Origin of the sequence: Streptomyces sp. PR69, assembly GCF_026420845.1 — a bacterium.
Taxonomy (GTDB): Bacteria; Actinomycetota; Actinomycetes; order Streptomycetales; family Streptomycetaceae; genus Streptomyces.
Map to the genome: position 1 here is coordinate 1 of NZ_JAOWCB010000035.1, position 54,739 is coordinate 54,739.

Below are 54,739 nucleotides of genomic sequence, written 5' to 3' on the forward strand. Positions count from 1 at the left end.
AGGTACGCAGCAAGCTGCGGGAACTCAAGAAGGAACTTGAGGCAGGGGTCAAAGCACCTGCCAACTACACGGTGGAAAGTGCTGTGAACGACTGGCTCACTCAGGGCCTGAAGGGGCGGGACACGGCGACTGTCGAGACCTACCGCAACCTTGCTGACCGACACATCGTCCCTGACCTGGGCAGTGCGAAGCTGCGGGAGCTGGATGCAGACGAGTTGGATGAGTGGCTGGACAGGAAGGCTCAGCTCCTCGCGACGCAGTCATTGCGGATGCTCCATTCCATCCTTCGCAGAACGATTGCTCATGCCGAGCGGAGAGGCAAGGTTCTGCGCAATGTCGCCGCCGTGGTGGATGTGCCGGACGGACGGCCCGGTCGTCCCAGCAAGTCGCTCTCTCTGGAGCAGGCGACGTCGGTTCTCCGCGCGATGCAGGGGAGCTGGATCCACGCTTACGTGGTCCTGTCGCTACTTGTCGGCGTCCGAACCGAGGAGGCGCGAGCCCTGACGTGGAAGCACGTACACTGCACCCCTTCCGAGGGGACAAAGCCGTATGTCGATGTATGGCGGTCGGTGCGTCGGCATGGCGAGACCAAGACGAGGAAGAGCAGGCGTTCGCTCGCGATGCCGCGACAGGCAGCCTCAGTTGTGCAGGTGCACAGGGTGCGGCAGATTGAGGAGCGCAGAGCTGCGGGCAAGGACTGGAGCGAAGACGAACTGGTCTTCCCGAGCGACACCGGGGGACAACGCACGGCGTTGAACGTTCGCCGGAACTTTCGTGCTCTTCTCAGGGAGGCTGGATTCGAGAAACCTGATAAGTGGACGACTCGGGAGTTGCGGACCAGCTTCGTCTCGCTGCTGTCCGACCACGGCATTCCGATCGAGGTCATCGCCCGTGTCGTTGGCCACAGCGGCAGTCAGACAACGGAGAGGGTCTACCGAAAGTAGCTGCGGCCCGTCGTGACGCAAGGAGCGGAAGCGATGGACGACATCTTCCGAGCTGACGACGGCCCCGAGGAGTCTTCGCAATCCTCGTAATCCACTGCTGTGGCTCCCTGTTTGGCTCCCCCTGACTGTAGAGCGGTCGGGAGACTTCTTCTGACCAGCAGGGGAACCTTTTAGGCTGCTTATGATCGCCTTAAGGCGCGGCTAAGCAGGGCCTTAGAACGGCGGTGCGGATGACTGCCCGACTTGGTTCCGGGCGGGCTCCGTCCGCAGTCCTCGTGCCTGACTATGAGTTCCGCCGCCTGCGCCCTTTATGCCGGCGCCGTCCGCCGGGTCGGCATTCGGCATCCGCGGCGTCCGTGTCGGTGCCGTGCCGCCGCACCTTGTGTCAGGTCTTCCGCATCAGGCCTCTTGGACGACCACGGCGTAGGAGCCGACGCCGAGCAGTCCTTGCCCGGGGAGCGTGCCGAACGAAGTGAGCAGGCCCAGGACACTGCCCGATTCCGGGTCGAACTCGAGGTCCCGCAGGGTGCCGAGTTCCCTGCCGCCCTTGGAGAGGATGCGTCGGCCGATAAGACCACTGCACGCTTCGGCGCGCGTCCTGACATGCTCCTCAGCGCTTTCGTGAGTGCTGGAGCGGGCCATGACTGCGTCAGGGCCGATGGCGTGCACCGCCGGCCAAACCAGCAGGGAGTCGCCTCCGTTGGTCTTCTTCAGGCGCAGTGCGATGACGCGGGCCGGGCCGGATGCGATCACCAGACTGTCGACCTGGCCGATGCTCTGGGCCGTCGCGGTGTCCATCACCGGCCGGTCGCTGATCTCGGAGAACAGCATCACGTCTCGCTCCCGCTCATCCGGCTGCGGAGCGCCGGGATCTCCTTGTTGAGGGCGGGCAGATCGTCGGCCACATGCTCGGCCACGACCGCCGGGACGACGAGTGCCTCACCCGAAACGGCGATGGTTCTGGCCAGCGGGATGAACACGGTGCGTCCCTTGCGGCCGACCGCCTCGGTGGAGGCGATCTCGTAACCAGCGACGACCGCTTCCGAGGGGGTCACCTTGATTACCACATCGGTGACCTGACCCAAGTCGGTGCCGGTGTCGGTCAGGACCCGCGCGCCGAGGACGTCGCCGCCAGCCGCTCCTGCGGAGTCGGTCACTTCGCCCAGATCCTCGAACACCGTTTCATCCTGGATCATCACAGCATGGGGCCCCAGGCCGGACACCGCCGCCCACGGCAGTGCCTGGCGCTTGGGCCCGGAGAACACGCCGCGGCCGCTGAGCGTGAAGCCCGATACCCGGTCCGCGTGGGCGTCGAGGACGACGTCCTTGACCTGGGCCACGGCCTCGCCGCCGAGCGTCACGACAGGCCGCTTTGTGATCTCCGATGCCAGCATCAGCACGCTCATGCGGCCTTGTCCTTGCGCCTGGAGCGGCTACGCCGTACGACGATCACGCCGCCACTTCGGCGTTTCGTCTGGACGGCTGCGAGAGTCCCGGCGACAGCCGTGGACAGGAACGCGACGACAACGAGCCAGACCCACCAGTCCACTGCAGGCTACCTCCGCCTCGGAGCGGGGACGTCCTGCCGCGCCCCCCGATAAGAGAATCCCGTCCGAGCGGTCGGCTGTCCAGAGGCAGCCCGTACCCTCCGCTTGCCGCTGTCGTCCACACGCCATGAGAGGCGCCGGACAGGGCCTCTGTCCAGGGCCGGCGGCCTCTCACCGTTACACTCCGCCAGGCGCGTCGGCTCTGTCAGGAGTCTCCGGCTCTTCGGAACCGCTCGCCTTCGGGGACTCGCTGTGCAGTGCCATGCGGTGTCCGTCGGGCAGGGGCCGCACGACCAGGTCAGGGTGTCGCTGCTCTGCCGCGGAGGCGTTCTGCTGGGGGACCGGCGGCGCGTCCGAGCCGGATCGGCGGGGCCGACCCGAAACGGCGAGGGTGACGGTGCCGGAGATGCGTTCGTGCGGAGCTCGGCTGTCCCGGCGCAACAGAGCCATCAGCGGGGTCCAGCCCCACAGCGCGGCGGTGGCGAGGACGGCAGCGTAGGGCAGAAGCCGGCCGAACGGCGTGGGGAAGAGGGCATCACGCGTGTACTGGGCCGCTGAGAGCCAGAGCAGGGCGAGTGGCGTGTACGCGACCCAGGCGCGCAGGGTGATGCGGAGGAATCCGGCCGGACGTGTGTCCGTCCGGACGATGCGCAGCAGCAGGATCCGTTTGCCGGGGTCAGCGGAGAACAGGGCGGGCAGCAGCCAGAACCAGACCAGGCCGAGGGCACTGCCGACGGCGAAGGCATAGCGGCGGCCGGTGGAGGAGCCGGTGATGACCGCCAGTAGACCGGTGGCCAGCACCCAGGTGACCAGCCATCCGGCCAGGTTCGTCACAAAGGCCACCAGACGGCGTGTAACGGTGACGCGGCCACCGTAGCGGACCCGCTCGCGGTCGGGGTTGATGGCAGGCAGGAACGAGGTGAGAGGAACGGCAAGGAGCCAGCCGACGACTGCGCCGCCGGTGTTGAGGATCAGATCGTCCACATTGAACTGCCGGTAGGGACAGGCGTAGATGAACCACAGACCCGTGTACTGGGTCGCTTCGAAGAACAGCGAGGTGGCGAAGGCCAGGACAGACGAGGGGAGCAGCCCTTGGCGCAGGTAGTAGCGCAGAAACATGCCCAGGGGAAGAAGAAGCAGAGCGTTGAGTACGCTCGTCCAGGTGACTGTCAGTCCGGTGAGGGTGCTCACCGACCAGTCGCCCCCGGAGGCGGAGGCGATGCGGGCGTAGAAGTCGAAGGGTTCGAGCTGGGGCGTCTCGGCGTAGCGAGCGGCGGAACAGTGAGCGCTCGTGCGGGCGGGCAGCGGCATCACGGTCTGCAGCAGAGCCGCGATCAGGTAGAAGACGAAACTGTAGAACACGACGACCGGCCAGCCGCCGGCCCGGCCGCGCCGACGATAGCCATGAATCGCGACGGGCACCATGATGAGCATGACGACGAGCGGAAACAACGTCACCGCTGCCTGGACCGGCAGCAGATACGTACGGAACATGGCAGCGCCTTCTCTGCGGCGTGAGCCGCCTTCAGACCAGGAGAAGAGGAGACGAGCGGGGTTGGACCGCGCGACATCCCCCTGAGCCGCCGGTGCCTTCCCGAACCCGACCAGGGTACGGGGCAGCGCCGAGCGGATGGGGGAAAACCCCCGGTCACACCGCCCGGTACCGCCGCTCAGGCCGCCCCGTCCCCCCGTACCGGAGCGTCACCTCCACCCGCCCCCTCTCCGCGAAGTACTCCAGGTAGCGGCGCGCGCTGACGCGGGACAGGGAGCCGGCTTCCGCGCACTCCGAGGCGGACAGGCCGCCGGGGTGCCCGCGCAGGATGCGTTCCACCAGTTCGGCCGTGTGCGGGGCAAGTCCCTTGGGGAGTTCGCGGGAGCCGGGAGGGCGGGCGCCGAAGATCTGGTCCACGTCCTCCTGGCGCGCCCCGGCCTCCTTCAGCCGGTCAAGCCGGGACCGCAGCGCGGCGATATGCCGGAGCTGCTCCTGGAGCGCCGAGGGGCTGAACGGCTTGATCAGATAGTGCAGGGCCCCCGACCGCAACGCCGACCGCACCGCCGCCGCCTCCCGCGCGGCCGTGATGAACAGCGCGTCCACGCCGTCGCGCGACGCGTCCCGCCGCTCCGCCGCGCGCAGTTCGCGCAGCACGCTGATGCCGTCCATGTCGGGCAGATAGACATCGAGCAGCACAAGATCCGGCCGCAGCCGCTCGGCCGCGCGCAGCGCCTCGGCGCCGCTGTGGGCCGCGCCGACGACCGTGAACCCCTCCGTCGCGGACACATAGCGGCCGTGCAGCTTCGCGACCATGAAGTCGTCGTCCACCACCAGCACCTTCGTCACTCCGCCACGCTAAGCCGCGACCACAACGACCACAACGTCCGTTGATTCCGCAAGCGAGACAGCTCCTTGACGCACAGGCAGCATGTGGGCCACTTCACACCACCCATCCCCCTGTTCAGGAAAGGCGGCGAACATGGCGGGTCATGTGCGATGGCGCACCCCCCTCGCCCTGCTCGGGGCGGCGCTGCTGGTGCTCGTGGGGCCCCCGCTGCTCACCGCGGGCAGCGGCGCCGACGCCGACACCGGCACCCGGATACCCGGTCTGCGGTTTATGGTCCCCAACACCCCCGGCGGCGGCTATGACATCACCGCCCGCACCGCGGCCAGGAACGCCGAGGACGCCGGGCTCACCCCCAATGTCGAGGTGTTCAATCTGCCCGGCGCGGGCGGCACGGTCGGACTCGCCCGGCTGGTGGGGGAACACGGCAACGGCAAGCTCGCCATGACCATGGGCCTCGGCGTCGTCGGCGCCGTACACACCAACAAGTCCCCCAAGACGCTCGCGGACGCCACCCCGATCGCCCGGCTCACCGAGGAGCAGGACATCGTGGTGGTCTCCAAGGACTCCCCGTACCGGACGATCGGGCAGCTGCTCGCCGACTGGCGGAAGAACCCCGGCAAAATGCCCGTCGGCGGCGGTTCTTCACCTGGCGGGCCCGACCATCTCGCGCCCATGCTGATGGCGCGGGCGGCCGGCATCGCACCGAAGGCCGTCAACTACATCCCCTACGACGGCGGCGGCGAACTCCTCGCCTCCATCCTCGGCGACAAGGTCTCCTTCGGCGTCTCCGGCGTCGGCGAGTACCTCGACCAGATCGAGTCCGGCGAGCTGCGGCTGCTCGCCGTCACCGGCCCGAAGCGGGTGCCGGGGCTGGACGCCCCCACCCTGCGCGAGGCCGGGCTGGACACGGAGTTCACCAACTGGCGCGGGATCGTCGCCCCGCCCGGCCTCACCGACGCCGAACGCGACAGGCTGATCGGCCTGGTGCGGAAGCTGCACGACTCCCCGCAGTGGCGGGACTCGATGAAGAAGAACGGCTGGGACGACGCCTTCCTCACCGGCGACGCCTTCGGCGACTTCCTCGCCGAACAGGACGAGCGCGTTGACACCGTGCTGAAGGAGCTTGGCCTGTGAGCACCCGGACGCACACCCCCCGCTCCTGGCTGCGGGAGCACTCCGAACTCGGCGTCGGCGCCCTCCTCTTCCTCATCGGCGTCCTCGTCCTCACCGACGCGCTCACCATGGACGTCGACATCGCCCAGCGCGGACCCGTCGGACCGAAGACCGTGCCCGTCGTCATCGGCGCGAGCCTTCTCCTTGTGGCCGTCCTGCTCGCCGTAGACGTGCTGCGCGGCGGCCGCGGGGAGGCCGAGGGCGGAGAGGACGTCGATCTGAGCGAACCGGCCGACTGGCGCACCGTGCTGCTGCTGGCCGGAGTCTTCCTCGGCTTCGCCGTCCTCATCGGCCCGCTCGGCTTCCCCCTGTCCGGGGCGCTGCTGTTCTGGGGCGCGGCCTTCGCCCTCGGCAGCCGCCGCTATGACCGCGACCCGCTGATCGCCGCCGTCCTCGCCCTGACCACCTACATCGTCTTCGACCGACTGCTCGGCGTCCCCCTGCCCGGCGGCCCGCTGATGGGAGTGCTGTAGCCCGATGGACTCGCTCACCTCACTCCTCGACGGCTTCGGCACCGCGCTCACCCCGGTCAATCTGCTGTGGGCGGCGGTCGGCGTGCTGCTGGGCACGGCCATCGGCGTACTGCCCGGGATCGGCCCGGCGATGGCCGTGGCGCTGCTGCTGCCCGTGACGTACGGGCTGGAGCCGACCGGGGCGTTCATCATGTTCGCCGGCATCTACTACGGCGCGATGTTCGGCGGCTCCACCACCTCGATCCTGCTCAACACACCGGGGGAGAGCGCGGCCGTCGTCGCCGCCATGGAAGGCAACCCGATGGCCAAGGCCGGCCGGGGCGCGCAGGCGCTGGCCGCCGCCGCGGTCGGCCACTTCACCGGCGGCATGATCGGCACGATTCTGCTGGTCGCCCTCGCGCCGACCGTCGCCTCACTCGCCGTCGGCATCGGAGCGCCCGACTACTTCGCCATCATGGTGCTGGCCTTCATCGCCGTCACCTCGGTGCTCGGCTCCTCCCGCATCCGCGGGCTCGCCTCGCTGCTCATCGGACTCACCCTCGGTCTGGTGGGCCTGGACCAGATGACCGGGCAGCAGCGGCTCACGTTCGGCTCGCTGCAGCTCGCCGACGGCATCGACGTCATCATCGTCGCGGTCGGCCTCTTCGCGATCGGCGAGGCCCTGTGGGTGGCGGCCCATCTGCGGCGCACGGCCGGGGAGGCCATCCCCGTCGGCCGTCCCTGGCTCGCCCGCTCCGATCTCCGGCGCACCTGGAAGCCCTGGCTGCGCGGGCCGGTGATCGGCTTCCCGTTCGGCGCGATCCCGGCGGGCGGAGCGGAGATCCCCACCTTCCTGTCGTACGTCGCCGAGAAGCGGCTGACCAAGCACCGGGACCAGTTCGGCAAGGGCGCGATCGAGGGCGTGGCGGGACCGGAGTCGGCGGCCTCCGCCTCGGCCGCGGGCACACTGGTGTCGATGCTGACCCTCGGGCTGCCCACGACGGCGGTCGCGGCGGTGATGCTGGCCGCGTTCCAGCAGTACGGAATCCAGCCGGGGCCGCTGCTGTTCGAGCGGGAGCCGGATCTGGTGTGGGGTCTGATCGCCTCCCTCTTCATCGGCATGGCGCTGCTGCTGGCGCTCAACCTTCCGCTCGCCCCGCTGTGGGCGAGGCTGCTGCGCATCCCGCGTCCCCATCTGTACGCGGGCATTCTCTTTTTCGCGGCCGTCGGCGCGTACGCGGTCGGCGGGGAGGCGCTGGATCTGGTGATCCTGCTGATCATCGGTCTGCTGGGGTTCGGCATGCGGCGGTACGGGCTGCCCGTGCTGCCCGCCGTGATCGGCGTGATCCTCGGCCCGGCGGCGGAGCAGCAGCTGCGGCGGGCGCTCCAGATCAGCGACGGAAGCGTGGCGGGCCTGGTCGACACGCCGTTCTCGGTGACCGTCTACACGGTGATCGCGCTGTTGCTGGCCTGGCCCCTGCTGAGGAAGACGGTCCTGAGGAAGACGGCGCTGAGAAAGGCCGAGCGGGACGGGGCCGAGCGGGACAAGCCCGTACGGGACAGGGGCTGAGCGGACCGGCCCGTCCCCGCGGTCGAGCGGAGGCGGGCCGGCGCGCTACGCGAGCAGATCGGTCAGCTTGCCCAGCCGCGCCAGCAGCTCCAGCTCGTCCAGTGCCTGCACGGCCTGTGCCGCCGCCTCCGGGTCACGCTCCGCGAGGCCGCTTGCCGCGAACTCGTCCTCGTCCAGCCGCAGCACACTCGCCCCGTCGTGCGACACCCACAGATCCAGGTCCAGATCCTCGGCGGTCAGCTCACCGCCCGAGAACTCTGCCGGGCGGGTCACATCGCAGTACCAGCCTTTCAGCACCCCGTCCCCCGTGCGGACCTCCTTCACCGAGTACCAGCGGTCCCGCCAGTAGTGCTCGGTGAACACATCGCCCGGCTCGAACCGTACGAACCCGAAATCCCGGCCGCCCTCGCCCGCCCAGGGCGCGCGGACGGTCAGCCGTACGCCGTCGTCGGCCAGCAGCTCGGCCCGGTAACGGATCTTCGTACGGCCGGACTTGACCAGGCGCACCTCAACCGAGCGTGCGGACATGGCGGACCTCCGAGGCACAGATCTGGTAGCCGAACCACTTGTTCACCGCCAGCATCGGGGCGTTGCCGGTGTCATTCCCGGTGAACGCCTCCGTGTACCCGGCCTCGCGGGCCCGGCGCAGCGAGTGCGTCTTGGCGAGCTTGGCGAGTCCCCGGCCGCGGTGGGCGCGCAGCGTTCCCGTCATACCGGTCGCATAGCGGGTCTCACCGTCCGTGTGAGCCGCCGTGAAGGCCGCGACCTCGCCGTCCACCACGACGACCGTGGTCAGCTCACGGTCCAGCAGCGGGTTGTGCCAGACGTCGGCCAGCCACGTCTCGTAGTCGCTCAGCGCCGTGCCGATGTCGCCCGGCTCATCGGCCGTCACCTCGGCGTCCGCCCGGAAAAGCGGGCGCGGATCTGCGGTGAAACCGGCGGCGGTACGCAGCTCCACCCCCGGCGGCAGCTGCTCGGGCAGCTCCGGCAGCGGAGTGCGCACCAGATCGAGGCGCTGGAAGTGAGAGGAACGGGAGGGCCGGTAGCCGCGTTTCTCGGCGAACGCCAGACAGCGCGGTTCGTCGGTGACCCAGGCGAAGACCTCCCGCGCGCCCTCGGCGGCGAGATGCTCCTCGGCGGTGCGCAGCAGCAGACCGCCGGCGCCCTGGCCCAGATGATCGGGGTGGGTCTGCGGATTGACGTACGCCTGGCCCGGCTCGGGGGCGTCGTGTGCGAGACCGGCATACGCCTGGGCGATGATCTCGCCGTCCCGCTCGGCTACCAGCAGCCGCTGCCTCCTGTCCGGGTGGGCGGCCTCGACGCCATGGAGGACGGACCGCGGGGTCGTCACCATGAAGGGCACCGCGGCTCTTCCGACGCGGCAGACCGCCGCGGCGTCGGCGGGCCGGAAGTCACGCACGATCACAGTCATGGAGGTCGACGCTACGTGCCGCCCGCGGCGCGCCGCCTCTCATTTTCGGGTGTCGGTCGGTGTCGGTTTCCGGATGTCGGGGGAGCGGACGGGGGAGAATCGGCGGATGACCTTGAAGATCGCCATCGCCGCGGACGCCTCCGCCGCCCCGTACGAACAGCTCCGCGCGCAGATCGCCGAGCAGGCACGCTCGGGCGCGCTGCCGGTGGGCTACCGGATGCCGACGGTCCGCGGCCTCGCCGAGGAACTCGGCCTGGCCGCGAATACCGTCGCCAAGGCGTATCGCGCACTGGAGACCGACGGAGTGATCGAGACGCGTGGCCGCCGCGGCACGTTCATCGCCGCGGCGGGCGATGCGGCGCAGCGCGAACTGGCGGCCGCGGCCAAGGCTTTCGCGGAGCGCGCGCAACGTCTGGGGCAGTCTCATGACGCGGCGATGAGTGCGGTGGGGGACGCGCTTCGGGCGGTGTACGGGGGGTAGCGGGTGTGGTCGTTCCGCTGCCCCTCCGGCTACGCCCTGGGGCCGTGGGGGACCCCCACTTCCCGTAACTGGGGCTGAAGCCCCAGACCCCGTTTCCCGGGGGCTCCGCCCCCGGACCCCCGCTCCTCAAACTCCCCCAGCTACCGCTGGGAGGTGCCCCCACGAGGCTGGAATGTGCAGCCCCTTGCGCCTCAAGCGCCGGCGCGGCTGGATTCCGGCTCCTGCGCCTTAAGCGCGGGCGAGGCTGGGTTTCTGGCCCCTGCGCCTCAGACTTCCCCACACTCTTCCCCCCCAGACCGTCCGGGGGCCCACGGAGGTACCCCTGGGGGAGTTTGAGGACATGGCTTTCAAGCCGTACAGGGGGCGGCGGCGCGAAGCTGCCGTCCGCCAGGGGGCGCGGGGCGGCAGCCCCGCAGCCCCTCCCCCCCGAAGGGGGGCCTGGGGGCGGAGCCCCCAGTTACGGGAAGGGGTGGGGTGGGGGAAGGTCCCACCGGCCGTCAGAGGTACAGCCCCGCGTCCGCCGCCGGACCCTGCGCGGGGACGGCCGCGGGTGACGTCCCGCGCCGCAGGGCGAAGAGCTCCGCCAGCGTCGCCCCCTCACGGCCGACGCCTTCCTCCGCGCCCAGCCAGTTCACCGCCTCCCTGCGGGTCAGCGCGCCCACCTCGATGCGTGCCAGGCACCGGCCGGGGCGTACCACCGCAGGGTGGAGGCGTTCCAGGTCCTCGTTGGTGGTGACTCCCACCAGCACATTGCGGCCCTGCCCCAGCAGTCCGTCCGTCAGGTTGAGCAGCCGGGACAGCGCCTGGCCCGCGGTGTGCCGGGCCTCGCCGCGGATCAGCTCGTCGCAGTCTTCCAGGAGCAGCAGCCGCCAGCGGCCGCGTGCCGTGCCGTCGTCCTCGCCGATGGCGATGTCCATCAGATAGCCGACGTCGTTGAAGAGCCGCTCGGGGTCCAGTACGCAGTCCACCTGGCACCAGTCGCGCCAGGAGCGGGCCAGCGTGCGCAGCGCGGTGGTCTTGCCGGTGCCCGGCGGGCCGTGGAGCAGCAGCAGCCGTCCCGCGATGTCGTCCGGCGTCATCTTCATCAGCCGGTCCATCGCATCGGCCACCGGCGCGGTGTAGTTGGGCCTGACGTCGTCCCAGGCCCCGGCGGTGATCTGCCGGGTGGTCCGGTGCGGGCCGCGGCGCGGCGAGACATACCAGAACCCCATGGTCACGTTCTCCGGCTGCGGCTCGGGTTCGTCGTGCGCACCGTCGGTGGCCTGCCCCAGCACCTGCTCCGCCAGTTCGGAGGTGACGGCTGTGACGGTGACGTCGGCGCCCCTGTTCCACCGGGACACAAGCAGGGTCCAGCCGTCTCCTTCGGCGAGCGTGGCGCTGCGGTCGTCGTCGCGTGCGGCACGCAGGACGGATGCGGACGGCGGCAGCAGGGTGGCGCCCGGCTTGACCCGGTCGATGGTGGAGCTGTGCGAGTACGGCTGCTCGCCCGTCGCGAAACGGCCGAGGAACAGCGCGTCGACGACATCGGACGGTGAATCGCTGTCGTCGACGTTGAGCCGGATCGGCAGAGCGTCATGAGGCTTGGCAGACATGCGCCCATGATCCGGCACAGCGCCGCCGCGCGCACAGCCTTTTGCCCCCGGCGATGCCCCACCCCGCGCCGGTGCGCCCCTGTGCGTCAATCAGCCGGGCCGGATGCCCTTCCGCCTTCGCTGAGCAGGGTGTACGCCCGGCGGGTGCGCCGTACGACCGCGTATCCCTTGGTGAGGGCGCGGTCCTTGGCGAACGCGCGGGCCACGCCCAGCGGGCCGGAGTCGAGCATACGGCCGAACTCCGCGAGGCCCGTGGAGCGGCGCACGGTGAGCCGTTCCAGGGCATACGGCCCCTGCCGGGGCCGGGCCAGGGCGTTGCCCACCGCGAGGGACTGGGCGAAGCCCGCGGCCCGGACCGCACGGCGCACCCGGCGGCTGGAGTAGCCGTACGGATAGGCGAAGGACGCCGGATGCGCCCCCAGCTCCTGGGCGATCAGATCCCGGCAGCGCACGGTCTCGTACCACAGCAGTGCGTCGTCGAGCTGGTCGAGCTGGGGGTGGGTGTGGGTGTGGCCGCCGATCTCCATGCCCGCGGCGGCCAGTTCCCGCACCTGGCCCCAGTCGAGCATCGTGTCGAGCGCTCCGCCCTCCTCGTACGGGCCGCGCAGCCAGCCAGTCGAGACGAACACGGTCGAGACGAAGCCGTGCTCGGCGAGGACGGGGAGGGCGTGCCGGTGCACGCCCTCGTAGCCGTCGTCGAAGGTGATCAGCACGGGCCGCCGGGGCAGCGGAGGGCCGCCGGGCCGCCAGGCGTCGCCCAGCTGCGCGGCGGTCAGCGGGGTGAAGCCGCGCTCGGCGAGCAGCCGCATCTGCTCCGCGAAGGCGGAGGGGGACACGGACAGCGCGTAGGCGGCGTCGGACGGCTCTTCTCCCACCGCGTGATACATCAGGACGGGGACGGTCGGGCTGGTCACCCCAGTGCGCCTTCCTCGATCGGTTGCGGGGATTTCGCTGTCGTGGATGCGGCCTGCTCCGGCCGGCGGATCGGTCCGGACGAGAAGGTCACCGCGCCCCTGCGGGCCCGGATGCTTCCCACCGCATAGCCGCCCGCCGCCGCCGCGACCCCGGCGACGATGGCGCCTGCCCGGCCGGCGCCGCCCGCACGGCCCAGCAGGGCGTCGCGCACTCCGCGCACCACGCCCGCCGGCAACACCCGGGTGGTGTACCGGCGTTCGGACTCCAGCCCTTTTCCGGCTCCGACGCTGCGTGCCACCAGGGCTTTGGAGAGCCCTTCGGCATAGGCGCGGGTGCGGAAGTAGCCGAACCGTTCACGGGCGCGCGGCACCTTGTGGTGGATCACCGCGCGGTCGTCGATCAGCAGGACCGCGCCGGGCAGCGCGGCGGCGAGCCGGATGCACAGCTCGGTCTCCTCGCAGCCGAGCGGTCTGCGGTCGCCGTCGCGCCCGATCCCGGTGGCGAACCCGCCGGAGGCGTCGAACGCGCTGCGCCGGAAGGAGGCGTTCCCGCCCAGCACATTGCGCACCCGCACCCGGCCGGGCGGCAGCCCCCGGTAGGTGCAGCCGACGATCCAGTCGAACTCCTCGGGGAACCAGACCGGCCTGCGGCCGGAGGCCCAGGCGGGCAGTGTGCGCCCGCCGACCGCCATGACCCGCTCATCGTCATAGGCTTCGGCGAAGCGGCGCAGCCAGTCCCGTTCGGCGACGGCGTCGTCGTCCAGGAAGGCGATGAACTCGCCGCGGGCGGCGGCGATTCCGGTGTTGCGGCCGGAGGAGAGGCCGCGGGGGCCCGCGTTGGCGAGCACCCGCACCTCCTCACTCTCCGCACCGTCCGCATGGTGGTCCTCCTCGCCCCGCCGCTGCTCCGGTGACTCTCCGAACTCCTCGCGGAGCCGGGCGAGCAGCGTCGGGTTGTGGTCGACCACCAGCAGGGTCTCCAGCGGCGGCAGCGACTGGCCGCGCACCGATTCGACGGCCGCCAGGATGTCCTCCCAGCGGTCCTCGGTGTAGACGCAGATCACCACCGAGAACCGCCGGCCGTGAGGCTCGTCCTCCGTGTGGGGCTGGCTCAAGAGAGCTCTCCCCGGGCCGATTGGACGCTTTTGACGTTCAGAGTGACGGCCGGCCTGCGGCGCGCCGCTCTGCGGACGCCCTTCTCCTTCATGATCACCTTCAGTACGCGCAGCCCGTCGCGTACGGCTCTGAGGTTGCTGACTCCATGGATGCGGAGGTACTCATGGCTGGGCACCTCCTGGACCCGCAGCCCCGCCTTGACGACCCGGATGTTCATCAGGGTCTCGATCTCGAAGCCCGTGCAGTCGAGGCTGATGCTGTCCAGGCAGTGCCGCCAGAAGGCGTTGTATCCGTAACACAGGTCGGTGTAGCGGGCCCCGAACTTGGCATTGACGACGGCGCACAGGACGCGGTTGCCGAGCTTGCGGATCGGGGTCATGTCGTCCGTGCCGCCGCCGTTGGCGAAGCGCGAACCCTTGGCGAAGTCGGCGCCGGAGACCAGGGCGGAGACATAGGAGACGATCTCCTCGCCGTTGGCCGAGCCGTCGGCGTCGACCATGACGATGATGTCGCCCGTACAGGCGGCGAATCCGCTGATGAGCGCATCGCCCTTGCCCTTGCCGACCTGCTGGACGACCTTCACGTCCGGCCACAGCTCGCGTGCCACCTTGACCGTGTCGTCGGTGGAGTTTCCGTCCACCAGTACGACTTCATGAATCCAGTCTGGCAGCGTCTTGAACACATGCGGAAGATTCTCCGCTTCGTTCATCGCTGGAATCACCACGCTCACGGGCGGGGCGATCGCCAGATGCGAGGAGATCGGTCGATAGTTTTCGACTATTCGTGCGGACTGGCTCGCCGGCTGTTGTTCGGCTGCTGCTGGACGCAGCGCTGAGCTCATACGTCTTTCTCCCTCTCTCCACCGGTGGACCGCCCACCCCCGGGCAGCCCGGATGAGTTTCCGGTTTGAAAGGGGGGCTGTTCTCCTCCGCCCAAGATGAAGCATGACGAAGCATGCTCCATGTCAGGCGGGTGAGCAGGCGTGACCGGCCGTTGCACGGCTGACCCCGTTGAATCGAGCGAAACGAGCATGGGCATGGAGAATCGAACGCTCGAATCGACGGGTGAAAACCGCTGACGGAACCCCCCTACCGCACCCCCAGTCGGTCCAATGCGACGCTTAAGCCCTCCCCTTGAGCCGCCTTGCAAGTTGGACCGTTGCGGGTCGGTGTATGACGGTATTGATGTTTAAGACTGTATGGCAAGACCTAGACGGAAGCTTCACTCTTTTACTTTTTCGATACCGAATTGGATATCGAATGCAGAACGGAATGATCGAATTCGCTTGACCCGCTGTCGGAAACGATCAGCCGACTGTCGGTCAGCCGGCCATTCGGCGTCGCGCTGCGGACGCGCCGCACCGCCGTGCAGAGCAGCAGCAGGGCGGTGAGCGCGGCGATGGCGACCACCGCCTGGTTTGCCGTCAGAAGCCGTTCGACGGCGACCGCCCGGGCGGTCGCGAGGTCGATGAGGAGCGCGCCGGCGGCGGCCGCCGCCGCACGGGTCGCCGTGTCCAGCCGCCGCGGCAGCGCCGCGGCGAGCCCGCAGGCGGGCCCTGCGAACAGAGAGAAGAGAACGAAGGGTGCGCGCAGTGGCGAGTGCGCATCGATGAGCGCCAGCGTGATGCCGACCCCCGAGACCGCAGCCGCCGCCCCCGCAAGCACTGGCAGAAGATCCGTACCGACTGCCGATGGCTTGTCATTTATGTTCTGCATGACCGACTTTGCCCCCCAAAGGCGTCGGATGCCCGAGCATCAATGCTGCTGAGTCGTCGACGCTCCGTCAAGAAGCCCTCATGTGAACGGAGGGCGGCCAAGGGGGAGATCGTCCAATCTTCTTGGCATGGACACTTCCGGATGGCGGGGGCGGCTGCTACGACGGTGAGGCAGAGATCCTGCAAGAGGGAGGTTCCATGAAACTGTCCCGAGCCGCGGCACTCTCATCCTCGCTCCTCCTCTCCGCCGTCCTCGCCCTCACGGGAGCGGGTGCGGCCCAAGCCGACTCCACCGCACAGGCGGTGGACTACGCAGCCCTCGGCGACTCGTACTCTTCCGGCGTCGGCGCCGGCAGCTACGACAGCTCCAGCGGCAGCTGCAAGCGCAGCACCCGCGCCTACCCCCAGCTCTGGGCCGACGCACACGCGCCGTCGTCGTTCGCCTTCACCGCCTGTGCGGGCGCGCGCACCGACGATGTGACAGCCAGTCAGCTTGGCCCGGTCGACTCCGGCACCGATCTCGTCTCCATCACCGTCGGCGGCAACGACGCCGGCTTCGCGGACGTCATGACCACCTGCGTCCTGCAGTCCGACTCCGCCTGCATCAACCGCATCAACGAGGCCAAGGCGTACGTTGACACCACCCTGCCCGGCAAACTCGACGCGGTGTACGCGGCGATCAGCGCCAAGGCGCCGTCCGCCCGTGTGGTCGTCCTGGGCTACCCGCGCTTCTACAAGCTGGGCGGCAGCTGCTCGCTCGGGCTGAGCGAACGCAAGCGGGCTGCCATCAATGACGCGGCGGACCACCTCAATGCCGCGACGGCCAAGCGGGCGGCTGACCACGGCTTCGACTTCGCGGATGTGGTGCCGGCGTTCACCGGGCATGAGATCTGCTCGGGGGCGCCGTGGCTGCACAGCCTGAAGTGGTTCGACATCAGCGAGTCGTATCACCCGACGGCGGCGGGGCAGTCGGGCGGGTATCTGCCGGTGTTCAGCATGTTCTTGTGAGGAGCCCCGGCCCCTTGAGGGGCTCGGGAGGAATCGCATCCTGAGCTGGGCGGCGCGGAGCGCCGTCGCATCGCTCCGCAAGGCTCCCGCGACGGCGCTGCGCTCAGTCTGGGCGCTTCTGGTTCTCGATGTATTCCTTGACCGCGGCCAGTGGGGCGCTCCCGCCAGAGGCGGCGAAGTACGAGGGGGACCAGAAGCGCTCACCCCACAGGTGACAGCCCGCCCTGGTGAGCGCCGGCCCGGTGGGTTGGCCATACTGATCCGATGGGAGAGCGGCGCGCATACCGGATCGTGGGCGAGGAACGGATCGACGGCACGTGGCGGCACGTGTTCATCAACAACGGTGGAACGTACTACCTCACCGACTTGGTCGTGTACGCGGACGGGGTGATCCAGTGCGGTTGGGAGCCGCTCAGCCTCGACGAGCTGCGCGCGAAGCTCGACTCCGGCTGGATCACCGTCACCCCGCACGATGGCGCCAGCGGTTCGGCCTTCAGCCTGGCCTCCTGGCGGTTCGCAGCAACCCGAACCTGGATCTCCCGTGGGGACCTGCTCGCAGAGATCGCCGACGAGATCGAGCGGCTCGCCGGCCGGCCGACCGCTTCGCACCGCTGCTACGAGGCGGTGCAGGCGCTGCGTCGGGAGCCGACGGAGACCAACCGGGCCGCACTGCGGGCGGCGTACCTCGCGGTGCCCTCGCACAGGCGGGTCTACCTCGGCGACATGGACGCAAAGGACTGGCCGTACCGGGCACTGGCGACCCCGGTCGGCGAGCCGCTCATCGATGACGACGAGCCGGTCACGGCCGAGGATCACCAGGACGCCCTGCAGTACTTCGCCGAACAGGAGCGGGGAGCTGCGCAGGCACGGGAACGTGCACACGCGGACGGACCGGAGGCGCCGGTGGACCGGACCGTCGAGCTCAACGTGACCATGATGCGGTGGCCGGAGCCGCCTAGTCGGCACGTGTTGCGGGCCGAGTATCCGGCGCTGGTGGAGTATGCCGGCCGACGGTACCCGACCGTCGAACACGCCTACTGGGCCCTGGCCGTGCGCGACCCCGCCACCCACGACGCGGTCCTGGCGGCGGCGAGTCCGTCCCAAGCCCAGGAGATCGCGGTGGCGGCTCCGCTGCGGGACGGGTGGGAGGCCGGCCGGGAAGCGGTGATGACGGCCCTGCACCGGGCGAAGTTCCGGCAGCACCCTCAACTGCTGGCAGCGCTGCTGGCCACCGGCGACGGCCGCATCGTCTACCGGGGTGCCGGGTCGGCGTTCTTCGGCGCGCGCAACCGGATGGGCCGGCTCCTGGAGCAGGTCCGAGCGGAGTTCGCAGCAGAACGCGCCGGTCTGCCCGTAGTGCCCTGACCCGGGGCGATCACGCCGGGCCCGGGTTCCGCGGGGAAGGTGCGAGGCGACAGCGGGTCAGACGGGAACGGAGAACCGAGGGAGGGCCCCCTCAGATTCCTCGTGCAACTGGACGCGTACCCGGGCGACGTCAGACCTTTCAGCAGCCGAGCGTGTGTTCCCCCCGCCCTCGCCCTGAGCCCTTGATGCGTGGGGGCCGGAGGGGCTGGACTTCAGCCCCTCCGGCGTTCGAGGAGCCGGGGGCCCGTGGGCGGAGCCCCCGCAAACTCGGTCTCGGACGGAGCCCCGGTCCGGGAAGGGGCGGGGGAACACCCCGTCATTCGCCCCCCGCCGCAGGGCTCCCGCCATCCGCGGAGTAGGAGGGCTCACCCGTCGGCGTCTCCTTCGGTTCGCAGGTGACCCAGAAGCCGACCCAGGCCGAACGTGCCCGCACGGGGCTGCGGACCTCCACGGCGATTCGGTCTCGGTGCGTCTCGCCCTGGCGGTGGGTCAGCTCGGTGTGGTTGACGTACTGCTGCTTCGGCCCGCCCTCGGCGAACACCAGTGACTTCCAGGGCATCGACCGCCCCATGCCGGTGCTCGTGCCGCTGCCGGTCACCCAGCGGTACTCGACCTCCGCCGGGGTGCGGCCCACCGTGATGGTCGCCTGGAAGTGCGGGGCCTGCTCCCGGGGTGGCGGGCACGGGCCGGTGTAGTCGGCCCGTACGGCGGTCGCGTGGACGTCGACGGACTGGGCAGGCATGTCCGTCGTACTGTCGTTCCCGCCGTGGTCCCCGCCTCCGCCGGTGCCGTTCCCGTTGCCCTTCCCGGTCCCGGCGCCCGCCTCGTCGCCGTCCCCGTCGCCGTCGCCGTCGCCGTTTCCGTACGACGTACCGCCGTCGGCGCCCCCGTCCCCGCCGGGGGCTGACTCGCTGGGATGCGTGCCGTCCGTGCCGCCCGTGCCCTCCGGGGCCGTCGAGGCAGGCGGGAGAACGCTGCCGCCCTCGCGTGCCGTTCCGCCGTTGTCCTTGCCGTCACCCGCGCTCAGCAGCGCCCAGGCCGTGCCGCCGATCGCCAGCAGCAGCACGACCGCCGCGGCCGCGAGCGCCCGCGTCGCACGCCGAGAGCGGTCGGGGGCAGGCGGGGCCCCGGCCGGCGCGCCCACCGTCACGGGGTCGCCCAGCGAGGCCGCGGGCGGCGGTGTGCCCGGTGTGCCGGAGGCCGCCACCGTCGGGGTGTACGACGGCCCGGGCCCCGGCGGCGTCGCGGGCATCGGTACCGGCCCCGTGTCCGCGGAGCCGCCCGCCCCCACCTCCCGCAGCCGCCGCTCCGCCTCCTCGGCGGTCATCCGCTCCGCCGGGTCCTTGCGCAGCAGCCCCACGAGGACCGGGGTCAGCCCACCCGCCCAGCGCGGCGGCGGCAGTTCCTGGTCGACCACCGCCCGCAGCGTGCTCAGCAGGGTGTCCTGCCGGAAGGGGGAGTTGCCCTCGACCGCCGCGTACAGCAGCACCCCGAGCGACCACAGATCGGACTCCGGTCCTGGCTCCCGGCCCAGCGCCCGCTCCGGCGCGAGGAACTCCGGGGAGCCGACCAGCTCGCCCGTCATCGTCAGATGGGTGCTTCCCTCCACCGCGGCGATCCCGAAGTCGGTGAGCACGACCCGGCCGTCGTTGGCGAGCAGCACATTGCCCGGCTTCACATCGCGGTGCAGCACACCCGCCGCATGCGCGGCCCGCAGCGCGGCCAGCACCTCCGCGCCGATGTGCGCGGCCCGCCGCGGCGGCAGCGGCCCTTCCGCCTCCAGCACATCGCTCAGCGCCAGACCGCGCACTAGCTCCATCACGATCCAGGGCCGGCCGTCCTGCATCGCCACGTCATGCACGGTCACCACATTGCGGTGCGAGACGCGGGCCGCCGCCCAGGCCTCCCGCTCCAGTCGTGCGTAGAGCCGCCGCTCGTCCGCCGCGCCGAGCGCCGTGGGCGCGCGGACCTCTTTGACGGCGACCTCGCGGCCCAGCAGTTCATCACGGGCGCGCCACACCACGCCCATCCCGCCCTCGCCCAGCGGGCCGAGCAGCCGGTAGCGCCCCGCGATCAGACGCCCCGCACCGCCCGCCTCCGCGTCCCCCTGCCCATTGCCCGGCATATCGCTCATGGCGAGCCCCCCATCCGCAGCGAAGCGGCATCACGGTGGAAACCACTCCAAGTTAGCTCAACTCGGCTCTGTTGCCGCCCCCTTGGGGAGGTGCTCGCCGAACAGGTGTCGATATTCCTACCCGAACGGGGAATCCTCCTACCGGGATACACGAGTGCCAGGACGGGGCGATAGGGTTAATCTGCCCGGGCCGGGCCCTCGTACGGGTGGGGAGTGACATGGAACAGATAACGGTGCGCAGCAGGCCTCGTGTGCCTGCGATCACATGCGGCGGAAACGCGACCAGTTCGCGCCTCGACCGCCATCTCTCGGTGCTCGGAGGCCCTGCCGTCCCGCCGCGTGAGACGGCGGAGGCGACGTCGCTGATGCGGGAGCTGACCTCCCGTGAGGCGGTTCACGCCGGCCGGAACAAGAGCGCACGGGTCTCCCTCTTCGCACCGCTGCGCAGACTGCGCCGCTCCCTCTTCGGCAGCCGCGGCTAGGCGGCTGGAGCGGCTGCTCCCTCCCACGTACGTCTCAACTCTCGCGCCCGCCCAGGCATCAGGCGACGACACCATCCCGGCGCAGCGCCGCCGTCTCCTCGTCCGTCACCCCCAGGGACGTCAGCAGTGCGTCGGTGTGCTCGCCGAGGGCAGGCACCGCGCCCATCCTCGGCGGTGCCCCGCCCGGCAGAGTGATCGGCGGCAGCAGCGCGCGCAGCGGTCCTGCCGGGGAGTCCACCGGCCGCCAGCGGTCACGCGCCGCGAGCTGCGGATGCGCGGCCACGTCCAGCACGGAGTTGAGCCGTGCGCAGGCGATGCCCGCGGCCTCCAGCCGGTCCAGGGCCTCCTGTGTAGTCAGCCGCGCCAGCGCCTCGCCCACCGCGGCGTCGGTCTTGGCGCGGTGGGCCGTACGGGCCGTGTTCACCGCGAACGCCGGGTCGTCGGCCAGCTCCGGCCGGTCCAGCACCTGCTCTGCCAGCCGCCGCCACTCGCGGTCGTTCTGCACGGACAGCAGCACCTGCCCGCCGTCCGCCGTCCCATAGGCGTCATACGGTGCGATGACCGCGTGCGCCAGACCGGTGCGCGCCGGGGGCTCGCCCCCGTGCATCCCGTAGTGCAGCGGATGTCCCATCCACTCGGCCAGCGACTCCAGCATGGAGATCTCCACCGGGCCGCCGCGGCCGGTCACCCCCCGCCGCAGCAGAGCCGCCAGCACTCCGGAGAACGCATACATCGCCGCCGCTATGTCGGCCGCCGGGATGCCCGCCTTGACCGGCTGGTCCTCGGTGCCCGTCACCGACACCAGCCCCGCCTCGCACTGGACGAGCATGTCGTAGGCCCGCTTGTGGGCGTACGGGCCCTCGGGGCCGTATCCGGAGATGTCCACGGCGATCAGCCGCGGGTGCAGGGCGCACAGGGATGCCGCGTCCAGTCCGAGCCGGGCGGCCGCGCCCTGCGCCAGATTCTGTACGAACACATCGGCGTCCGCGGTGAGCCGCCGTACGAGCGAGAGTCCGCGCGGGTCCTTCAGGTCGACGGCGAGGGACTCCTTGCCGCGGTTGCACCAGACGAAGTGCGAGGCCAGCCCCTGGGCGGCGGTGTCATAGCCGCGTGCGAAGTCGCCGCCGTCCGGCCGCTCGACCTTGATGACGCGCGCGCCGAGGTCGGCGAGCTGGCGGGTGGCGAAAGGCGCGGAGACGGCCTGCTCGACCGCGACGACGGTGATGCCCTCCAGGGGCAGCGGCTGCTCCGGCTCACTCGGCTGACGACGCATACCGCTGTCTATCGTGTACGGCACATGTTTGTCACCGGGTCACAGTCGGTTTCACAGCCGGATTCACGGCTGGCTTCACAGCAGGGCGAACTGGCCCTCCGGGCCTTCCTCCGGGTGGTCGAGCACCGAGGCGGGGCGGCGGGCCGCGGGCGGCGGAGCGAGGACGGCGGCGAGCGCGGCACGGGGCAGCGGTTCGGCGGCGCACCGCTCGCGCAGCTCGCGCTGCTCGTCCCGCAGCAGGTCCAGCAGCGTCAGCACCGTGATCAGCTCCAGCAGCTCCGAGGTCCGCGCCTGCGTCCAGGAGGCGGAGCCGGCCGCTTCCAGGGTGCCCGGCTCCGGGACGGCCGTACGGGCTTCGAACCACTGCTCAAGGACGCGGGCGCCGCCGGATTCAAAGGTCCACGCGCCCTCCGCCACAGGAGAGACAAGGCCGCCCACGCCGACGGCGAGCGTCTCCTCCACCGGGTCGTATATGAGCGAGTCGGGCCGGTCCCCGATCGCGGCACGCACATAGGGGCGGCGGCCGCCGGGGAGGCGGGGGCGCTCGCCGCCGTGCGCGCCGCGGAGCAGGATGCGGGTCATCCGGCGGCCCAGCTCCACACCGTCCCGCCAGACGGCGGGGCCGGCGGGCAGCGGCACCGCGCAGCCCGCGGGCGAGGCGCGGGCGGCCGCGAGCGCCCACGCCGCGAGATCCGGGGCGGTGACCTCGCCGCCGTACTGCCGGGCGAGCAGCTCCAGCAGCCCCGGTGTGACATTGGGCTCCAGGGCGCCGGGGCGGCGGTACAGCGGGCGGATGCGGCCCGGGCGGCCCGCCGGGGAGCGGCCGTCCGGCAGCCGGGCAGTGGCGACGAGGGCCGGGCCCCGGTCCTGGGGCGTATAACCCTGTTCGACCAGGAACACCTGATGGGCGTCGGCGACCCGCCACAGCTCGGGGCGGGCGACGTCGATCAGCCGGTGGTCCGGTATCAGCCACTGCTCGTCGAACGCGCCGTGCAGCATCCGCACCGGCTCAGGACAGGGGCCGTCCTCCCGGGCCAGCCGGACCGTCCCGGTGGACTGGCCCGGGAGCTGGGCGACCGAAGTGTGGGCGGTCCGGGCCCGGGTGGGGCACAGCAGCCGCTCGCGCTCCGGGCCCTCGGCCGCGAGCAGCGCCTTCCAGCGTGCCGTGAGCGCGGCGGAGTCCGGGCCTGTCACCCAGCTCCGGCCGAGCCGCAGCGGCGGCACGGACCAGGGCATGAGGTCGTCGAGCAGCGGCAGGTCTTCCGTCATCAGCCCGCATGCTAAGCGCTCCACGCGAAGTGCCGCGACCGGCCGCCGGGGCGGTCAGCCGGGGGCCGCGCTCTCAGTCGGACGCGTCCACGGTCACCGAGAAGGAGAACCGGTCGCCCCGGTAGCGAATGCGCGCCACATCCACCACACGGCCCCGGTCGTCATAGGTCACACCCGTGTAGTGCAGGATCGGGCTCAGCAGCGGCACCTTCAGCAGCTCCGCGGTCGGCGGGTCCGCGAGCCGCGCCTCCACCGTGTCCGTGATCCGGCTGATCGGCACGCCCACCGCGTCCCGCAGCACCTTGGTCATCGGCCAGCGCTCCAGATCCGCGATGTCGAGGCCGGCGGCCACGTCCGGACGGACGGCGTTCTCCGCCCAGTTGGTCGGCTCGCCGCTCTCCCCGTCGCAGCGCAGCCGTTTGTAGGTCATCACCTCGGTCAGACCGGGGAAGCAGTCGGCCAGTTCGCCGGGCACCGGCGTCGGGCCGTGGTCCAGGACCGTCGTCTGCTCGCCCGACTGCTGGGCCACGATCGCGTCGATCGAGCCCAGCAGCCGGCGCGGGGCGCTGCGCCGCGCCCCCGGCTCGATGAAGGTGCCGCGCCGCCGGTGCCTGCTGATCAGCCCCTCCTGCTCCAGCTCCTTGAGGGCCTGGCGCATGGTCAGCACGCTCACGCCGTAGTGGGCCGCGAGCTGTTCCTCGGTGGGCAGTCGCAGGGAGGACTCCGGCGACCGCCCCAGTATCGAGGCGCGCAGCGACTGCGAGACCTGATACCAGAGCGGCAGCTTGCGGTTCAGGACCAGCGAGTCGGGGGCAAAGGCGGTCACGGCCACTCCGTACGTACGGCTTACGACACGACGACGACTCCGGGCTCCGGTGCTCCGGGCTCCGGTATTCCGGACGCCGTCCGGCGGCGACGCGGGTCCGCCGACCGCCGCCCGGTCCGGTTACGACCGGAAGTGTCGCTCAAGACCCTGCCATACGTCGTCGTACCCCTGTTGCAGATGGTGTGCGGTCGCCGCCTGCCGGGTGGCGGTCACCGGCCAGCGGGTCTCGAACATGAAGGCAAGGCCGTCGTCGATCTTCTGCGGCTTCAGCTCGGCGGCGCTGGCCCGGTCGAAGGTGTCCCGGTCCGGGCCGTGCGCCGACATCATGTTGTGCAGCGAGCCGCCGCCGGGTACAAAGCCTTCCGCTTTCGCGTCGTAGGCGCCTTCGATCAGGCCCATGTACTCGCTCATCACATTGCGGTGGAAGTACGGCGGGCGGAAGGTGTCCTCGCCGACCAGCCAGCGCGGGGCGAAGACCACGAAGTCGACTCCCGCCAGGCCCGGGGTGTCGGAGGGCGAGGTCAGCACCGTGAAGATCGACGGGTCGGGGTGGTCATAGCTGATGGAGCCGATCACATTGAAGCGGCGCAGATCGTAGACGTACGGCACATGGGTGCCGTGCCAGGCGACGACGTCGAGGGGGGAGTGGCCGTAGACGGCCGACCACAGGTTGCCGCAGAACTTGTTGACGACCTCGACCGGCCGCTCCACATCCTCGTACGCGGCGGTCGGCGCGCGGAAGTCGCGGGCGTTCGCCAGGCCGTTGGCGCCGATCGGGCCGAGGTCGGGCAGCTCGAAGGGGCGGCCGTAGTTCTCGCAGACATAGCCGCGGGCGCTCTCGTCCAGCAGCTCGACGCGGAAGCGCACTCCGCGCGGGATCAGTGCCACCTCGCCGGGGCGGGCGGCGAGCAGACCCAGTTCGGTGACGAGGAGCAGTCCGCCGCGCTCCGGCACGATCAGCAGCTCGCCGTCCGAGTCGCTGAACACCCGGTCAGTCATGGGGGCGTTGGCGTGGTAAAGGTGCACGGCCATGCCCGTGCGCTGCGTGGCATCGCCGTTTCCGCCCAGCGTCCACAGCCCGGCCAGCCAGTCGGTGCCGGGCGCGGGCTCGGGCAGCGGGTTCCAGCGCAGCCGGTTGGGATCGGGGACCGTCTCGGTGAACGGCGCGCTGCGCACCGCGCCGTTGTCGACGCGCGTGAACGGCGGATGGGCGGCCGAGGGGCGGATGCGGTACAGCCAGGAGCGGCGGTTGTGCGCCCTGGGCTCGGTGAAGGCGGTGCCGCTCAGCTGCTCCGCGTACAGGCCGAGAGGGGCGCGCTGGGGGGAGTTGCGACCCTGCGGCAGTGCGCCCGGGACCGCCTCCGAGCTGTGCTCATTGCCGAAGCCGAAGGAGTACGACCGGTCGGTCAGCCCCTCGGCGGTCTTCCGCGCCTGCTCGATACCGCTGCTCATCGCACGCTCCTGGTGCTCAAGGAATCCTATGTACAACCGTAGGATTGCGGGATCGCCGCGTCAACGGCATCCGTCAACGGCATCCGTGAACGGTGTCGGCGGCATCGGTGAAGGCCCGCCATATGACGGCGTGCGGACGGCATGATGGGGCGCGTGTCCCCTGTGGAGCCGCATGCTCATCTCCGCCGTGTGCCCGTACAGCAGCGCAGCGCCGACCGGCTGGCCCGGATTCTGGACGCCTGCGCCGAACTGCTGGACGAGTGCGGATACGAGGAGCTGACCACGCGTGCGGTCGCGGAGCGCGCGGGCGTGCCCATCGGCTCCGTCTACCGCTTTTTCGGCAATAAGCGTGCCCTGGCCGATGCGCTGGCCCTGCGGAATCTGGACGCCTATGCCGAGCGGATCACCCGCCGGATCGGCGGGCTGCGGCCGGGCGACTGGCGGGCGGCGCTGGATGTCGTACTGGACGAGTATCTGGCGATGAAACGGACCGTGGCCGGTTTCGCCCTGGTCGACTTCGGCGCGCAGATTCCGGTCGGAGCACCCGCGGACGGCCCGAACCATCAGGTCTCCGACCTGCTGCTGGAGCTGCTCTCCGGCCATCTCGGGCGGGTCGCCGACCCTGAGCTGCGCCGCGCGATGCTGGTCTCGGTGGAGGCGGCGGACGCGCTGCTGCAGCTGGCCTTCCGGGTCAGCCCCGCGGGGGACGAGGGCGTCGTCGCGGAGACGAGGGAACTGCTGCGGGCCTATCTGGCCCGGATTCTGGACTGATCCGGATTCTCGGCTGATTCCCGCGGGCTCCGGTGACCCCGGCGGGTGCCCGCGCCTGTGTGCGGCGGGCGCGCCGCAAGGGGTTCCCGCACCTACGTACCGGTCGGTATGGTGAGTGCGTCCCGCGCGTCACGCTGCCGCCGCCCCCATGTGGAGGAGCCATGTCCCGCACCCCCGCCGCCCGGACCGCACTGCGCATCTGCCCCCTGTGCGAGGCGACCTGCGGGCTCAGCCTCACCGTCGAGGACGGGCGCGTCACCGGGGCGCGCGGAGACCGGCACGACATCTTCAGCCGGGGCTTCATCTGCCCCAAGGGGGCGTCGTTCGGCGAGCTCGACGCCGATCCCGACCGGCTCCGCGCCCCCCTCGTACGCAGCGGCGGGCAGCTGCGCGAAGCGAGCTGGGCGGAGGCGTTCGACGCGATCGCCGCCCGGCTGCCGCCGCTCGTCGCCGAGCACGGCCCGGACTCCGTCGCCGTCGTCCTCGGCAACCCCAACGTCCACACCATGGCCGGGGCGCTCTACCCGCCCGTCCTGCTCTCGCTGCTGCGCACCCGCAGCCTCTTCACCGCGAGCACCCTGGACCAGATGCCCAAACACGTCTCCAGCGGTCTCCTCTTCGGCTCCGCCACGGCCATCCCCGTCCCCGACCTGGACCGCACCGCGCATCTGCTGCTCCTCGGCGCCAACCCCGTCGAATCCAACGGCAGCCTGTGCACCGCGCCCGACTTCCCCGGCAGGCTCAAAGCACTCCGCAAACGCGGCGGCACCCTCACCGTCGTCGACCCCCGCCGCACCCGCACCGCACGGCTGGCCACCCGCCACCTCCCCATCCGGCCCGGCGCCGACGCCCTGCTCCTCGCCAGCCTCGCCCATGTCCTGTTCGAGGAGAAGCTCACCGGCCTCGGGGCCCTCGAAGAGCATGTCGAAGGAGTGGACGAACTCCGCGAGGCCCTGCGCGACTTCACACCCGAGGCCGTCGCCCCAGCCTGCGACATCGACGCCGAGGACATCCGCTCCCTCGCCCGCGAACTCGCCGCCGCGCCGTCCGCCGCCGTCTACGGACGCATCGGCAGCAGCACCGTGGAACACGGCACGCTCGCCAGCTGGCTGGTGGACGTCCTCAATGTGCTCACCGGCAACCTCGACCGCCCCGGCGGCGCGCTCTTCCCCCTCGCCGCCACCGACCGCGCGCCCCGCCCGCCCGGACCGGGCAAGGGCTTCGCGCTCGGCCGCTGGGCGAGCAGGGTCGGCGGCCACCCCGAAGCCAAGAGCGAACTGCCCATGGCCGCTCTCGCCGAGGAGATCGACACTCCCGGCGCCGGGCGGATTCGCGCCGTGCTCGCGGTGGCCGCCAACCCGGTGCTCTCCGCCCCCGACGGCGACCGGCTCGACCGGGCGCTGGCCGGAGTCGACTTCATGGTCAGCGTCGATCCGTACCTCAACGAGACCTCACGCCACGCACATGTCGTGCTGCCTGTGCCGCCGCCCTCCCAGAGCCCCCACTTCGACTTCGCCTTCAACGCTCTCGCCGTCCACAACCAGGTGCGCTACACGCCGGCGCCCGTGCCGCTGGAGCCCGGGCTGATGGACGAATGCGAGATACACGCCCGGCTCGTCCTCGCCGTGTGCGGGATGCACGGCCAGGACCCCTCCGCGCTCGACGACACGGTGATCGCCACGACCCTCGGCAAGGCGGTCGCCGACCCCTCCTCGCCCGTGCACGGCCAGGACCCCGACGCCGTCGCCGCCCGGCTCACCGGCCGCACCGGGCCCGAGCGGCGGCTCGACATGATGCTGCGCCTCGGACCGTACGACCTCACCCTCCAGCGCCTGCTGGAGCGGCCCCACGGCATCGACCTCGGCCCGCTCAAGCCCCGGCTGCCCGAGGTGCTCAGGACCCGCAGCGGCCGGATCGAACTGCTGCCCGCCCCGATCGCCGCCGATCTGCCCCGGCTGCGGCGCGCACTGTCCGAGCGGCCCGCCGGTCTCGTCCTGGTCGGCCGCCGCCATCTGCGCTCCAACAACAGCTGGCTGCACAACGTGCCCTCGCTGAACGGCGGTTCCAACCGCTGCACGCTCCATGTCCACCCGGCGGACGCCCAGCGGCTCGGCCTGCGCGACGGCGAACCGGCCAGGATCGCGGCGGACGGCGGACAGGTGACCGCCCCGGTGGAGATCACCGACGCGGTGCGGCCCGGAGTGGTGAGCCTGCCCCACGGCTGGGGACACGACCGGCCCGGCACCCGGATGAGCGTCGCCGCCGCGCACCCCGGGGCCAATGTCAACCAGCTCCTCGACGGCTCCCGGCTCGACCCGCTGTCCGGCACCGCGGTGCTCAACGGCTTCCCTGTCGAGATCACGCCTCTGGCACCGTCAAACTAACAGCGCTAGTTTGACGGTCCGGCCCGATGCGCCCGTACGATGCGGGCGCATCGTTTCCGGTCGGTCAGGAGCTTCGGAGGGAGCGCGATGAAGGCGCACGACGGCATGTACATCGACGGCCGGTGGACGCCCGCGGCGGGACCGGAGTCCATCGCCGTGGTGAACCCCGCGGACGAGCAGGTCATCGCGCAGGTGCCGGCGGGCGACGCCCGGGACGTCGACGCCGCCGTACGCGCCGCCCGCGCCGCCTTCCCCGCCTGGGCCGCCACCCCGCCCGCGGAGCGCGCGGCGAAGCTCACCGCGCTGCGCGACGCGCTGGCCGCCCGCAAGGACGAGATCGCCGAGACCGTCACCGCCGAACTGGGCGCGCCGCTCGCGTTCTCCCAGAAGGTCCACGCCGGGCTGCCGCTGCTGGTCGCGGGCTCCTACGCGGAGCTCGCCGCCTCGTACTCCTTCGAGGAGACGATCGGCAACTCCACGGTGCTCATGGAGCCGGTCGGCGTCGTCGCCGCCATCACACCGTGGAACTATCCGCTCCACCAGATCGTCGCCAAGGTCGCCCCCGCGCTGGCCGCAGGCTGCACCGTCGTCCTCAAGCCCGCCGAGGACACCCCGCTCACCGCTCAGCTCTTCGCCGGGGCCGTCCATGACGCCGGGCTGCCCGCCGGAGTGTTCAACCTGGTCACGGGGCTCGGAGCGGTCGCCGGGCAGGCGCTGGCCGCCCATGGCGACGTCGATCTGGTCTCCTTCACCGGCTCCACCGCGGTCGGCCGGCAGATCGGCGCCACCGCCGGCGGCGCGATCAAACGCGTCGCCCTGGAACTGGGCGGCAAATCCGCCAATGTCATCCTGCCCAGCGCCGATCTGGAGAAGGCCGTCAAGGCGGGCATCGCCCATGTCATGGCCAACTCCGGCCAGACATGCAGCGCCTGGACCCGGATGCTGGTCCACAAGGACCGCTACGAGGAGGCCGTCGCCCTCGCGGCCGCCGCGATCTCCGCGTATGCGCCCGGCGAGCGGATCGGCCCGCTGGTCAGCGCCAAGCAGCAGCAGCGGGTGCTCGGCTACATCCAGAAGGGCATCGCCGAGGGCGCACGGCTGGTCGCGGGCGGCCCCGACGCCCCGCGCGAGACGGGCTACTACGTCAGCCCGACCCTGTTCGCCGATGTCACGCCGGAGATGACCATCGCCCAGGAGGAGATCTTCGGCCCCGTCGTCGCGATGATCGAGTACGCGGACGAGGACGAGGCCGTACGCATCGCCAACGGCACCGTCTACGGGCTCGCGGGCGGCGTCTGGGCGGGGGAGGAGGCAGAGGCCGTCGCCTTCGCCCGGCGGATGGACGCGGGCCAGATCGACGTCAACGGCGGCCGGTTCAACCCGCTCGCCCCCTTCGGCGGCTACAAGCAGTCCGGCGTCGGCCGCGAACTGGGCCCGCACGGGCTGTCCGAGTACCTCCAGACCAAGTCCCTCCAGCTCTGACAGGGAGTTCCGCACACCATGGTCCGCGCCGCCGTTCTGCCCTCCATCGGCTCCCCGCTGGAGATCACCGAGATCGAACTGCCCGAGCCCGGCCCCGGCCAAGTGCGCGTCCGCCTGGCCGCCGCCGGGGTGTGCCACTCCGACCTGTCCCTGTCCAACGGCACCATGAGAGTGCCCGTGCCTGCGGTGCTCGGCCACGAAGGCGCGGGCACGGTCGTCTCCGTCGGGCCGGGCGTCGGCCATGTGGCCCCCGGTGACGGCGTGGTGCTCAACTGGGCGCCGTCCTGCGGCGGCTGCCACCACTGCGGCATCGGCGAAGTGTGGCTGTGCGCCAAGGCACTCGCCGGGGTGGGCGATGTCTACGCGGTCACCGCGGACGGCGTCGAACTGCACCCCGGCCTCAACGTCGCGGCTTTCGCCGAGGAGACCGTCGTCGCCGCGGACTGCGTGCTGCCCGCCCCCGCCTCCGTGCCGCTCGCCGACGCCGCCCTCCTCGGCTGCGCCGTCCTCACCGGCTATGGCGCGGTGCACCACGCCGCCCGGCTGCGCGAGGGCGAGTCGGCGGCCGTCTTCGGCGTCGGCGGAGTGGGTCTCGCCGCGCTGCAGGCCGCCCGGATCGCGGGCGCGGAGACGATCGTGGCCGTCGATGTGTCCCCGGCGAAGGAGGAACTGGCCCGCGCCGCGGGCGCTACCGACTTCCTCCTCGCCTCCGAGACCACGCCCAAGGAGATCCGGGCGCTCACGGCGGGCCACGGCGTGGACGTCTCCATCGAATGCGCGGGCCGCGCCGCCGCCATCCGCTCCGCCTGGGACTCCACCCGCCGCGGCGGCCGCACCACGGTGGTCGGCATCGGCGGCAAGGACCAGCAGGTCACCTTTAACGCCCTGGAGATCTTCCACTGGGGGCGCACGCTGTCCGGCTGTGTGTACGGCAACTCCGACCCCGCCGTGGACCTTCCCGTGCTGGCGGAGCACATCCGCGCGGGGCGGCTCGATCTGGGCGCGATGGTGACGGAGCGGATCGCGCTTGACGCCATCCCGGCCGCGTTCGAGAACATGACGGCGGGCAAGGGGGGCCGGGCGCTGGTGGTCTTCTGACGGTCCCGTACGGCCTGAGGCGCGGGGGGCCGGGGGCGGAGCCCCTGGACGGCATTACGGCCGCAGCGCCCGCATCAGAAGGTCCGCCAGGTGGTCCGCCACCTGCTGGGGGCTCAGCGGGCCGTCGGGGCGGTACCACGTGGACAGGTGGTGGACGGAGCCGAAGTGGTAGTCGACGACCAGGTCAGCCGGGGTGGCGGAGGAGAACACCCCGCTCTGCTGGCCCTCCTCGATCAGCGCCCGGAACCGCTCGTGGTACCGGCGGCGCTCCGCGCGGACCTGCTTGTGCTTCTCGGGGCTCAGATGGTGCATGGAACGGAAGAAGATCGCGGCGTCGTCGAGATTGGCGATGGTGGTGACGACGACATCCGCCGCGGCCGCGCGCAGCCGCGCCTCCACCGGCTCGTCGGCGTCGGCGAAGGCGTCCAGCCGCTCCTGCTGGAGGCGCAGCATCCGTGCGTACACCTCGTGGAGGAGGTCCTCTTTGGAGCCGAAGTAGTGGTAGAGCGCGCCCTTGGTGACGCCCGCGGCCTCGACGATCTCCTGGACCGACGTGCGGTCGTAGCCCTGCTCGGCGAAGAGCCGGGTGGCGGCGGCCAGCAGCCTCTGCGGGACGGGTGCGCCGCTCCCGTCCGTCGTCCTGGCCATCGCCATCGCCGCTCCCTGCCTTTCGTCGAGTGTTCGTTCGCTGCTCTTACCGGCGGAAACCTGGTTCCCGCCCGGGAATCTTCCCATCCGTCAGCGTCTCTTCCCACTTCTGCTGAATGTGGTTCATCGCGGTGAGCCAGCGGTCGGGGTCCGTCGCGCGGGTCTCGTAGTATCCGGCGACCTCGGGGTGGGGCAGGATCAGGAAGCGGTCCGCCTCGATGCCGTCGAACAGCGCGTCGGCCACATCCTCGGGCTCGATCGCGGTGGGCGCGAGGACGAGTTCGCCGGCCGATCCGGCGGCCGTGAGCATATCGGTGCGTACGCCCTGCGGGCAGATGGCGTGCACCTTGATCCCGCGGTGGCGGTAGGTGAGGGAGAGCCACTCCGCGAAGGCGTAGGCGGCGTGCTTGGACGCGCTGTAGGGGGCGGCGCCCACCATGGTGAGCAGTCCGGCCGCGGAGACGGTCGAGATGAAGCGGCCGCTGCCGCGCTCCAGCCAGCCGGGCAGCAGTGTGCGGGCGGCGCGCACATGTGCCATGACGTTGACGTCCCAGGCGGCCGCCCATACGTCCTCGCCGGCGAAAGCGTCGCCCGGGGAGGCGAGTCCGGCGTTGGCGCAGTAGACGTCGACGGTTCCGCCGAGGGCGTCGCGGGCCTCTTCGACGATGTGCGAGGCGTCGCCGGGGACGGCGAGCGCGCCTGTCTCGTCGGCGATGGCCTTGGTGCGCTCCGGGTCGAGGTCGTTGACTGCGACGCGGGCCCCTTCGGCCGCGAATCTGCGGGCGAGCGCCGCGCCGATGCCGCCTCCCGCGCCCGTGACCACGACCCTGGCGCCCTGCACGCTGCTCATCCCGGCCCGTCCTTCCTCTTCGGCTTCGTCCAGGGCGCAGACTAACCGGTCGGTATGCGATGGAGAAAGGGTGCGGGAGTACACCGCGGGGATCGTTCCGCCCGAGGCCCGTTCACGCTAGCGTGCGTGGCCATGACAGAGAGTGTGTGACGGTGCGGCGGAGGTGGGCCGAATGAACCTGTCGAGACGAGGGCTGCTGGCGACGGGCGGGGCGCTCGCCGCGGGCGCGGCCGGGAGCGCGGGGGCGGCCAACGGCGTGGGGGAGGCCGACAGCGTGGGGGTGGCGAAGGCACGCTCCGGCCGCCGGGTGCGCACCGGCTTCGAACAGCTCGCGGACGACGGTTACGCGCCCCTGTCCGGCGAGCGCATCGGCGTGGTCACCAATCCGACCGGCGTCACCCGCGACGTCCGGCACATCGTGGATGTGATGCACGCCGACGAGCGGGTGAACCTCGTCGCCGTCTTCGGCCCGGAGCACGGCTTCCGCGGCACCGCGCAGGCAGGCGGCTCCGAAGGCCGCTACGACGATCCGGCGACCGGACTGCCGGTCTACGACACCTATCTGAAGCGGGGCCGGCCGCTGGCAGACATCTTCACCGGGGCGGGCGTGGACACGGTGGTGTTCGACATCCAGGACGTCGGGGCGCGCTTCTATACGTACATCTGGACGCTGTACGACTGCATGGAGGCCGCGGAGCTCGCGGGGAAACGGTTCGTCGTGCTGGACCGCCCCAACCCGGTCACGGGCCGGGCGGCCTGCGGGCCGGTGCTCGACAGGGAGTTCGCGACCTTCGTGGGTCGCGAGCCGATCGCCCAGGCGCACGGGATGACGGCAGCCGAGCTGGCCCTGCTCTTCAACGCGGAGTTTCTGACCCGGCCCGTGGAGCTGGCGACCGTCCCCATGGCGGGCTGGCGGCGCTCGGCGTTCTACGACGAGACCGGTCTGCCCTGGGTGCCGCCGAGCCCCAATATGCCCACCCCGGACACGGCGCTCGTCTATGCGGGCACCTGCCTGTTCGAGGGCACCAACCTCTCGGAGGGCCGGGGCACCACCCGCCCCTTCGAACTCCTCGGCGCCGAGGGCGTCGACCGCCGCTGGGCCGAGGCGGCGAACCGGCTCGGCCTGCCCGGGGTGCACTTCCGGGAGGCGTACTTCACCCCGGTGTTCTCCAAGTTCCAGGGCACGACCGTCGGCGGCGTCCAGCTCCATGTACACGACCGGGAGGCCTACGACCCCGTCCGCACCGGAGTCGCCCTGCTGGTGACGGCGAAGCGCGTCTGGAGCGGATTCGCCTGGCGGCCCGATCACTGGATCGACAAGCTGACCGGCTCGACGACGGTCCGCACGCTGATCGACGCGGGCGCGGACCACGACGAGGTCGCCGCGGCATGGCAGGAGAAGCTCTCGGAATTCCGGCGGGTACGACGGCGGCATCTGCGGTACCGGCGCCGCTGAGCCGGGAGTGCGCCAAGCCGCCGCCGGGGGGCAGCCCCCCCTCATGACGGGGGCCGGCCGGCTGGCCGCACCCCCGGCCGGTTCCGCGAGCTGTACCGGGCCTCGTGGCCCACGGCCGGAGTGGACGCCTCCATCACGGCGCATATGCGCACCCCGCTCGCCGAACGGCGCGCCATGGCCGGCGATGTGCGCGAGGCATACGCGCTGCTGGAACGGCAGCCGCCCGGCCCCGACCGCACGGAGCACGCGTGGGTGCTTCAGCACGCTCAGGCCATCGCCCAGACCGGCACGGAGTGGTCGTACGACCTCTTCACCTCCGACGGCAGCCGGGAGGCCATGCGCTACCGCGACCGGGTCATGGCGGAGAACACCGTGTGGTGGCAGCGGATGACCGGGCACCGGATGCTGCTCTCCGCGCACAACGGCCATGTGGGATACGAGAGCAGCGACCCCGTGCACTATCCGAAGCTGCAGGGCGCGTTTCTGCGCGACATGGTCGGCGACGCCTACGTCAGCCTTGGATTCACCTTCGGGCAGGGCTCGTTCAACGCCCTCGATCTGACCGATCCGGCAGAGCCGCTGCGGCGGTTCCGCGTCGGACCCCCGGCGCCGGGCAGCACCGAGCGCACCCTGGAGCGGGTGGCGCGCTGTGACTACTGGCTGGACCTGCGCACCGCCCCGGCGGCGGCCCGCGCCTGGCTGGCGGTCGCGCGTCCGACGCGGAGCATCGGCACGGCCTGGCCCGACGAGGCCCGCCCCGTGCGGCCGGCGTCCACATACGACCTACTGATCCATCTGCACCGGGTGACCGCGGCGGAGCGGCTGTAGCGGCAGACGGCCGCCCGGGTGGCTGATGGCGGCCATCGGATTTTCGATGGAGCCGGATCGGGCACTCGTACGTCCATTCCTTGACGCCGAAGAACGAGCGACGGAGGTGGCAGTGCGATGGCCGGTTTCCGGAGTCTTGCGAGACAGGTGCGCGACACTCGGTGCGATCTGGCGCTGCGGCGCTATTCGCTGCGCAAGTGCCTGGAGCGGTTCGCCCCTTATGGGCACCGTGCGACCTGGGACCATCTGTGCGCGAGGCACAGCTTCGGCCCCGAGGACAGGCAACCCGATCCGGCGCGGCTCGTGGCCGCGCTTGAGGAACTGGAAGAGGCGCGGGCCGTCTGGCTCGCGTACGAGGAGAAGTTCGCGGTCCGCCGCAGGCGTGAGAAGCAGGCGGGGCTGCGCAGACCGGGGTTCATCGACGACTGGCACCGCAGGACCTGGGGCGGCAACGGGGTCGCCCGCTGCGACAGCCCGGCGGCCCATCCGACGGCGCACCTCGGCGAGGTGCTGCGGCGGCTGACGGCGGCACTGGAGGCCGAGCCGGGGGCGGCCTGTCCGGTGTGCGGGGGCGCGGACATCGTCTGGCGTCAGGATCTCACGTGCGAGCCGTCGTTCGGCCCGGTGTGCACGAAGTGCGGCATCGTGGTGCCGCAGCCGGTGCTCACGCGCGAAGCCGTGGACGCGGCGAAGCGGGCGGCGGCGGTGCGGGGGACGGCGGTACGGGGGACGGCGCCGGACAAGCGGGGGACGCAGGGGGCCTTGGCGTCGGTGGCGTAAGCGCGGGGGCGCTGACGTACTGGACATACTGGATGCACTGAACGAACCGGCGCGGCGCGAGGGCGGACCGCGGCGTCGTCGCGCCCCCGCGCCGGGCCGGGCCGTTGACAGGCCCCGCCCTGACCCGCATGCTGAGCAAGCGCTTGCACAGTGATCGCGACGGGCAGGGAGCAGGGACATGGCCGAGCCGAGGGTCTTCACCTCCGCCGACGAGCTGCGTGCCGGGGTCGGGGAGCAGTTGGGGCACAGCGACTGGCTGGAGATCGAGCAGAAGCGGATTGATCTGTTCGCCGAGGCGACCGGCGATCACCAGTGGATCCATGTCGATCCGGAGCGCGCCGCGGCCGGCCCGTTCGGCGGCGTCATCGCCCATGGGTATCTGACGCTGTCCCTGCTGCCGGTGTTCGTGCCGCAGATCCTGCGTGTCGAGGGCATGACGATGGGCGTCAACTACGGGGCCAACAAGGTGCGTTTCCCCGCACCCGTGCCCGTCGGCTCACGCCTGCGCGCTACCGCCGTGCTCAAGGACGTCACGGAGGCGGGCGGCGGGGTGCAGGTGACGGCGGTCGTGACCGTCGAGCGTGAGGGCGGGGAGAAGCCGGTGTGCGTGGCCGAGACGGTGTCCCGCTACTACTTCTAGCGCCGCGACCGGCGATGTTCACCCGTCAAGGAGCGTCATCCGGCGCCGGGGCGTACCTCCCTGGCCCGCAGGGCCCAGGTGGAGTGCGGGGCTCCGCCCCCAGCCCCCTCCGGGGGAGGGCTGCGGGGCTGTCGCCCCGCGCCTCCAGGGCGTGAAGGAGGAGACCCGTCGACCGTGCCAAGGCCCGCCGGACATGGGCTGAGCCCGCTTCCGGCGCGCCGTCGTCACTTCGGCGCGCGGACCATCCGCAGGACCAGGTCGGCGTAGAGCGCGCCGACCTCGTCCGGCGTACGCCTGCCCGCGACATTGAACCAGCGCGCCACATCGATGCAGAGCGAGAGCACCGCGACGGTCGTCCCCGGCACGTCGGGCACGTCGAACTCGCCGGACTCCACGCCCTCGTTGAGGATGCCCCGCACCACGGCGTCGCTGCGGCGGCGCAGGCCGACGATCTCGGCGCGGTGGGCGTCGCTGAGCGCGTCCAGTTCGTACTGGACGACCCGCGCCGTGTCATGCCGCCCCGCGTGCCAGCGGACGAAGGAGCGCACGGCCTCGGCGAGCCGCTCCGAGGGGGTGCCGCCGGAGGCGTCGGCCGTCTGGAGGATCTCCAGCGCCTTGTCGTGGCCGATGCGGCTGATCCGGTGGAGCAGCTCTTCCTTGGTCTTGTAGTGGATGTAGAGCGCGGCCGGGCTCATCCCGGCCCGGCCCGCGATGTCGCGGGTCGTGGTGGCGTGGTAGCCGCGCTCCGCGAAGGCCGCGACGGCGGCGACGAGCAGCTTTCTGGCCGCCTCGGGAGTGACCTCGCCCCATGGCGCGTCCTCGCGGGCCGTCTCCTCCGCCGCAGTCATCGTCCTTCGCCCCTTCCGCACTGTCAGGACGAACACCATACCGCGACGGTGAGCAAGCGCTTAGAGTCTGCGCAGGTCAGCGTGCGTCCGAATCGAGTCAGGATCGCGCCGAATCGCGTCAGAGCGCGTCAGAGCGCGTCAGACCGCGCCGGATCGCGCCGGATCGCGGAGTCCCCGTCGGGGCAGAATGTGCCGCATGGCCCGACCGCGCAAGCCCCTCCTCAGCCGAGAGCTCATCGTCGAGAAGGCGAGCGCGCTCGTGGACGCCGAGGGGCTCGACGCCGTCTCCACCCGGCGGCTCGCCGCGGAGCTCGGCGTCAGCGGCCCCTCCCTCTACAACCACTTCCGCAACAAGGACGAGATCCTCGACGCCGTCGCCGACGCGATCAGCGCACAGGTCGATCTGTCGATGTTCGACGAGGACGACGGGCGGGACTGGCGCACCGCGCTGCACGACTGGGCCGTCTCCTACCGGGCCGCCCTGCTGGCCCACCCCCACACCGTGCCGGTGCTGGCGCGCGGCCCCGGCCGCAGGCCGGCCGGGCTGCGGGTGGCGGACGCCGTCTTCGGCGCGATGGTCCGCGCGGGCTGGCCGCCCGCGCAGGCGACCCGCATCGGGGCGCTGATGCGGTACTTCATCACCGGCTCGGCGCTCGGGTCCTTCGCCGCCGGTTTCGTCGATGACTCCTCCGCCTACGACCCGGCCGACTATCCGCATCTCGGCCAGGCCCATCTGCTGGCCGACCGCAGAGACCGGATCGACGAGGGGGCTTTTGAGACCGGTCTGCGCGCCCTGCTCGACGGGCTGGAGCTCCAGCACCGGGCGCTGACCCGCCGCTGACACTTCGGCCGCGGCCGAAGTGTCCATGCGCCAGGGTGGGGCATGGAGCCGAGCCGACTCGCCGCGCTCGCGGCGCTCCTCGCGGACGGGACCCGCGCCGCGTTCTGCCTGGCGCTGCTCGACGGACGCGCCTGGACGGCGGGCGAACTCGCCCGGCACGCCGGGGTCGCCTCCTCCACCGCCAGCGAACACCTCGGCAAACTCGTCACCGGCGGCCTTCTCGCCGAGGAGCGGCAGGGCCGTCACCGCTGTGTGCGGCTGGCCGACGACCGTACGGCGTATCCCGTCGAGGCGCTGGCCGCGCACACCGGCCCCGTGCCCGCAGGCCCGCCTCGGTCCCTGGTGGCGGCGAGCGCCCGCGACGCCATGGCCCGCGGCCGTACCTGCTACGACCACCTCGCCGGGCGTGCTGCTCTGTCTGCCGGCGGCGGCCGGCTACGCGGGCGGGGCGATGGCCCAGAGCGCCGGCCCTGGTGGTGGCGATGTCCTGGCCGACGCTGGACGAGGTGCCGGGGGTGTGGACGCTGGCGGGCGGCGCGGTGTGCCTGGCGGGTGTGGCGGTCTCCCGCAGCCGGGGCGCCGCCGCGGCCCCCGCGCTCCAGCAGCCGCCGCGGCCCGGTCCCCGGGCCCCCGCCCTCCGAAGCCCCGTTCGTCAAGCGGCGGAGGGGCTGACGTCGCCGTACCGCTTCAGCTCCCGCCGCGCCAGCGACCTCTGATGCACCTCGTCCGGCCCGTCCGCCACCCGCAGCGTCCTCGCCGCCGCCCACAGCTCCGCCAGCGGGAAGTCCTGGCTCACCCCGGCGGCCCCATGCAGCTGCACCGCCTTGTCGAGGATGTCGACCACCGCACGAGGGGTGGCGATCTTGATGGCCTGGATCTCGGTGTGCGCGCCCCGGTTGCCGACCGTGTCCATCAGCCAGGCCGTCTTCAGCACCAGCAGCCGGAGCTGCTCGATGGTCACCCGCGCGTCGGCGATCCAGTTCTGGACGACGCCCTGCCGGGCGAGCTCCTTGCCGAAGGCCGTACGGGACACCGCCCGACGGCACATCAGCTCGACGGCCCGCTCGGCCATGCCGATCAGCCGCATGCAGTGGTGGATGCGGCCGGGACCCAGCCGCGCCTGCGCGATGGCGAAGCCGCCGCCCTCCTCGCCGACGAGGAAGGACGCCGGCACCCGCGCCCCGTCGAAGACGACTTCGGCGTGCCCCCCGTGGGAGTGGTCCTCGTACCCGTACACCTGCATCGCCCGGCGGACCTCGACGCCCGGGATGTCGCGCGGGACGAGGACCATCGACTGCTGACGCCGGATGTCGTCGCCGTCCGGGTCGGTCTTGCCCATCACGATGAAGATCTTGCAGTCGGGGTTCATCGCCCCGGAGATGTACCACTTGCGGCCGGTGACGACATACTCTTCGCCGTCGCGCTCGATCCGCGTCTCGATGTTCACCGCGTCCGATGAGGCTGCCTCCGGCTCCGTCATCGCGAACGCCGAGCGGATCTCACCGGCCAGCAGCGGCTCCAGCCACCGCTTCTTCTGCTCCTCGCCGCCGAACTGCGCGAGCAGCTCCATGTTCCCCGTGTCCGGGGCCGCGCAGTTCAGCGCGGCGGGCGCCAGATGCGGGCTGCGGCCGGTGATCTCGGCGAGCGGCGCGTACTGGAGGTTGGTCAGCCCGGCCCCGTACTCCGGGTCGGGGAGGAACAGGTTCCACAGCCCCTGCCTGCGGGCCTCGGCCTTCAGCTCCGCCATGACGGGCGGGGTGTCCCAGGGTGAGGCGAGCGCGGCGCGCTGTTCGCGCTCGACCTCCTCCGCCGGGTGGATGTGTTCGTCCATGAAGGCGAGCAGCCTGGCGCGCAGCTCCTCGGTGCGTGCGTCGAATGCGAAGTCCATGAGGGCGTCTCAGCCTTCCTGAAGGGTGGACAGTCCGTGTTCGATGAAGAGAGGGACGAGTTCGCCGATCCTGTCGAAGCCCTCGCCGACGGTCTGGCCGAGGGCGTGGCGGTAGTGGATGCCCTCAAGGATCACGGCGAGCTTGAACCAGGCGAAGGCCGTGTACCAGGCCACCGCGGAGGTGTCCCGGCCGGAGCGCGTGGCGTACCGCTCGATCAGCTCGGCGGGCGACGGGTGCCCGGGGGCTTCGGCTGTCGTGCTCACGGGTGAGGAGGCCAGCTCCAGCGGCACGCTGTACATCGCCAGCAGCCCCAGATCGGTGAGCGGGTCCCCGAGCGTCGACATCTCCCAGTCGAGCACCGCGGTGATCCGGTCGCGCTCGCCGACGAGGACATTGTCGAGCCGGTAGTCGCCGTGGATCACGGTGGCCGCGGGGGAGCGGGGGAGAGCCCGGCCGAGCGCCGCGTGAAGCTCGTCGACGCCCGGCAGCTCCCGGTTGCGGGAGGCGTCGAGCTGCTTGCCCCAGCGGCGCAGCTGCCGGTCGAGGAAGCCGTCCGGCCGCCCGAAGTCGCCCAGGCCGACGGCCTCGGGGTCGACCGCGTGCAGCTCGACCAGCGTGTCCACCAGCCGGAACACCGTGTCCCTGGTGCGCTCCGGGCCCAGCGGCGCGAGCTGCTGCGCGGTGCGGTAGGGGGTGCCCGCCATGAATTCCATGACGTAGAAGGGCGCCCCGAGCACCGAGGCGTCCTCGCACAGCAGCACCGGCGCGGGCACCGGCACGGATGTCGAGTGCAGCGCGCTGATCACCCGGTGCTCCCGCTTCATATCGTGCGCGGTGGCCAGCACATGCCCGAGCGGGGGCCGCCGGACCACCCAGCGGCTCGTCCCGTCCGTCACGGCGTACGTGAGGTTCGACCGGCCCCCCTGCACCAGCTCCGCACGGAGCGGCCCTTCCGCCAGCCCGGGCCGTTCACGGTCGAGCACCTTCCGGAGCTCCTCCGGGTCGAGGCCGGGGGGATGGGGCGCGGAGCACATACGCATACCTCCGATGCGGGGCGGACGGACGGCCGGCAGATCCCGACCATGATGACCGACCAGTCGGTATGTCGTCCAGAGGGGCCGCCCAAGCGCGGGAGGCGAACCGCTTGTGTGCGTGTTGCGTGTGTTGTGTGCGTTGCTCGTGTTGTGCCTGTTATGCGTGGCAGGCCACCGGCACCCCGCCGTTCATCGCCGTCATATCCCCGAACACCGCTGCCGGGTCCAGCGGCGACCCCTCGGGCAGGCCCTCCAGCTCCGCGTACGCCCGGTGCAGATTCGCCGCCAGGCGTTCGCTCTCCCGCAGTTCGGCGAAGGGCCCGAGGTCCGCCCCGCGCGCCGTTTCCAGCGGACTGAGGCCCTTCGCCCGACCCTGCTCGGCCAAGTCGGCCACAAACCGCAGATAGCGTTCGGTCGCGTCGTAGGCGGACGGGTCCGTCACCGGGCCGTGGCCCGGGACCACGATGTCCGCGTCCAGGGAGCGCAGCATGTCCAGCGCGCGCAGCGACCCGCTCAGCGAGCCGACCGGCACAAAGGGGGTGCCTCCCTGGAAGACCAGGTCGCCGGTGAAGACGACCCGCTGGCTGGGCAGGTGCACCACGGTGTCGCCGAGGGTGTGCGCGGGGCCGCCGGGGTGTATGAGGCGCACCTCGATATCGCCTGCGTGCAGGGTGAGGCGATCGCGGTACGTCACCGACGGCACGGTGATCCGGATGTCGCCGAAGTCGTTCTGCGGCCAGAGCAGATGCAGCTGGCGGTCCGCCGCGAGCGCTTCGCTCCGGCATGCCTCATGGCCGACGACGACCGCGGTGTCCGTGAAGACGCAGTTGCCGTACGTGTGGTCGCCGTGGTGGTGGGTGTTGATCACGGTGCGCGGCAGCGGCGCGCCGCTCGCCAGCACCGCCTGGCGCAGCGCCCGCGCCCGCCGCTCGGTGGCGGCGGTGTCCACGAGCACGGTCGTCTCTCCGTCGCTGACGAAGCCCGCGTTGTTCAGGCACCATCCGCCGTCGGGCTGGACATAGGCGTGGACGTGCGCGTCCGGCTGGTCGCCGGGTGTGAGTCGTACGGTGTACGGGTCTGCGGCGGGCATGGCGATCCCCCGGGGTGTCGTCGGTGAACTGGCCGGTCAAGCCTGCCAGTTGACGAATCCCCGGGGGAAGAAGGGCTTCCGGCGCGCCACGGTGGCCCTCCGGGCGACGGCCGGGACGTCAGTGGTCGTCCCAGTGCCCGTCGTGCGCGGCGTGCCGGTGCCCGTCGTGGACGTAGTCCACATGGTCGCCGTGCACCACGGCAGGATGACCGCATCCGTCGCCGTGTTCATGGACATGGCCGCTGTGCTCGATGTGCTCACCGGGCTCGCATTCGTCCCAGTGGCCCGCGTGCGCCTTGTGGAGATGTCCGTCGTGGGCGTAGTCGACATGGTCGCCGTGCGGGACTTCGGGGTGGCCGCAGTCGGGGCCGTGGGCATGCTCGTGGGCAGGGTGCTCCTGGTGTAGAACGGTCATAGTCCTCACCTTGCTGGAAATGGTGATGTTCTTCCGTAATCCAGGCTAATCGCTCAGCGTCGCATCGGCCGGACGACGGGCCGCGCCGGGTGAACGGCGTACCTCGTACGCACCGCCCGCCGCCCCGCCGCCCCGCCGCCCCGTCCCTCGGCCGCTGACCGCGCCGCGCCGGTTCGCGGCCGGTCGGGGGCGCCCTGCCCTGGCAATCGACGCCGGTGGACGCGCTGCGGCGAACTGCCCGCGGAGTGCTTGACCCCTGGCCCCGCCGCCCGGCCGGATGGCCGCACCGCGCGGGATCAGCCGATGGCGACCATCACGCACCCGGCCAGGGCCAGCCCCAGCACACATCCCGTCGCGGCGAGCGCCGCCCGGTGCGAGAGCGGGTCCGGGCGCGGCGAGGCCGCCGCCCCTATCCGGCGGTGGGCCACCGCGAGAAAGCAGAGCCACACCGCCGCCATCACGGCCACCGCCGCTGCGCCGACGGCCGTAGGGCCGGGCTGAACCGCGCCCTTGCCCGCGAGCACGGCGACGACCGTGCAGGTCAGCGTGGTGCGCCGCCAGGCGAGCCGGGTCCGTTCCGGCTGCAGCCCGGGGTCGCGCGCGGGTGCCGGGCCGTCGCCCGGCCCCCGTCCGCTCACCCCGCGCCCTCCCACGCCACCACCGCGGCCATCGCCAGCGACACCGCCCCGATGGCCAGGGCCAGCAGCACGGGAAAGCGTGAGACCGGCAGATCCTCGCCACGGCGCATCGCGCGCTCACAGCGCACCCAGTGATTGACCGCCCGCACCGCGCACAGCACACCCGCGCCGATCAGGGCGAGCGCCAGGCCCACGCGTACCCCGAAGCGCAGATCCGGCAGAAACTGGTCGACCGCGAAACCGCCGCCGATCAGCGCCAGAGCCGTCCGCAGCCAGGCCAGAAACGTGCGTTCGTTGGCGAGTGAGAAGCGGTAGTCCGGTGTGTCGCCCTCCTCGCTGATGCGCTGGGGCGCGAACCACAGCCGCAGACCCTGTACGAAGTCACTCACGCTCGCACCTTACGCACCTTACGTGTGCTCCGCCCTCCCGCCCCCGCCGCCGGCTGCGCCCCGGCTGCCAGTTGCGCCCCCGCTGGCCGCGGGTCCCCCGGACCGGAACGCCTTCAGCCGCTCGTACGCCGCCAGCCCGTCCGGCACCCACCTCCAGTCGCCGATCCTCCGCTGAAGCTCCTCCTCCGGCAGAAAGGCGTGCCAGGCGACCTCCTCCGTCTGCGGCCGCACCGGCAGCTCGCAGCGCACCTCGTACACATACGACCACCAGCTGTGCCGAGGGCTGCCCCCTCCCTCGTACAGGAACTTGAACAGCGGCGTCGGAGCGGGCAGCCCCGAGACCCCCAGTTCCTCCTCCGCCTCGCGCAGCGCCGCCTCGTCGTAGCTCTCTCCCGCACCCACGACGCCGCCGACGAACATGTCGTAGTGGGAGGGAAAGACCAGCTTCCCCTGCGTGCGGCGGTGCACGAAGACACGCCCCCGCGCGTCCTTCGCCTGGATGAACACACAGCGGTGGCGCAGCCCCCGGGCATACGCCTCTCCCCGCGGGGCCTGACCCACCACCCGGTCCGCGGCGTCGACGATGTCCAGGATCTCGTCAGCAGAACTCATGCGGACAGCATGCCCTGTCACACCTGTTGACTCGTTACTGGCGCGTACGGAAGATCGGACCACTCGCCCGGGCCGAGGGGCGACGACAAGCCGACGAGGGTGGCAGCCATGGCGTACGACGCTGATGTGATCGTGATCGGGGCGGGGCTCGCCGGGCTGGCCGCCACGGCGGAGCTCGTCGACGCCGGACGCACCGTCATCCTGCTGGACCAGGAGCCCGAGCAGTCCCTCGGCGGACAGGCCCACTGGTCCTTCGGCGGGCTCTTCCTCGTCGACTCGCCCGAGCAGCGCAGGATGCGCATCCGCGACAGCCAGGCGCTCGCCCTTCAGGACTGGCTCGGCACGGCCGGCTTTGACCGCGACGAGGACCACTGGCCCCGGCAGTGGGCCGAGGCGTACGTCGACTTCGCCTCCGGAGAGAAGCGGGCCTGGCTGCGCGCCCAGGGCCTGCGCTTCTTCCCCGTCGTCGGCTGGGCCGAGCGCGGCGGCTACGGCGCGCGCGGCCACGGCAACTCCGTACCCCGCTTCCACATCACCTGGGGCACGGGCCCCGGCGTCGTCGCCCCCTTCGAGCGCAGGGTCCGCGAGGGCGTCGCCCGCGGCCTCGTCACCCTGCGCTTCCGGCACCGCGTCACCGGCCTCGGCGGCAGCGCGGGCGCGCCGGACACCGTCAGCGGCGAGGTCCTGGAAGCGTCGTCCGCGGCGCGCGGCGCCGCCAGCAGCCGCGAGGTGGCCGGCGCCTTCGAGTACCGCGCCCAAGCAGTGATCATCTGCTCGGGCGGCATCGGCGGCAACCACGACCTCGTCCGCGCCCAGTGGCCCGAGCGGCTCGGAACGCCGCCCGAGAAGATGCTCTCCGGCGTCCCCGCCCATGTCGACGGGCTGATGCTGGGCATCGCCGAACGCGCCGGCGCCAGCCACATCAACCGCGACCGCATGTGGCACTACACCGAAGGCATCGAGAACTGGAACCCGATCTGGGCCCGCCACGGCATCCGCATCCTGCCCGGCCCCTCCTCCCTCTGGCTCGACGCCCGCGGCCGCCGGCTGCCTGTGCCGCTCTTCCCCGGCTTCGACACCCTCGGCACCCTCGAACACATCATGCGGTCCGGCCATGACCACACCTGGTTCGTCCTCGACCAGAAGATCATCGGCAAGGAGTTCGCCCTCTCCGGCTCCGAACAGAACCCCGATCTGACGGGCAAGTCGGTCCGTGACGTCATCGGCCGCGCACGCGCCGATGTGCCGGGCCCGGTCAGGGCGTTCATGGACAAGGGCGTCGACTTCGTCGTGGCGCACGACCTGCCCGCCCTGGCGCGCGGCATGAACGCCCTCACCAAGGAGCCGCTCATCGACGAGGACGACCTGCGGCGCGAGATCGTCGCCCGGGACCGGGAGATCGCGAACCCGTTCACCAAGGACCTCCAGGTCACCGCCATCCGCGGTGCCCGCCACTACCTGGGCGACCGGCTGATCCGCACCGCCGCCCCGCACCGCATCCTCGACCCCAAGGCCGGACCGCTCATCGCCGTACGGCTGAACATCCTCACCCGCAAGTCCCTCGGCGGCCTGGAGACCGATCTGTCCTCGCGGGTCCTCGACGGCGGCGGCGAGGTGCTGCCGGGGCTGTACGCGGCGGGCGAGGCGGCCGGCTTCGGCGGCGGAGGCGTCCACGGCTACCGGTCCCTGGAGGGCACCTTCCTGGGCGGCTGCCTCTTCTCCGGCCGTACGGCGGGCCGCGCCGCCGCGAAGGCTGTGGCGTGACCCGCCGGGGCAGTCGCCACGAGGTATGACGGAAGTCTGACGTCTTCCGCTTCTCCCTGGTCCACGGGGCCCGAGGGTGTTCGAATCGAGGCGTGAGCAGACACCATCCCGACGCCGAGGGCGCGCCCATGGGACGCCGTATCGTGCTGTCCATGCTCGGGCTGGGCGCGGCCGGAGTCGTCGCCGCGCCGCAGCTCCAGCGCGGACTTGAGTCATTCCTGGGCGCGGCGGCCGACAAGGACCCCACAGGACTGACCGAACTCCTCCCCAACGGCGGAGGATTCCGCTACTACTCCGTCGTCTCCTCCGTGCCCCGCAAGGACGAGTCGAGCTACCGGCTGACCGTCGACGGGCTGGTCGACCGCCCGGCGACGTACACCCTCGACCAGCTGCGCGCGCTGCCGCAGACCCGGACGGTACGGGACGTCCAGTGCGTCACCGGCTGGCGCGTGCCGGAAACGCCCTTCTCCGGGGTGAAGCTGTCCGCGCTGCTGGACGCGGCGGGCGTACGGCCCGAGGGCAAGGCGATCCGCTTCACCTGCTTCGACGGCGTCTACAGCGAAAGCCTCACCCTGGCGCAGGCGCGCCGGGACGACGTCCTGGTGGCGCTGCAGATGCAGGACAAGCCGGTCAGCCACTCCCACGGCGGCCCCGTCCGGCTCTATGTGGCGCCGATGTACTTCTACAAATCGGCGAAATGGCTCTCCGGGATCACCGTCACATCCGACGTCCAGCCCGGCTACTGGGAGGAGCGAGGCTATGACGTCGACGCCTGGGTCGGCCGTTCCAACGGCCGCACCGACGCCCCCACCGTCTGAACAGACCGGAAGAGCGGGACGGGTACGGCGGTTCAGCCGGGCCGAGCGCTGGGTGCACCGCACCACGGCCGCGCTGATGCTGCTGTGCATCGCCACCGCGGCCGCCCTGTACGTGCCGCAGCTCGCCGAACTCGTCGGCCGCCGCCCCCTGGTGGTCACCCTCCACCAGTGGTCGGGCCTGCTGCTGCCCGCGCCGTTCCTGCTGGGCCTCGCTTCACCCGCCTTCCGAGCCGATCTGCGCCGGCTCAACCGCTTCCAACCGCACGACCGCACCTGGCTGCGCGCGGCACGGCGGCGCGACCGCAGCCCGGAGTCCCGGCCCGCGGGGAAGTTCAACGCCGGACAGAAGGTCTACGCGGGCTGGATCGCCGGAGCGGTGCTGCTGCTGCTCGCCACCGGACTGCTGATGTGGTTCACCTCGCTCACCCCGCTGGTGTGGCGCACGAGCGCGACCTTTGTCCATGACTGGCTCGCACTCGCGGTCGGCATCGCCGTCGCCGCCCATATCGCCAAGGCCCTCGCGGACCCCGAGGCGCGCCGAGGGATGCGGACGGGGTGGGTCGAGCGGGGGTGGGCGCGGAGAGAGCATGCGCTGTGGCGGGCGGACGAGCCGGACGGGGGCTCATAGTGAGCCCGTCCGGCGATTGAGGACCGGGGGTCTGGGGGCGGAGCCCCCAGTTCTGGGAAGCGCCCGCAGTGCCTGCGCCACGACCTCCTCCACCGTCCCCGACACCTCGACCGCCGCCCCCGCCTCATCGCCCCCCAACGGCTCCAACGCTGCGAACTGCGAATCCAGCAGCGCCACCGGCATAAAGTGCCCGCGGCGCGCCGCCATCCGCGCCTCGATGAGCGCACGCTCCCCGGTGAGATGGAGGAAGACGATCCCGGGGCCGCGGCCCGCAGCCGGTCGCGATAGCGCCGTTTGAGGGCGGAGCACGACACCACGCCTGCCAGCCCCCGGTCCGACCGCCCGCGGGCCCAGGCGCCGACGGAATCCAGCCATGGCTCCCGGTCCACATCGTCCAGCGGCGTCCCGGCGGACATCTTCGCGACATTCTCCGGAGGGTGGAAGCCGTCGCCCTCGGCGTACTCCACCCCCAGCGCCTCGGCGAGCAGCGCGCCCACCGTGCTCTTGCCGGTGCCCGCCACGCCCATCACGGCCACGACGACGCCGTCTGTGCTCACTGCCATGGACACGACCGTACGAGATGCCGTACGAGACGCGGGCAAGAGGTGGGCAAGCGGTGGGCAAGAGGCCGAAAACACCCTCCCGGCCCCGCCGGGCGGCCGACAATCGACGGCATCCGCTGGCCGACGAGAAAAGGCAGGTTCTGCGATGCCGCAGCAGGTGCAAGGCGTGATCGCCCCGGGCAGGGACGAGCCGGTGCGCGTCGAGACGGTCACCGTGCCGGACCCGGGGCCGGGAGAGGCCGTCGTCCGGGTGCAGGCCTGCGGCGTCTGCCACACCGATCTGCACTACAAACAGGGCGGAATCAACGACGACTTCCCGTTCCTCCTCGGCCATGAGGCCGCGGGCGTGGTGGAGTCCGTCGGCGACGGGGTGACGGATGTGACCCCCGGCGACTTCGTCGTCCTCAACTGGCGCGCCGTGTGCGGACGCTGCCGGGCCTGTCTGCGCGGCCGCCCCTGGTACTGCTTCGACACCCACAACGCCCGGCAGAAGATGACCCTCGGCGACGGCACGGAGCTCTCACCCGCCCTCGGCATCGGCGCGTTCGCCGAGAAGACCCTCGTCGCCGCCGGCCAGTGCACCAAGGTGGACCCCGCCGTCGCCCCGTCCGTGGCCGGACTGCTCGGCTGCGGCGTCATGGCGGGCATCGGCGCGGCCGTCAACACCGGCCAGGTCGGCCGCGGCGACACCGTCGCCGTCATCGGCTGCGGCGGCGTCGGCGACGCGGCGATCGTCGGCGCCCGGCTGGCGGGCGCGGCGAAGATCATCGCCGTGGACGTCGACGCCCGCAAACTGGACATCGCACGGACGATGGGCGCCACCCACACCGTCGACTCCCGCACCGCGGACCCGGTCGAAGCCATCCGCGAACTCACCGGCGGCTTCGGCGCGGACGTCGTGATCGAGGCCGTCGGCCGCCCGGAGACATACAAGCAGGCCTTCTACGCCCGTGATCTGGCGGGCACCGTCGTCCTCGTCGGCGTCCCCACCCCCGACATGACCCTGGAACTGCCCCTGCTGGACGTCTTCGGCCGCGGCGGCGCGCTCAAGTCGTCCTGGTACGGCGACTGTCTGCCCTCCCGTGACTTCCCCATGCTCATCGATCTGCACCAGCAGGGCCGTATCGACCTCGCCGCGTTCGTCACGGAGACGATCGGGCTGGGCGAGGTGGAGAAGGCGTTCGCCCGGATGCACGAGGGAGACGTGCTGCGCTCGGTGGTGGTCCTCTGATGGCCGCTCGCGTCGACCGGCTCGTCACCGCGGGCGTCTTCACCCTCGACGGAGGCAGCTGGGACGTCGAGAACAACGTCTGGATCGTCGGCGACGACCACGAGGCCGTCGTCATCGACGCCGCCCATGACGCCGAGGCCATCGAAACCGCCCTCGGCGGCCGCACCCTGCGCGCCATCGTATGCACCCACGCCCACAACGACCACATCGACGCGGCCCCGGCGCTCGCCGCCGCGACCGGCGCCCCGGTGCTGCTGCACCCCGACGATCTGCCGCTGTGGCGGCTCACCCACCCCGGGCGCGCCCCGGACGGCGAACTCGCCGACGGGCAGACGCTGACCGTCGGCGGCGTCGGGCTGACCGTGCTGCACACCCCGGGCCACGCCCCCGGCGCGGTCTGCCTATACGCCCCCGCCCTGGCCACGGTCTTCACCGGGGACACGCTCTTCCGCGGCGGGCCCGGCGCGACCGGCCGGTCCTACTCCGACTTCCCGACGATCGTCGACTCCATCGCCAAGCGGCTGCTCACCCTGCCGCCCGAGACCGCGGTGCGCCCCGGCCACGGCGATGCGACGGCCATCGGCGAGGAGTCACCGCACCTGGAGGAGTGGATTCAGCGCGGCCACTGAGACAGCTCACGGCGGCTGACGAACCGGCACGGCTCGCCCGTGACCGGGTCCGTGAACTCCAGGACCCTCGCGAGGAGCTGCAGCGGACGCGCATAGTCGTCGGGGGCCTCGTCCCGTACCGCCGGATACAGCGGGTCGTGCAGGATGGGCAGCCCGAGGCTGTTCATATGCACCCGCAGCTGATGCGTACGGCCCGTGGCGGGCGTCAGCCGGTACCGGCCAAGCCCGCCACGCCGCTCCGCCAGCTCGATCCGGCTCTCGCTGTTCGGCTCGCCGCCCGGCGCCTCGCGGGCGGCGAGCACGCCCCGCTCCTTGACGATCCGGCTGCGCACCGTCCGGGGCAGCGCCACACCGGGGTCGTAGGGCGCGACCGCCTCGTACTCCTTGCGCACCCGCCGGTCCCGGAACATCGTCTGGTACGCGCCGCGGTCCTCGGGCCGTACGACGAACAGGACCAGACCGGCCGTGAGCCGGTCCAGCCGGTGCGCGGGCTGCAGGGCGGGGATGCCCAGCTCCGTGCGCAGCCGCGCCACCGCCGTCTCGGTGATATGCCCGCCGCGCGGCGTGGTGGCGAGGAAGTGCGGCTTGTCGGCCACGACCAGCCGCTCGCCGCGATACACGATCCCCACCTCGAACGGCACCCGTTCCTCCGGGGCGAAGTCCCGGTGGAACCACAGGTGCAGCCCCTCGGCATACGGCTCGTCCGCCGTGACCCCGCGCCCCTCCTCGCCGACGATCCGCCCCTCCCGGAACAGCGCGGCCACGCCGTCGACGCCGATCGCCCGCCCGTAGCGTGCGGTGAGGTACGCGCCCACGGTGCCCCAGCCGCCCGCCGGGTCCCCGGGCAGCCGGACATGCACAGGATCGATCCCGTCGCGCTGCGCGAGCGGCGACGGCGGCGCGGAGCGGCTGCTGGATCTGCGTCTCACACCGAGACTGTACGAAACGCCGAGAACCCCAGCCGGGCTGGGGTTCTCTCTGGTGTCCGAGGGGGGACTTGAACTCTCCACTCGGGCACCAGCCCCCAACCGCTCTGACCTGGGGAAACGCCCGCTGACAGGCTTGGTTTCGGCGGGCGTTTCTCCTGTTCTTTCCTGCTGTTTCAGGCGCGTTCCGGCCCCTGTTGGTCATGCGTTGGTCACGTGACCAACCCTCTTCCGAGGCGTCCGTCCCTGGTCAGGCTTCCGGGACGGCGCCACGGGGCTACGCCCAGTCTGCACGGGCGCGTACGTGACCACGCACCGGGGGGTGAGCCGGGGTGGTCGCCGCCCTGTTTATGCAAGGACACGCATAGTCGCGTTCGCGCATAGACGCGTGACACCGCCCCCTCTAGTGTCGTTGGGCAGGCGGCCCAAACGGGTCCAGAGCAAGGGGGTTTGGCATGTCCGAACGTTCGGCACTCACCCGGCTCACGGGCAACGGCAACGGCGAGTGCGGAGAGAAGGACTGCCCGAACGTGTACCGCACGGCTACCGGGTCGTTCGTGGTGCAGGGCGACGTGTCCGACGCCTTCACCCCGCCCTCCGGCGAAGGGCTCGTGGAAATCCCGGAGGCAGTTCTCAGGGAGGCGTTCCGTGCACTTGGATGGTGACGCGTGGAATGACTGCTTCGATTCCATGGAGCGTGAGGCGTGGCGGCTGGAAACGCTGCCCACCTACACCATGCCCCAGGAAGCGGAGAAGCTGAAGCGCTTTCTCGCCGGGGAGAAATCCCCCGACGATTACACGTCGGCATGGATGGACGAGGTTCGGCAATGGACCTCGGAAGGAAAGAGCGTCGGCAGGGTGCACGTCGTGACCCGCCCGCTCTCGGACTACCTTCGGTTCGAGTTCGAGTATTACTACCGGCACCACGTGAAGGTGGGCGAGGATATCCGCATCCTCGACCTCACCGACCGGGAGAACCCGGGACTTCCGGATCAGGATTTCTGGATGTTCGATGAGTCCAAGGTGGTCCTGATGAACTACCGGGCAGACGGGACGCAGATAAACCGGGAGCTGTACGAGGGTGATCCGGAGCCGTACCGGCAGTGGAAGCGGATTGCCGTTGCCGAGTCGGTTCCATTCCTGGAGTACGTGAGCGGGTGACGTTCGACCCTGAGCAGATGGGCCAGCCTAAACAGGAACTGGCGGCCCTGCTGAAAGAACTACGCAAGCGAGCCGGCCTCACTGGAGACCGGCTCGCTCGGCGTTGCAACATGTCCCAATCGAAGATCAGCCGGATCGAGAATGGGAAAGCTCAGCCGAGTCTGCTGGACCTGGAAAGAATCCTCCGGGCCGTCGTGGCTCCGCCCGAGGTCATCGAGGAGGTCATCGCCCTTGCACGGCTGGCCAACACCGAATGGCAAGACTTGCGCTCGCTGCGCCGTAGGGGCTTGGAGAAGAAGCAGACTGAACTTGCAGCCCTCGAATCCTCGTCTACGGAATTCCGCTTCTTCCTGCTCTCGATGATTACGGGACTACTGTCCACCCCTGAGTACATCCGGGCCAGCCTCGCCCATTCCCCGACCGATGTCACTAAGACGATCGCGAGGAAGCTGGAGCGGCAAGAGGTTCTTTACGACACGAAGAAGCGGTTTACCTTCATCCTGACCGAGCAGGCTGTGAGGTGGCCGCTCCTGCCTCCGGCTGCGATGGCGATGCAGATTGACCGGCTGGCCTCACTGACTCACCTTACGAACGTGAAGCTCGGCGTTATCCCAATCGCGGGATACAAGCCCATGGCGCCCATGGACACCTTCACCGTATATGACAACACGCTGGCCACTGTGGAGAACACGACCGGTGTCGTGATCCTGAGAGATCCAAGAGACATCGAAATGCATCTCGAACTGTTCTCCACGCTGGAGGGTTACGCGTTGTTCGGGGAGGAAGCGCGAGCCTTGTTGGCGGAGTGGTCTGCCGCTTGCCGTTCATGATCTTTAGTCCATGACGGGAAAGAACTACACAGCCGCCGGTTTCTGGGCCAATGATTTCCCCCATGGCGGCGACCGAGCGAGACGAAACGAGAAACCGCGACGGCGGGCGCATGACTTTGCGGGTGTCGTACGACGGCGGTAGGACGTACGGCCCGGTTCGTGAGGTGCAGGTGGACCCGCGCAACGCAGTGATCTTGGGTTCACCGACCAAGTACCCGCCCTGCGGGTGCCCTCGCTGCACGGGCCGCAGTTCGCCGTCTGTGAGCGATCTCCGCCCTGTCGCGGTGGAGCCGAAGACGGCGTGAGTCGTGGCCTGGGCCGCTGGGTGCTGCGCCACTTCGGCCGGTACGCGGGGCCGCTGTACCTGGCCATGATCCTCGGCGGCTGTGCCCTGGTTCTCGCCGGATCCCTGGCGATCCGGTAGCCGCCGGACTCGCCGCTGTCCCCCTTTGCTTCCCGCCTGACCCCGGGCGGGAGTCCCCGAGAAGAGAGAGGTAGTCCGATGGTGGAAGAGAACACCGGTTCCGTGGCCCCCGAGGGGGGTGGCCTGCTCATCGCGAAGCGGAAGATCGTGGCCGCGCGCACTCGTGCCGAGCAGGAGTCGGACGTCAGCGGTGGCCGTTCCGACGGCAACGACTGACGGGAGCGCCCACGGTGCTTGATGCAGCCTCGTGGGCGGGGCGTCTGGGCGGGGACAAGTTCCTCGCCCGGACGTACCACCGCTCCTACGCACACATCCCCGGAGCCGCCGACACGGCGGGCCTGTTCTCCTGGGACGACCTGAACCGAATCATCGCCACACAGCGGCTGGAGCCGCCCCGGCTGCGCCTCTCGGTCGACGGCGAGATGGTCCCGATCCACCGCTACGCCATCCCCACCACGAACCGCCGAGCGGTCACCTGGTCCCGCATCCAACCGTCCGACTTCCACGCCCAGCTCAGGGACGGGGCGTCGCTGGTCCTCGACGCGGTGGAGAAGATCCACCCCGCTGTGGGGGCGGCTGCGGAGGGGCTGGCTCGCTTCCTCAGGACTTCCGTGCAGGCCAACGTGTACGCCTCGTGGACCGAGCGGGAGGGCTTCGGCCGGCACTGGGACGACCACGACGTGGTGGTGGTCCAACTGCATGGCTCGAAGCGGTGGCGCCTGTGGGGGATGACCCGCGAGGCGCCCACCTTCCGGGACGTGGAGTCGCCGGAGGAGCCGGAGGGCGACCCCCTGGCGGACCTCGTTCTGTCCCCGGGTGACGTGCTCTACCTGCCGCGCGGCTGGTGGCACGCGGTCACCGCTGACCAGGGGACGGAATCCCTTCACCTCACCTTCGGCACGGTCACGCACACGGGCGCTGACCTGATGCTCTGGGTCGTGGATCAGCTCCGGGCGTCCCTCGCGCTCCGCAGGGACATCCCACGCTTCGGTTCGCTGGCGGAACAGGCGGACTTCATCGACGCCGTGCGCCGTGAGGTGACCGACATGATGGCGGACCCGCGCCTCGTGGAGCGGTGGGCGGAGTCGATCGACACGACCGACCTGGGCCACGCGATTCCGTCCCTGCCCTACGTAGACGGGCTCCCCGCACGAGGGGAGATCACGGTCAAGCTGACCACTCCGAGGGGCCGCCTGACGGCGAACCCGGCAGAGGGCACGGTCACCTTCTCGGCAGCCGGTACCGCGTGGGACTTCGCCGAGTCCGCCGCTCCCGCACTGGGCACGCTGCTGACCAACCAGCCGACCACGCTGGGCGAGATGGCCGACTCCGCCGGACTGGAAGTCAAGGACGTAGCCGAACTGGTCTCCGTCCTCATCGACGGCCACGCCGTCGCAGTCGTGGGGACGGCGCTGTGACCGCCGCGCTCTCCCTGGGGACATACCGCGTGCGTGCCGTCAGTCAGGCGGCACGCACCGCCCTTGCAGCCGGTAGCCCCTGGGTGGACACGGCACCCAACTACGCCCACGGTCGGGCGCACGAGGAACTGCGCCCGCTTCTCAGGGAGTACCCGACCGTGCGGGTAGCCACGAAGGCGGGGTTCTTCACGGAGGAACAGGGCCGCACCGCACTGGCTGACGGCGTGCTCACCCGGGAAGAGGCGGCCGGTAGGCACAGCCTTGAGCGGGGCTTTGTCCGCTGGCAGACGGAGCGCTCGTTGGCTGCGCTCGGGCGCGTGGACCTGGTGTTCGTGCACAACCCGGAGCACGACGGCCAGGGCCTTGACCGTACGGCTCTGCACAGGCGGGTGCGGGAAGCCTTTACGGCGCTGGAGGAGTTCGCCCAAGCGGACAGGATCGGCGGGTACGGCGTCGCCACTTGGTCGGGTCTGACCTCCGGGGCGTTCAGCGTGCCCGAGTTGCTCACTCTCGCCCGGCAGGCGGCGGGTTCCGCCGAGCACCATTTCACGGGCTTGCAGATGCCCGTCAG

Annotated in this window: 57 protein-coding genes and 2 pseudogenes (1 of these 59 cut by a window edge); 30 read left to right on the plus strand and 29 right to left on the minus strand. The window is 71.3% G+C overall.

Translation table 11 applies throughout. From position 1 onward, the window contains the following. Positions 1–944, plus strand: a 944-nt coding sequence (locus tag OF819_RS24725; RefSeq protein ID WP_267245836.1) for a site-specific integrase, incomplete at its 5' end; no start/stop codon positions are given. A 399-nt stretch (positions 945–1,343) separates the two neighbouring features. On the opposite strand, the gene OF819_RS24730 is transcribed toward OF819_RS24725, so the two are convergent. The 4 genes from OF819_RS24730 to OF819_RS24745 all read right to left on the minus strand — a co-directional run bounded on the left by OF819_RS24730 (position 1,344) and on the right by OF819_RS24745 (position 4,796). Further along, the gene (locus tag OF819_RS24730) at positions 1,344–1,775 is read right to left on the minus strand and encodes a PRC-barrel domain-containing protein (protein ID WP_267245889.1); all 432 of its coding nucleotides are present in this window, start codon (positions 1,773–1,775) and stop codon (positions 1,344–1,346) included. Next, on the minus strand, positions 1,775–2,350 hold the full coding sequence (locus OF819_RS24735) for a PRC-barrel domain-containing protein (protein ID WP_267245837.1): 576 nt from the start codon (positions 2,348–2,350) through the stop codon (positions 1,775–1,777). The genes OF819_RS24730 and OF819_RS24735 overlap by 1 nt, the downstream gene beginning before the upstream one ends. Positions 2,351–2,668: 318 nt before the next feature. Continuing rightward, complete coding sequence (locus OF819_RS24740; RefSeq protein WP_267245838.1) at positions 2,669–3,985, minus strand: VanZ family protein; 1,317 nt, start codon at positions 3,983–3,985, stop codon at positions 2,669–2,671. Positions 3,986–4,139: 154 nt separating this feature from the next. Next, positions 4,140–4,796, minus strand: coding sequence for a response regulator (locus OF819_RS24745; protein ID WP_416370619.1), 657 nt, complete (start codon positions 4,794–4,796; stop codon positions 4,140–4,142). Positions 4,797–4,974: 178 nt separating this feature from the next. On the opposite strand from OF819_RS24745, the gene OF819_RS24750 reads away from it, so the two are divergent. Genes OF819_RS24750 through OF819_RS24760 form a run of 3 tightly spaced genes read left to right on the plus strand, consistent with a single transcriptional unit; the run spans position 4,975 to position 8,025 of the window. Further along, positions 4,975–5,964, plus strand: a complete 990-nt coding sequence (locus OF819_RS24750; protein ID WP_267245890.1) for a Bug family tripartite tricarboxylate transporter substrate binding protein — start codon at positions 4,975–4,977, stop codon at positions 5,962–5,964. Then, positions 5,961–6,476, plus strand: a complete 516-nt coding sequence (locus OF819_RS24755; RefSeq protein ID WP_267245840.1) for a tripartite tricarboxylate transporter TctB family protein — start codon at positions 5,961–5,963, stop codon at positions 6,474–6,476. Before OF819_RS24750 ends, OF819_RS24755 begins: the two co-directional genes overlap by 4 nt. Before the next feature lie 4 nt (positions 6,477–6,480). Continuing rightward, positions 6,481–8,025, plus strand: coding sequence for a tripartite tricarboxylate transporter permease (locus OF819_RS24760; protein WP_267245841.1), 1,545 nt, complete (start codon positions 6,481–6,483; stop codon positions 8,023–8,025). A gap of 45 nt (positions 8,026–8,070) precedes the next feature. Here OF819_RS24760 and OF819_RS24765 read toward each other — a convergent pair whose 3' ends face one another. Together OF819_RS24765 and OF819_RS24770 are read right to left on the minus strand one after the other, a co-directional pair. Then, positions 8,071–8,553: a DUF402 domain-containing protein gene (locus tag OF819_RS24765; RefSeq protein ID WP_267245842.1), complete on the minus strand. Its 483-nt coding sequence runs from the start codon at positions 8,551–8,553 to the stop codon at positions 8,071–8,073. Beyond that, positions 8,534–9,457 carry a GNAT family N-acetyltransferase gene (locus tag OF819_RS24770; RefSeq protein ID WP_267245843.1) on the minus strand — a complete coding sequence of 308 codons (924 nt, stop codon included), beginning with the start codon at positions 9,455–9,457 and terminating at the stop codon, positions 8,534–8,536. The genes OF819_RS24765 and OF819_RS24770 overlap by 20 nt, the downstream gene beginning before the upstream one ends. Before the next feature lie 106 nt (positions 9,458–9,563). On the opposite strand from OF819_RS24770, the gene OF819_RS24775 reads away from it, so the two are divergent. Next, positions 9,564–9,938 (plus strand): GntR family transcriptional regulator, encoded by a 375-nt coding sequence (locus OF819_RS24775; RefSeq protein ID WP_267245844.1) that lies wholly within the window; start codon positions 9,564–9,566, stop codon positions 9,936–9,938. Between the two features lie 497 nt (positions 9,939–10,435). Here the strand turns inward: OF819_RS24775 and OF819_RS24780 are convergent, their stop codons facing one another. The 5 genes from OF819_RS24780 to OF819_RS24800 all read right to left on the minus strand — a co-directional run bounded on the left by OF819_RS24780 (position 10,436) and on the right by OF819_RS24800 (position 15,275). Then, on the minus strand, positions 10,436–11,530 hold the full coding sequence (locus OF819_RS24780; protein ID WP_267245845.1) for a DUF5925 domain-containing protein: 1,095 nt from the start codon (positions 11,528–11,530) through the stop codon (positions 10,436–10,438). An 86-nt stretch (positions 11,531–11,616) separates the two neighbouring features. Continuing rightward, positions 11,617–12,444 carry a polysaccharide deacetylase family protein gene (locus OF819_RS24785; RefSeq protein ID WP_267245846.1) on the minus strand — a complete coding sequence of 276 codons (828 nt, stop codon included), beginning with the start codon at positions 12,442–12,444 and terminating at the stop codon, positions 11,617–11,619. After that, complete coding sequence (locus OF819_RS24790) at positions 12,441–13,559, minus strand: glycosyltransferase family 2 protein (protein ID WP_267245847.1); 1,119 nt, start codon at positions 13,557–13,559, stop codon at positions 12,441–12,443. The genes OF819_RS24785 and OF819_RS24790 overlap by 4 nt, the downstream gene beginning before the upstream one ends. Beyond that, positions 13,556–14,401, minus strand: coding sequence for a glycosyltransferase family 2 protein (locus OF819_RS24795; RefSeq protein WP_267245848.1), 846 nt, complete (start codon positions 14,399–14,401; stop codon positions 13,556–13,558). Before OF819_RS24795 ends, OF819_RS24790 begins: the two co-directional genes overlap by 4 nt. 388 nt (positions 14,402–14,789) lie before the next feature. Then, positions 14,790–15,275, minus strand: a complete 486-nt coding sequence (locus OF819_RS24800; protein WP_267245849.1) for a hypothetical protein — start codon at positions 15,273–15,275, stop codon at positions 14,790–14,792. Between the two features lie 197 nt (positions 15,276–15,472). On the opposite strand from OF819_RS24800, the gene OF819_RS24805 reads away from it, so the two are divergent. Further along, positions 15,473–16,282, plus strand: a complete 810-nt coding sequence (locus tag OF819_RS24805; protein ID WP_267245850.1) for an SGNH/GDSL hydrolase family protein — start codon at positions 15,473–15,475, stop codon at positions 16,280–16,282. Positions 16,283–16,385: 103 nt separating this feature from the next. On the opposite strand, the pseudogene OF819_RS24810 reads toward OF819_RS24805, so the two are convergent. Then, a pseudogene (locus OF819_RS24810) lies at positions 16,386–16,484 on the minus strand (transposase); the annotation flags it as partial. A gap of 62 nt (positions 16,485–16,546) precedes the next feature. Between OF819_RS24810 and OF819_RS24815 the strand changes: the two are divergent. Next, the gene (locus OF819_RS24815; protein WP_267245851.1) at positions 16,547–17,647 is read left to right on the plus strand and encodes an NADAR family protein; all 1,101 of its coding nucleotides are present in this window, start codon (positions 16,547–16,549) and stop codon (positions 17,645–17,647) included. Positions 17,648–17,963: 316 nt separating this feature from the next. Here OF819_RS24815 and OF819_RS24820 read toward each other — a convergent pair whose 3' ends face one another. Next, a complete protein-coding gene (locus OF819_RS24820; protein WP_267245852.1) occupies positions 17,964–19,781 on the minus strand; it encodes a serine/threonine-protein kinase in 1,818 nt (605 codons plus the stop codon). A 218-nt stretch (positions 19,782–19,999) separates the two neighbouring features. Between OF819_RS24820 and OF819_RS24825 the strand changes: the two genes are divergently transcribed. Beyond that, positions 20,000–20,263 carry a hypothetical protein gene (locus tag OF819_RS24825; protein WP_267245853.1) on the plus strand — a complete coding sequence of 88 codons (264 nt, stop codon included), beginning with the start codon at positions 20,000–20,002 and terminating at the stop codon, positions 20,261–20,263. 58 nt (positions 20,264–20,321) lie between these two features. Here OF819_RS24825 and OF819_RS24830 read toward each other — a convergent pair whose 3' ends face one another. The 4 genes from OF819_RS24830 to hmgA all read right to left on the minus strand — a co-directional run bounded on the left by OF819_RS24830 (position 20,322) and on the right by hmgA (position 25,083). Continuing rightward, positions 20,322–21,536, minus strand: a complete 1,215-nt coding sequence (locus OF819_RS24830) for a CaiB/BaiF CoA transferase family protein (protein WP_267245854.1) — start codon at positions 21,534–21,536, stop codon at positions 20,322–20,324. A gap of 75 nt (positions 21,537–21,611) precedes the next feature. Beyond that, entirely contained in the window at positions 21,612–22,805 is a 1,194-nt protein-coding gene (locus OF819_RS24835; protein ID WP_267245855.1) for a type ISP restriction/modification enzyme, read from the minus strand. A gap of 73 nt (positions 22,806–22,878) precedes the next feature. Beyond that, complete coding sequence (locus tag OF819_RS24840; protein ID WP_267245856.1) at positions 22,879–23,631, minus strand: GntR family transcriptional regulator; 753 nt, start codon at positions 23,629–23,631, stop codon at positions 22,879–22,881. 120 nt (positions 23,632–23,751) lie between these two features. Then, positions 23,752–25,083, minus strand: coding sequence for a homogentisate 1,2-dioxygenase (gene hmgA / locus OF819_RS24845; RefSeq protein ID WP_267245857.1), 1,332 nt, complete (start codon positions 25,081–25,083; stop codon positions 23,752–23,754). Positions 25,084–25,227: 144 nt separating this feature from the next. Here hmgA and OF819_RS24850 point away from each other — a divergent pair, with 144 nt between their 5' ends. From OF819_RS24850 to OF819_RS24865, 4 genes are all read left to right on the plus strand, one after another. Beyond that, positions 25,228–25,854 (plus strand): TetR/AcrR family transcriptional regulator, encoded by a 627-nt coding sequence (locus OF819_RS24850; protein ID WP_267245858.1) that lies wholly within the window; start codon positions 25,228–25,230, stop codon positions 25,852–25,854. A 161-nt stretch (positions 25,855–26,015) separates the two neighbouring features. After that, complete coding sequence (locus OF819_RS24855; RefSeq protein ID WP_267245859.1) at positions 26,016–28,238, plus strand: molybdopterin oxidoreductase family protein; 2,223 nt, start codon at positions 26,016–26,018, stop codon at positions 28,236–28,238. Positions 28,239–28,325: 87 nt separating this feature from the next. After that, positions 28,326–29,720, plus strand: a complete 1,395-nt coding sequence (locus OF819_RS24860) for an aldehyde dehydrogenase family protein (protein ID WP_267245860.1) — start codon at positions 28,326–28,328, stop codon at positions 29,718–29,720. 18 nt (positions 29,721–29,738) lie between these two features. Then, entirely contained in the window at positions 29,739–30,818 is a 1,080-nt protein-coding gene (locus tag OF819_RS24865; protein WP_267245861.1) for a Zn-dependent alcohol dehydrogenase, read from the plus strand. A 54-nt stretch (positions 30,819–30,872) separates the two neighbouring features. On the opposite strand, the gene OF819_RS24870 is transcribed toward OF819_RS24865, so the two are convergent. After that, the gene (locus OF819_RS24870) at positions 30,873–31,466 is read right to left on the minus strand and encodes a TetR/AcrR family transcriptional regulator (protein ID WP_267245862.1); all 594 of its coding nucleotides are present in this window, start codon (positions 31,464–31,466) and stop codon (positions 30,873–30,875) included. A 46-nt stretch (positions 31,467–31,512) separates the two neighbouring features. Continuing rightward, positions 31,513–32,316 carry an SDR family oxidoreductase gene (locus OF819_RS24875; protein ID WP_267245863.1) on the minus strand — a complete coding sequence of 268 codons (804 nt, stop codon included), beginning with the start codon at positions 32,314–32,316 and terminating at the stop codon, positions 31,513–31,515. A gap of 172 nt (positions 32,317–32,488) precedes the next feature. Here OF819_RS24875 and OF819_RS24880 point away from each other — a divergent pair, with 172 nt between their 5' ends. From OF819_RS24880 to OF819_RS24895, 4 genes are all read left to right on the plus strand, one after another. Next, a complete protein-coding gene (locus OF819_RS24880; protein ID WP_267245864.1) occupies positions 32,489–33,772 on the plus strand; it encodes a DUF1343 domain-containing protein in 1,284 nt (427 codons plus the stop codon). A gap of 90 nt (positions 33,773–33,862) precedes the next feature. Continuing rightward, entirely contained in the window at positions 33,863–34,600 is a 738-nt protein-coding gene (locus OF819_RS24885; RefSeq protein ID WP_267245891.1) for an erythromycin esterase family protein, read from the plus strand. 117 nt (positions 34,601–34,717) lie between these two features. Continuing rightward, positions 34,718–35,380, plus strand: a complete 663-nt coding sequence (locus tag OF819_RS24890) for a hypothetical protein (protein ID WP_267245865.1) — start codon at positions 34,718–34,720, stop codon at positions 35,378–35,380. Positions 35,381–35,558: 178 nt separating this feature from the next. After that, positions 35,559–36,020 carry a MaoC family dehydratase gene (locus tag OF819_RS24895; RefSeq protein WP_267245866.1) on the plus strand — a complete coding sequence of 154 codons (462 nt, stop codon included), beginning with the start codon at positions 35,559–35,561 and terminating at the stop codon, positions 36,018–36,020. Between the two features lie 224 nt (positions 36,021–36,244). Here the strand turns inward: OF819_RS24895 and OF819_RS24900 are convergent, their stop codons facing one another. After that, positions 36,245–36,868, minus strand: a complete 624-nt coding sequence (locus OF819_RS24900) for a TetR/AcrR family transcriptional regulator (protein WP_267245867.1) — start codon at positions 36,866–36,868, stop codon at positions 36,245–36,247. 196 nt (positions 36,869–37,064) lie between these two features. Here OF819_RS24900 and OF819_RS24905 point away from each other — a divergent pair, with 196 nt between their 5' ends. Further along, positions 37,065–37,709, plus strand: coding sequence for a TetR/AcrR family transcriptional regulator (locus OF819_RS24905; protein WP_267245868.1), 645 nt, complete (start codon positions 37,065–37,067; stop codon positions 37,707–37,709). 42 nt (positions 37,710–37,751) lie between these two features. Continuing rightward, a complete protein-coding gene (locus OF819_RS24910) occupies positions 37,752–38,381 on the plus strand; it encodes a winged helix-turn-helix domain-containing protein (RefSeq protein WP_267245869.1) in 630 nt (209 codons plus the stop codon). Here OF819_RS24910 and OF819_RS24915 read toward each other — a convergent pair. From OF819_RS24915 to OF819_RS24945, 7 genes are all read right to left on the minus strand, one after another. Continuing rightward, positions 38,362–39,597 carry an acyl-CoA dehydrogenase family protein gene (locus tag OF819_RS24915; protein WP_267245870.1) on the minus strand — a complete coding sequence of 412 codons (1,236 nt, stop codon included), beginning with the start codon at positions 39,595–39,597 and terminating at the stop codon, positions 38,362–38,364. The genes OF819_RS24910 and OF819_RS24915 overlap by 20 nt on opposite strands. Positions 39,598–39,606: 9 nt before the next feature. After that, positions 39,607–40,632, minus strand: coding sequence for a phosphotransferase family protein (locus OF819_RS24920; protein WP_267245871.1), 1,026 nt, complete (start codon positions 40,630–40,632; stop codon positions 39,607–39,609). 157 nt (positions 40,633–40,789) lie between these two features. Further along, the gene (locus OF819_RS24925; RefSeq protein WP_267245872.1) at positions 40,790–41,722 is read right to left on the minus strand and encodes an MBL fold metallo-hydrolase; all 933 of its coding nucleotides are present in this window, start codon (positions 41,720–41,722) and stop codon (positions 40,790–40,792) included. Between the two features lie 118 nt (positions 41,723–41,840). After that, a complete protein-coding gene (locus tag OF819_RS24930; RefSeq protein ID WP_267245873.1) occupies positions 41,841–42,137 on the minus strand; it encodes a hypothetical protein in 297 nt (98 codons plus the stop codon). A 296-nt stretch (positions 42,138–42,433) separates the two neighbouring features. Beyond that, the gene (locus tag OF819_RS24935) at positions 42,434–42,775 is read right to left on the minus strand and encodes a DUF202 domain-containing protein (RefSeq protein ID WP_267245874.1); all 342 of its coding nucleotides are present in this window, start codon (positions 42,773–42,775) and stop codon (positions 42,434–42,436) included. Beyond that, on the minus strand, positions 42,772–43,164 hold the full coding sequence (locus tag OF819_RS24940) for a YidH family protein (RefSeq protein ID WP_267245875.1): 393 nt from the start codon (positions 43,162–43,164) through the stop codon (positions 42,772–42,774). The genes OF819_RS24935 and OF819_RS24940 overlap by 4 nt, the downstream gene beginning before the upstream one ends. Positions 43,165–43,182: 18 nt before the next feature. Then, on the minus strand, positions 43,183–43,776 hold the full coding sequence (locus OF819_RS24945) for an NUDIX domain-containing protein (protein WP_267245876.1): 594 nt from the start codon (positions 43,774–43,776) through the stop codon (positions 43,183–43,185). A gap of 108 nt (positions 43,777–43,884) precedes the next feature. Between OF819_RS24945 and OF819_RS24950 the strand changes: the two genes are divergently transcribed. From OF819_RS24950 to OF819_RS24960, 3 genes are all read left to right on the plus strand, one after another. Beyond that, the gene (locus OF819_RS24950; RefSeq protein WP_267245877.1) at positions 43,885–45,540 is read left to right on the plus strand and encodes an FAD-binding dehydrogenase; all 1,656 of its coding nucleotides are present in this window, start codon (positions 43,885–43,887) and stop codon (positions 45,538–45,540) included. 128 nt (positions 45,541–45,668) lie between these two features. Next, positions 45,669–46,358: a molybdopterin-dependent oxidoreductase gene (locus OF819_RS24955; protein WP_267245892.1), complete on the plus strand. Its 690-nt coding sequence runs from the start codon at positions 45,669–45,671 to the stop codon at positions 46,356–46,358. Continuing rightward, on the plus strand, positions 46,300–46,986 hold the full coding sequence (locus tag OF819_RS24960; protein WP_267245878.1) for a cytochrome b/b6 domain-containing protein: 687 nt from the start codon (positions 46,300–46,302) through the stop codon (positions 46,984–46,986). The genes OF819_RS24955 and OF819_RS24960 overlap by 59 nt, the downstream gene beginning before the upstream one ends. Here OF819_RS24960 and OF819_RS24965 read toward each other — a convergent pair. Next, positions 46,981–47,549: pseudogene (locus OF819_RS24965) on the minus strand (gluconokinase). The gene OF819_RS24960 and the pseudogene OF819_RS24965 overlap by 6 nt on opposite strands. Positions 47,550–47,694: 145 nt before the next feature. Between OF819_RS24965 and OF819_RS24970 the strand changes: the two are divergent. Together OF819_RS24970 and OF819_RS24975 are read left to right on the plus strand one after the other, a co-directional pair. Next, positions 47,695–48,780 (plus strand): S-(hydroxymethyl)mycothiol dehydrogenase, encoded by a 1,086-nt coding sequence (locus OF819_RS24970; protein ID WP_267245879.1) that lies wholly within the window; start codon positions 47,695–47,697, stop codon positions 48,778–48,780. Then, entirely contained in the window at positions 48,780–49,409 is a 630-nt protein-coding gene (locus OF819_RS24975) for an MBL fold metallo-hydrolase (protein ID WP_267245880.1), read from the plus strand. The genes OF819_RS24970 and OF819_RS24975 overlap by 1 nt, the downstream gene beginning before the upstream one ends. On the opposite strand, the gene OF819_RS24980 is transcribed toward OF819_RS24975, so the two are convergent. After that, on the minus strand, positions 49,394–50,338 hold the full coding sequence (locus OF819_RS24980) for an RluA family pseudouridine synthase (RefSeq protein ID WP_267245881.1): 945 nt from the start codon (positions 50,336–50,338) through the stop codon (positions 49,394–49,396). The genes OF819_RS24975 and OF819_RS24980 overlap by 16 nt on opposite strands. A gap of 452 nt (positions 50,339–50,790) precedes the next feature. Here OF819_RS24980 and OF819_RS24985 point away from each other — a divergent pair, with 452 nt between their 5' ends. From OF819_RS24985 to OF819_RS25015, 7 genes are all read left to right on the plus strand, one after another. Further along, positions 50,791–51,000 carry a hypothetical protein gene (locus OF819_RS24985; protein ID WP_189418471.1) on the plus strand — a complete coding sequence of 70 codons (210 nt, stop codon included), beginning with the start codon at positions 50,791–50,793 and terminating at the stop codon, positions 50,998–51,000. Continuing rightward, positions 50,984–51,496, plus strand: coding sequence for a DUF6879 family protein (locus tag OF819_RS24990; protein ID WP_267245882.1), 513 nt, complete (start codon positions 50,984–50,986; stop codon positions 51,494–51,496). The genes OF819_RS24985 and OF819_RS24990 overlap by 17 nt, the downstream gene beginning before the upstream one ends. Next, the gene (locus OF819_RS24995; protein WP_267245883.1) at positions 51,493–52,326 is read left to right on the plus strand and encodes a helix-turn-helix domain-containing protein; all 834 of its coding nucleotides are present in this window, start codon (positions 51,493–51,495) and stop codon (positions 52,324–52,326) included. The genes OF819_RS24990 and OF819_RS24995 overlap by 4 nt, the downstream gene beginning before the upstream one ends. A gap of 301 nt (positions 52,327–52,627) precedes the next feature. Beyond that, on the plus strand, positions 52,628–52,750 hold the full coding sequence (locus tag OF819_RS25000) for a hypothetical protein (RefSeq protein WP_267245884.1): 123 nt from the start codon (positions 52,628–52,630) through the stop codon (positions 52,748–52,750). Positions 52,751–52,828: 78 nt separating this feature from the next. Then, entirely contained in the window at positions 52,829–52,966 is a 138-nt protein-coding gene (locus tag OF819_RS25005; protein WP_173456875.1) for a hypothetical protein, read from the plus strand. Between the two features lie 14 nt (positions 52,967–52,980). Next, positions 52,981–54,168 carry a cupin domain-containing protein gene (locus OF819_RS25010; RefSeq protein WP_267245885.1) on the plus strand — a complete coding sequence of 396 codons (1,188 nt, stop codon included), beginning with the start codon at positions 52,981–52,983 and terminating at the stop codon, positions 54,166–54,168. Further along, positions 54,165–54,739, plus strand: partial view of an aldo/keto reductase gene (locus tag OF819_RS25015; protein ID WP_267245886.1) — the 5' portion only. 331 nt of this gene lie beyond the right edge of the window; the window shows 575 of its 906 coding nt (coding positions 1–575); the start codon lies at positions 54,165–54,167; its stop codon lies off the right edge, out of view. The genes OF819_RS25010 and OF819_RS25015 overlap by 4 nt, the downstream gene beginning before the upstream one ends.

Bases quoted from the DNA above. Each gene is read 5' to 3' on its own strand.
- OF819_RS24745 (WP_416370619.1), bottom strand. From the start codon at position 4,796: ATGGTCGCGAAGCTGCACGGCCGCTATGTGTCCGCGACGGAGGGGTTC.
- OF819_RS24880 (WP_267245864.1), top strand. From the start codon at position 32,489: ATGAACCTGTCGAGACGAGGGCTGCTGGCGACGGGCGGGGCGCTCGCC.
- OF819_RS24825 (WP_267245853.1), top strand. From the start codon at position 20,000: ATGGAACAGATAACGGTGCGCAGCAGGCCTCGTGTGCCTGCGATCACA.
- OF819_RS24815 (WP_267245851.1), top strand. From the start codon at position 16,547: ATGGGAGAGCGGCGCGCATACCGGATCGTGGGCGAGGAACGGATCGAC.
- OF819_RS24775 (WP_267245844.1), top strand. From the start codon at position 9,564: ATGACCTTGAAGATCGCCATCGCCGCGGACGCCTCCGCCGCCCCGTAC.
- OF819_RS24920 (WP_267245871.1), bottom strand. From the start codon at position 40,632: ATGTGCTCCGCGCCCCATCCCCCCGGCCTCGACCCGGAGGAGCTCCGG.
- OF819_RS24740 (WP_267245838.1), bottom strand. From the start codon at position 3,985: ATGTTCCGTACGTATCTGCTGCCGGTCCAGGCAGCGGTGACGTTGTTT.
- OF819_RS24760 (WP_267245841.1), top strand. From the start codon at position 6,481: ATGGACTCGCTCACCTCACTCCTCGACGGCTTCGGCACCGCGCTCACC.
- OF819_RS24955 (WP_267245892.1), top strand. From the start codon at position 45,669: ATGGGACGCCGTATCGTGCTGTCCATGCTCGGGCTGGGCGCGGCCGGA.
- OF819_RS24795 (WP_267245848.1), bottom strand. From the start codon at position 14,401: ATGAGCTCAGCGCTGCGTCCAGCAGCAGCCGAACAACAGCCGGCGAGC.
- OF819_RS24875 (WP_267245863.1), bottom strand. From the start codon at position 32,316: ATGAGCAGCGTGCAGGGCGCCAGGGTCGTGGTCACGGGCGCGGGAGGC.
- OF819_RS24835 (WP_267245855.1), bottom strand. From the start codon at position 22,805: ATGACGGAAGACCTGCCGCTGCTCGACGACCTCATGCCCTGGTCCGTG.
- OF819_RS24905 (WP_267245868.1), top strand. From the start codon at position 37,065: ATGGCCCGACCGCGCAAGCCCCTCCTCAGCCGAGAGCTCATCGTCGAG.
- OF819_RS24850 (WP_267245858.1), top strand. From the start codon at position 25,228: ATGGGGCGCGTGTCCCCTGTGGAGCCGCATGCTCATCTCCGCCGTGTG.
- OF819_RS24925 (WP_267245872.1), bottom strand. From the start codon at position 41,722: ATGCCCGCCGCAGACCCGTACACCGTACGACTCACACCCGGCGACCAG.
- OF819_RS24960 (WP_267245878.1), top strand. From the start codon at position 46,300: ATGACGTCGACGCCTGGGTCGGCCGTTCCAACGGCCGCACCGACGCCC.
- OF819_RS24950 (WP_267245877.1), top strand. From the start codon at position 43,885: ATGGCGTACGACGCTGATGTGATCGTGATCGGGGCGGGGCTCGCCGGG.
- OF819_RS24895 (WP_267245866.1), top strand. From the start codon at position 35,559: ATGGCCGAGCCGAGGGTCTTCACCTCCGCCGACGAGCTGCGTGCCGGG.
- OF819_RS24865 (WP_267245861.1), top strand. From the start codon at position 29,739: ATGGTCCGCGCCGCCGTTCTGCCCTCCATCGGCTCCCCGCTGGAGATC.
- OF819_RS24975 (WP_267245880.1), top strand. From the start codon at position 48,780: ATGGCCGCTCGCGTCGACCGGCTCGTCACCGCGGGCGTCTTCACCCTC.
- OF819_RS24780 (WP_267245845.1), bottom strand. From the start codon at position 11,530: ATGTCTGCCAAGCCTCATGACGCTCTGCCGATCCGGCTCAACGTCGAC.
- OF819_RS24970 (WP_267245879.1), top strand. From the start codon at position 47,695: ATGCCGCAGCAGGTGCAAGGCGTGATCGCCCCGGGCAGGGACGAGCCG.
- OF819_RS24800 (WP_267245849.1), bottom strand. From the start codon at position 15,275: ATGCAGAACATAAATGACAAGCCATCGGCAGTCGGTACGGATCTTCTG.
- OF819_RS24915 (WP_267245870.1), bottom strand. From the start codon at position 39,597: ATGGACTTCGCATTCGACGCACGCACCGAGGAGCTGCGCGCCAGGCTG.
- OF819_RS24820 (WP_267245852.1), bottom strand. From the start codon at position 19,781: ATGAGCGATATGCCGGGCAATGGGCAGGGGGACGCGGAGGCGGGCGGT.
- OF819_RS24985 (WP_189418471.1), top strand. From the start codon at position 50,791: ATGTCCGAACGTTCGGCACTCACCCGGCTCACGGGCAACGGCAACGGC.
- OF819_RS24770 (WP_267245843.1), bottom strand. From the start codon at position 9,457: ATGACTGTGATCGTGCGTGACTTCCGGCCCGCCGACGCCGCGGCGGTC.
- OF819_RS24805 (WP_267245850.1), top strand. From the start codon at position 15,473: ATGAAACTGTCCCGAGCCGCGGCACTCTCATCCTCGCTCCTCCTCTCC.
- OF819_RS24890 (WP_267245865.1), top strand. From the start codon at position 34,718: ATGGCCGGTTTCCGGAGTCTTGCGAGACAGGTGCGCGACACTCGGTGC.
- OF819_RS24735 (WP_267245837.1), bottom strand. From the start codon at position 2,350: ATGAGCGTGCTGATGCTGGCATCGGAGATCACAAAGCGGCCTGTCGTG.
- OF819_RS25005 (WP_173456875.1), top strand. From the start codon at position 52,829: ATGGTGGAAGAGAACACCGGTTCCGTGGCCCCCGAGGGGGGTGGCCTG.
- OF819_RS24930 (WP_267245873.1), bottom strand. From the start codon at position 42,137: ATGACCGTTCTACACCAGGAGCACCCTGCCCACGAGCATGCCCACGGC.
- OF819_RS24765 (WP_267245842.1), bottom strand. From the start codon at position 8,553: ATGTCCGCACGCTCGGTTGAGGTGCGCCTGGTCAAGTCCGGCCGTACG.
- OF819_RS24860 (WP_267245860.1), top strand. From the start codon at position 28,326: ATGAAGGCGCACGACGGCATGTACATCGACGGCCGGTGGACGCCCGCG.
- OF819_RS24830 (WP_267245854.1), bottom strand. From the start codon at position 21,536: ATGCGTCGTCAGCCGAGTGAGCCGGAGCAGCCGCTGCCCCTGGAGGGC.
- OF819_RS24730 (WP_267245889.1), bottom strand. From the start codon at position 1,775: ATGCTGTTCTCCGAGATCAGCGACCGGCCGGTGATGGACACCGCGACG.
- OF819_RS24870 (WP_267245862.1), bottom strand. From the start codon at position 31,466: ATGGCCAGGACGACGGACGGGAGCGGCGCACCCGTCCCGCAGAGGCTG.
- OF819_RS24900 (WP_267245867.1), bottom strand. From the start codon at position 36,868: ATGACTGCGGCGGAGGAGACGGCCCGCGAGGACGCGCCATGGGGCGAG.
- OF819_RS24945 (WP_267245876.1), bottom strand. From the start codon at position 43,776: ATGAGTTCTGCTGACGAGATCCTGGACATCGTCGACGCCGCGGACCGG.
- OF819_RS24855 (WP_267245859.1), top strand. From the start codon at position 26,016: ATGTCCCGCACCCCCGCCGCCCGGACCGCACTGCGCATCTGCCCCCTG.
- OF819_RS24910 (WP_267245869.1), top strand. From the start codon at position 37,752: ATGGAGCCGAGCCGACTCGCCGCGCTCGCGGCGCTCCTCGCGGACGGG.
- hmgA (WP_267245857.1), bottom strand. From the start codon at position 25,083: ATGAGCAGCGGTATCGAGCAGGCGCGGAAGACCGCCGAGGGGCTGACC.